We start from the raw sequence: 54,672 nt of genomic DNA on the forward strand, positions 1-54,672 counted from the left end.
GGCCCGCCTCGCCGACGGCTGGCTCCCCTACCCGCCCGAGCCGGTGACGTTCGCGGACGAACTGCGGGAACTCGGCCGCACAGCGGTCCGGCCGGTCACGCCGGCCCTGTACGCCACGCTGTGCGTGGACACGGATCCGGAAACCGCCCGCCGCCGCCTGCGCACGAGCATCGAGCGCTACTACGGCGCACCGCTGGAAGCCGTCGCGTCGATCCAGGCCGTGTTCGCGGGCACGGCTCGCCAAGCCGCCGAGTGGCTGGCCGGTTACGTCGCGGCCGGCGCGCGTCACCTGGTGATCCGCCTGGCCACCGAAGACCACGACACGGGCCTGGCGGAGTTCGCCGCCGGCGTCCTGCCCCTGCTGCGCGAGGAGGAACCCCGATGACCACGTTCGTTCTCGTCCACGGCGCCTGGCACGGCCCGTGGGCCTGGGACCGGATCGTCCCGCTGCTGCACGCCGCCGGGGCGCGCACGCTGACCCCGGAGCTCAGCGTGTCCGGCGGCCTCCACGACCACGCCGAGACCGTCATCACCGCGCTCGACGCCGTCCGCGACGACGACGTCGTCCTGGTCGGCCACAGCTACGCGGGCCTGGTCGTCCGCGAGGCGGCCGACGCGCGGGCGGACGCCGTCGGCCACGTCGTCCTCGTGGACGGCTGGGCGGGCCCCGACGGCAGCAGCCTGTTCGGCCTCGCGCCCGAGACCACCGTGCGGGCCCTCCTCGCCGCCGCCGGCGACGGCCCGTCGATTCCCGCGCCGCCTCCGGCGGCCTACGGCGTCACCGATCCCGGCGATGTGGCCTGGCTGGCGCCTCGGCTGGTCCCGCAGTCCCGGCGCTCGTTCACCGAGACCACCCGCCTGAGCGGGGCTGTCGACCGGATTCCGGGCACGGCCCTCTGGTGCCGGCCGAAGACCTACGCGTTCGAAGAGCTCGGCCAGTCCGTCGGCTACCGGACGCGCGCGCTGGACGCGCCGCACGACGTGATGGTCACCCATCCCGCGTCGCTCGCCCGGCTTCTGCTTCAAGATGCGGAAGCCCGGAGTCTAGAGTGAAGAAGTGGACCAGCGGACGTACAACCAGTACTGCGCGACCGCGCGCACCCTCGACCTCGTCGGCGAACGCTGGACGTTGCTGCTCGTCCGCGAGCTGCTGACCGGCCCCAAGCGCTTCGGCGACCTGCAGGCCAGCCTCCGCGGCCTCGGCACCGGACTGCTGGCCGCCCGCCTCAAGCACCTGGAACGCGACGGGCTGGCGCACAAGGTGACGCTCCCACCGCCCGCCCGCACCCCGGCCTACGCCCTCACCGAAGCCGGCGAAGAGCTCGGCCCGGCCGTCCTCGCGCTGGCGCGGTGGGGCCTGAAGTGGGCGATGGGCGAACGCCGCGAGACCGAGACGTTCCACCCGGGCTGGGCCGTGCTCGGCCTGCGGGCCTGCTTCGACGCCGAGGCCGCCGGCGACCTGCGCGCGGTGTACGAGTTCCGCATCGGCGACGAGGTGTTCCACGCCCGCGTCGACCACGGGACGATCGAGGCGCTCCACGGACCGGCCCAGCACCCCGACGCCACCATCACGATCGGCGAGGCGGCGTTCCTGGAGGTGACCGGCCAGACCCTGACGCTGGCCAAGGCGATCAAGACCGGCGCCGCCACGGCCACCGGTGACAGCGAGGCGTTGCGCAGGCTCAACGGCCTGTTCCGCCTGCCGTCGCCCCGCGACCGCACGGCCTGAACGGTCAGGCCCGGTAGGCCGCCGTCGCGAGCCGGGCGAAGGAGCGCACCAGCGGCGTGACGGTCTTCCACGCGACCACCGCCGGACTCGGCGCCATGTCCGCGAGCGGCACCACGACCAGCTCCCCTGGCGGCCGGTGCCCGAGCGGCATCAGCCCGACCGTGCCGTTCCACAGCACGGCCTGCAGGCACTCCTGGACCGCGCGGACCACCGGCCCTTCGCGCGGCTCGCCGCCGTGCCAGTACGCCTGCCAGACCGGGTCGGTGCCGTCGGGGAACCGGAACCAGCGCCGTCCGGCCAGGTCGGCGAGCGCGAGCCGGCCACGGCCGGCCAGCGGGTCGTCGGCGCGCAGCACCGCGCCCACCGGGTCGGCGCGCAGCTCGCGCACCGTCAGGCCGGTCTCGTCGAACGGCCCGCGGGTCAGCGCGACGTCGACCAGCCCGGCGCGCAGCCCGCAGGTCGGGTCGGTCAGGTCCGTGTCGCGGACGCGGACCTCGACGTCCGGGTGCTGCCGCCGGTAGGTGTCGGCGAGCCGGGTCGCGCCCGGATCGGCGCTGTCGCCGAGGATGCCGACGGTGAGGGTCGGCGCGCCCGCGGCCGTGGCCACCCGCGCGCGGGCCCGGTCGGCCTGCCCGAGCAGCGCCCGCGCCTCGGCCAGCAGCGCTTCCCCCGCCGGCGTGAGCGTGACCCCGGCGGCCGACCGCAGCAGCAGGACGGCACCGACGTCGGTTTCCAGCTGCTTGATCGCCCGGCTCAGCGGCGGCTGGCTCATGTGCAGCCGCGCGGCGGCCCGGCCGAAGTGGCGTTCTTCGGCGACCGCGACGAAGTACCGCAGCGTGCGCAGCTCCATGACCGGCGACGATATTCGCCCGGTATCGGCACCACCGAACCGGTCTTGGACGGCCGTACCCGCGCGCGGGTGGAATCGGGGCCATGACCGAACTGACCGATCCCGCCGTGCGCGTCTCCGGCGCCCGGGAGATCGCCCCCGACCTGCTGGTGATCCCGAACGACCACGTCGACCTGGTGCCCAACATCGGCGTCGTCGGCGGCACCGAGGCCGTCCTCGTCGTCGACACGGGCATCGGCACCGCCAACGCGGCGCAGGTGCTCGCCTTCGCGCGCGAAGTGGCGAAGGGCCGGCGCCTGTACCTGACCACGACGCACTTCCACCCCGAGCACGCGTTCGGCGCGCAGGTGTTCGCCGGCGAGGCCACCTACCTGGCCAACCGCGGCCAGGCCGAAGACCTGGCCACCAAGGGCCCGGGCTACCTGGAGATGTTCCGGGGCCTCGGCGAGGTGATCGCCCGCCGCCTCGAGGGCGTGCGCGTCCCCGCACCCGACCTCGTCTACGACGACGGGTACGACCTCGACCTCGGCGGCCGGACCGTCCGGCTGCGCCCCACCGGACGCGGCCACACCCAGGGCGACCAGGTCGTCGAGGTACCGGACGCCGGCGTCCTGTTCACCGGCGACCTGGCCGAGACCGGGCAGTTCGCGATCTTCCCGTGGTTCCCGCCGCACGACGTGGACGTCTCGGGCGTGGGGTGGCTGGCCGTCCTGGACCGGCTGGCCGCCGCCGGGCACCGGGTGGTGGTTCCCGGGCACGGAGAGGTCGGTGACGGGGCGGTGCTCACCGACGTCCGTGCCTACCTGCGGGAACTGCGCGACGAGACCTGGCAGCGGCGGGACTCGGCGATGGGCGTGGACGAAATCACCGCCGAGGTCCGCTCGCTGCTCGTCGAGCGCCACCCGGACTGGGCCGGGCGGGAGTGGATCGAGCCGGGCGTCGCGTGTCTGTGCACCGAACACGACGCCTGACCCGGTTCACCCCGAGCCGAGGACCGCCATTGCCGCGTTGTGACCGGGGATGCCGCTGACACCACCTCCTCTCGCAGCACCCGCACCGCACAACAGGATGCGTTCATGAGCGGTCTCGACGCCCCAGCGGCCGGCCTGGGCCGGATCTTCCGCGTACGGCCACGACAGGTCCCGGTGGAAGATGTGCCCCGCCGGAAGGCCCAGCTCGGCTTCCAGGTCCAGCGGGGTTTTGGCTTCCACACAGGGCCTGCCGTCCGGCGCGGTCAGCAGGCAGTCCTCGATCGGCTCGGCCAGCACGCTGTTCAGCGAAGCCAGCGTCGCGCGCAACGCCGCTTCGCGGGCCTCTTCGTTGCGCCCCTCGAAGAGGCGGGCCGGCATGTGCAGGCCGAACAGGGTGAGCGTGTGCGTGCCGGCCGAGCGTTCGGCCGGGCCGAGGATCGACGGATCCGTCAACGAGTGGCAATAGATTTCGCACGGCGGCAGCGTGGGGATCCGGCCCGCCGCCGCCTCGCGGTACGCCGCTTCCAGCTGGGTGAACGTTTCGTTGACGTGGAAGGTGCCTCCGAACGCGTCGGCCGGATCGACGTCCGGGTCACGCAGCCTCGGCAGCCGCGTCAGCACCATGTTCACCTTCAGCTGTGCGCCTTCCGGACGTTCCGCCGGTTCTTCGCCCAGCAGCCGCGCGAGCGTCGCCGGCGCGACGTTCGCCAGCACGTGCCCGCCCCGGACGACGAGTTCGGCGTCGTCACGCCGATAGCGCACCTCGCCGTCCGGGTCGATCGCGAGCACCTCCGCACCGGTCTCCAGGCGCGCGCCCGCCGCGGCTGCCACTGCCGCGAGCGAACGGGTGACCGCGCCCATGCCGCCGACCGGGACGTCCCAGTCGCCGGTGCCGTTGCCGATCACGTGGTAGAGCAGGCACCGGTTCTGCCGCAGGTCCTCGCCGTCCGCCGGGGCGAACGTGCCGATCAGCGCGTCGGTGAGCACCACGCCGCGCACCGTGTCGTGGCCGAACCACGACGTGAGCGCTTCGCCGATCGGCCGTTCGAACAGCAAGGACCACGCCTCGGCGTCGCCGACGCGTTCGCGGAAGTCCACTTCGGACAGCAGTGGTTCGGTGAGCGTCCCGAACGCGCGCCCGGCGACACGTCCGGTCAGCTCGTAGAACCGCTGCCAGGCCGAGAAGTCCGATGTGGACCCGGTGACCGCCCGGAACGACGACGCCGTCCGGACGGCGTCGTCGTTGTCGACGAGCAGCCCGTGGCCGCCCGACGGGGTGTAGGACGACATCCGGCGCCGTCGCAGCTCCACGTCGAGGCCGAGGTCGGCCACGATCTTCTTCGGCAGCAGGCTGACCAGGTACGAGTAGCGCGAAAGCCGGACGTCCACGCCCTCGAACGCGCGGAACGAGACGGCGGCGCCACCGGTCTCTTCCCGCCGTTCGAGGACGAGCACCGACCGGCCCGCCCGCGCCAGGTACGCGGCCGCCACCAGGCCGTTGTGCCCGCCGCCGACGATCACCACGTCGTAACTGTTCATCCGCCGCCTCTCTGGGTTCGGCCTGCCCTTTCATCGTGACCACGACGCGGGGTCGAATTCAAGGAAACGTCACGAACGGACCGTTCGTGACGCCGCCGCGAAATCCGGTTGCGCGGCGGCGGACCGTTCCGGCATCCTGGGCGCGAGCCGGCAGGGAGCCGGTGCGTGAGAACGGGAGGTGCCTGTCGTGATGACTGTCCGGGCCCTTTCGCGCCCTCACCCACCCGCCCCCCGAGGCTGACCACGCGCCCGGTGGGGCATCCCTGACCAAGGAGAAACCCACCAGTGCGCCAGCACGACTTCGAAGACTTCGACCTGTTCGACGACCAGCCTTCGCGCCGCCCGGCACGGGCGCGGCGCCGCGGCCGGTTCGACGAGCCCGAACCCACCCGCAGCGGACGGCTGACCCAGGCCGAACGTGTCCGCCTGGCGAAACTGCGCGACGACGCCTACACGGAAAACGAGCTGCCCGAGGGCGCCGACCGCTGGTCGACGTGGGACGACGCCGAGCACGGCCCGCTGCCCCGGCCGGACTGGGTCGTCACCGAGCTCGCCGCGGTCGACACCGACCTCGGCGTGCTGAAGACCGGCAAGGAGGCCGACGTCCACCTCCTGCGGCGCGCCCTGCCCGGCACACCGGGCGCGTTGCTCGCGGCGAAGCGCTACCGCAGCGACGAGCACAAGCTGTTCCACCGCGACGCGGGCTACCTCGAAGGGCGGCGGATGCGCCGGTCCCGCGAGATGCGGGCGATGGCGCACCGCAGCGCGTTCGGCCGCAACCTCATCGCCGAACAGTGGGCGGTCGCGGAGTTCGCCGCGCTGAGTCGCCTGTGGACACTCGGCGCGCCGGTGCCCTACCCGGTGCAGCGGGAGGGCATGGAACTGCTGCTCGAGTTCCTCGGCGAGGAGGACGGCACCGCCGCACCCCGGCTGGCCCAGGTCCGCCCGGACCCGGACGAGCTGACGGACCTGTGGTTCCAGGCCACCGCCGCGCTCGAGCTGCTCGCCTCCGAGGGGCTCGCGCACGGCGACCTCTCGGCGTACAACTTGCTGGTGCACCGGGGCAGGCTGATGGTGATCGACCTGCCCCAGGTCGTCGACGTCGTGGCCAACCCCGGCGGCGCCGAGTTCCTCGCGCGGGACGTGCGCAACCTGGCCGGCTGGTTCCACGGCCGCGGCCTCGGCGAGCACGTCACGCGGACCGAAGAGCTGCTGGCCGAGCTCGTCTCCGCGGCCGGTCTGGCCTGATCCCGGGGCGGCGTCGCGGCTGTGGTGTGGACCACGACTGCGACGCCGCCCACAACCGGTGACCTCGATGAGTAGTACCGGCTCCGGTTCGGGTACAGTAAGCACAGACCGCAACCGGCGGCGTGGATGAGTTGGTGTCCGTCGCCTCCAGAGCCACCGAATGGCTCGCGGTGATCCGTAACCCAAGCGGCGCGCAGTGTCGGCAAGCGATGACACGGTGTGCCGGGTCCGTCCCTGTGAACGCCCATCGCACACCATCTTGCCCTGCCTGCGCGCGGGCTGCCCGGGCCTCCCTTGCGACGAACCACGTCCGAGAGGCATTTGTGACCGTCACGTTCAATTCCGGCCCTTCCTCGACGTCCGCGCACGCGGGCCGTCCCGACCGCAAGCCGCGCACCCGCCCGGCCGGCGGCGACATGCTGCGCGAAGACGCGGTCGAGCTCGTGGCCACCAAGACCTTCGCCGAGCTGGGCCTGCCGGAGCCGCTGCTCCGTGCCCTGGCCGACGCGGGCATCAACAGCCCGTTCCCGATCCAGTCCGCCACCATCCCGGACGCGCTGGCCGGCCGCGACGTGCTGGGCCGTGCCCAGACCGGTTCCGGCAAGACGCTCGCCTTCGGCCTGGCCATGCTGGCCCGGCTCGACGGCGGCAAGGCCCGCCCGAAGCGCCCCCGCGCGCTGATCCTCGTCCCGACCCGCGAGCTGGCCATGCAGGTCGCCGACTCGCTGACCCCGCTGGCCAGGGCACTCGGCCTGTGGTGCCGCACGGCCGTCGGCGGCATGGCCTTCGCCCGCCAGGCGGACGCGCTGTCCCGCGGCGTCGACCTGCTGATCGCCACGCCGGGCCGGCTGTCGGACCACGTCCGGCAGGGCACCGCGCACCTGGGCGACTGCAACTTCATCGCCCTCGACGAGGCCGACCAGATGGCGGACATGGGCTTCATGCCGCAGGTCCGCGAGATCATGGACCTCACCCCGCCGGGGGGTCAGCGGCTGCTGTTCTCCGCGACCCTCGACGGTGACGTCAACCGCCTGGTCAGGCAGTACCTGACCGACCCGGTGACGCACTCGGTCGCGCCGTCGACCGCCAGCGTGACGACCATGGACCACCACGTGCTCCAGGTCTCGCACCAGGACAAGCAGGACGTCATCACGCAGATCGGCGCCCGCGAGGGCCGCACGATCATGTTCGTGCGCACCAAGCACCACGTCGACCGCCTCGCCGAGCGGCTGCGCGAGCAGGGCGTCAACGCGGCGGCGCTGCACGGCGGCAAGACGCAGGGGCAGCGCAACCGCGTCCTCGCCGACTTCAAGGAAGGCCACACCCCGGTGCTGGTCGCCACGGACGTCGCCGCGCGCGGCATCCACGTCGACGACATCTCGCTGGTGCTGCACGTCGACCCGGCGGCCGACCACAAGGACTACCTGCACCGCGCGGGCCGCACGGCGCGCGCCGGGGCGTCCGGGGTCGTCGTCACGGTGGCCACGCACGACCAGCGCCGGATGGTCCGCCGGCTGACCGACCGCGCCGGCGTGCGCGCGGAGTCGACGACGGTCCGCCCGGGCGACGCCGAGCTGTCCCGCATCACCGGCGCCCGCGAGCCCAGCGGCGAGCCGGTGGTCGAGCGGCGGCGTGAGAGCCCGCGTCGTGGCGGCGGTGGCTTCCGCGGTGACCGCGGCAGCTTCGGCGGCTCGAGCCGCGGCGGCGAGCGCGGCGGCTACAGCCGTGGCGGCGAGCGCGGCCACGGCGACCGTGAACACGGTGGCGACCGCGGCGGTTACCGCGGTGGCGACCGCGAAGGTCGTCCCGGCGGCTTCGGCGGCCGTGGCCGTCAGCCCCGCTCGGGCAACGGCGGTGGCTACGGCCGCCCGAGCCGTGGCCCGCGTCGCGGCTACGACAGCTGATCGTCTTCTTTCGGAAGCCCCGGACCACTCGGTCCGGGGCTTCCGGCGTTTCCAGGCCCGCTTGGCGAACCTTCGAGCGCCGGATGGGAGACTGCGGGACGTGACTACGCCGCCGACGCCCCCGCCCGACGAGGTTTTCGACTGGCTCGACGCCGAGGCGGAGAAGCGGGCGAACGCGGGACTCGTGCGGCAGCTGCGGCCGCGGCCCGCGCGGGCCGACGAGCTGGACCTGGCCGGCAACGACTACCTCGGGCTGGCCCGCGACAAGCGCGTCGCCGGCGCCGCCGCGGCCGCCGCATTGCGCTGGGGCGCCGGGTCGACGGGCTCCCGGCTGGTCACCGGATCGACCGAGCTGCACACGGAACTGGAGCTGGAGCTCGCCCGGTTCTGCGGCGCGCAGGCGGCGCTCGTGTTCTCCTCCGGCTTCACCGCGAACCTCGGTGCGGTGACGGCGCTGTCGGGGTCCGAGTCCGCGATCGTCACCGACAAGTACATCCACGCGTCGCTGATCGAGGGGTGCCGGCTGTCGCGGGCCGACGTCGCCGCGGTCGCGCACTCGACGCCGTCGGCGATCAAGCACGCGCTGGAGACCCGCCGCAAGCCGCGGGCCCTGGTGGTGACCGACTCGGTGTTCTCCGTCGACGGCGACCTCGCACCCCTCGGCGAGCTGGCCGGCATCTGCCGTGCGCACGGCGCGGCGCTGCTGGTGGACGACGCGCACGGCTTCGGCGTCCTGGGCGAAGGGGGCCGCGGAGCGGTGCACGCCGCCGGGCTGTCGGGCGCACCCGACGTCGTCACGACGTTGACGCTGTCGAAGTCCCTCGGCGCGCAGGGCGGCGCGGTGGTAGGGCCGCGCCGGGTGATCAAGCACCTGGTGGACACGGCACGGAGCTTCATCTTCGACACTGCTCTGGCGCCGGCGAGTGCCGCTGCCGCTTTGGCCGCGTTGCACGCGTTGAAGGAAGAGCCGGGACTGGCGGGGAAGGTCGTCGAGAACGCGGGCAACCTGGCGATGTCGTTGAAGGCGGCCGGGCTGAAGGCGAGCCTGCCGGACGCCGCCGTGATCTCGGTTCAGGCACCGTCCGCGGAGACGGCGGTGGCCTGGGCGGCGGCGTGTGCCGAGCAGGGGATCCGCGTCGGGTGCTTCCGGCCCCCGTCGGTGCCGGACGGGATTTCCCGGCTGCGGCTGACCGCGCGGGCCGACCTCACGGAGGCCGACGTGGACCGCGCGGTGAAGGTGATCACCGCGACGGCCCCGCGCGGCGCGATCGCCTGAGCCGTACCGGAACGGACGACACGCGTGATTCCCCAGCCGACACGCGTGATTCCCCAGCCGACACGCGTGGGCCGGGGGTGCCTGCCGTGTCGACCCTTCAATCACGCGTGTCGACCCTCCAATCACGCGAGTTGACCCGCTGATCACGGGCGGCGGCGCATCTTGATGTGGGGGATTCCGTCGTCGTCGAGGTACTCCGGGCCTTCCGCGACGAAGCCGTAGCGGGCGTAGAAGCCCTGGACGTACGTCTGGGCGTCCAGGACGTACTCGCCCGGGACAGTCAGGGCCGCGTCCATCAGGCGGGCCGCCAGGCCGGTGCCGCGGGCGTGGGCGGCCGTCACCACGCGGCCGATGCGGCGGATGCCGCCCGGGTCGAGCAGGACGCGCAGGTACGCCAGGACCGATCCGGCCTCTTCGAACCACAGGTGACGGGTGTCCGGGAGCAGGTCACGGCCGTCGAGTTCCGGGTACGCGGCCTTCTGCTCCACGACGAACACGTCGACGCGCAGGCGGAGGATGTCGTGCAGCTGGGCGGCGGTCAGCTCGGGACCGGTGGCGTCGTGCAGGGTCGGCATACCCCTGCTTAGCACGCTCAGCCGAGGAGGCGCGGCTTGGCCTGGGCCTCGATGTCGTCGGCGTACGTCGAGACGCGCGTGTAGACGCCCGGCCTGTTCGCCTTCGCGCAGCCGTCGCCGAAGGAGACGATGCCGATCAGCGTGTCCCCGACCACGAGCGGGCCGCCGGAGTCGCCCTGGCAGGCGTCGACGCCGCCCTCGGCGTAGCCCGCGCACACCATCGTGCGCTGGTCGTAGACGTCGTAATCCGTCCGGCATTCGCTGTCCGAGACCACCGGGACCTGGGCGCTGCGCAGGTAGTCGGACCGGGCGCCGCCGTCGGCGATGCGGCCCCAGCCGAGCACCGTCGCCTGGGTGCCCTTCGCGTACAGCCCCGCGTCACCGCTGTCGGGCAGCTTCGCGGGCCGGTAGCCGAACTGGCCGCGGACGGTCAGCACCGCGACGTCGCCGCCCTTCGTCGGGTCGGTGTAGCCCTGGCTGACCCAGACCTTCGAGACGCCGAGGACCTGGCCGTCGCCGGTGCGCTTGTCCTCGCGGCCGGCCACGACGCGGATGTCCTGCTTGGCCACCGCCTTGGCGCAGTGCGCCGCCGTCGCCACCGACGTGGAGCTGACGATCACCGCGCCGCAGAACTGGTTGCCGCCCGCGTCGGTCAGGTACACCGCGTACGGGTGGTCGGCCAGGGAAGCCTTTTCGCCGCCGACGATCCGTGCCTGGTTGCCCGACCCGGCGGCGCCCGGGTCCGCCGCCGCCGTGCCGGCCACCACCGGGACGGCGAACGCGGCGACCGCGAGGAGCGCGCCGCTCGCGAACAGCAGGGATCGGCGGAACTTCACGGACATGGGACTTCCCCTTTTCGACGCAGCACGGAGCAAAGCACTCGGCACCCGGACAACTCCGGTGCGTGAACGACGTGCGCTCAATACCCTAAGCCGAGGGGGCCCAAAACGGTGTCACTGGAACGGGTGGTCTCCGCCCGGGGCCGCTTCTGCCAAGCTGACCGGATGCGGCGGACAGCGGCGGTGTGGGCGGCGCTGGTCCTCACGCTCAGCGGGTGCTCGCCGGCCCCGCCGCCGGCCCCGGGCCCCGCACCAGCGGCACCGGCGCCGGCGACGAGCGCGGCGAGCACCACGGCCGCAGCGACGAGCGCGGCGAGCACCACGGCCGCGGTGCCGCGCACGCCCGCCGTCCCCTGGCCGGTGGGGGCCCGGCCGCTCCCCCGTCGTCCCGACGGCTTCGGCGAGGTCGAGCCGACGCCACCCGAACTGGTGAATCGGGCACTTCCGACAAAAGACCTCCTGCCGCCGCCGACGGGCGAGGAGTACGCCTCGACGATCAGCGCGGTGCCCGCCGCCGTCCTCGCGCGCAGCACCTGGCAGCCCACCTGCCCGGTCAAGGCGGGCGACCTCCGCTACCTGACGATGTCCTTCCGGGGCTTCGACGGCCGCGCGCACACCGGCGAAATGCTGGTGAACGCCTCCGCCGCGGCGAGCGTCACGAAGGTTTTCGGGCAGTTGTTCGCCGCCCGCTTCCCCATCGAGGAGATGCGCGTGACCGGCCCGGCCGAGCTGACCGCGCCCCCGACCGGAGACGGCAACACGACCAGCGCGTTCGTCTGCCGGCCGGCGCGCGGGCAGACGACCTGGTCGGCGCACGCCTCCGGGCTCGCCGTCGACGTCAACCCGTTCTGCAACCCCTACACCCAGGGCGACCTCGTGCTTCCCGAGCTGGCGTCGGCGTACGTCGACCGCTCGCGTCGGCGGCCCGGCATGGTCCTGGCCGGCGACGTGACCGTACGCGCGTTCGCCGCGATCGGGTGGAGCTGGGGCGGGAACTGGCGCCGCCCGGTCGACCGGATGCACTTCACCGCCACCGGCCGTTGACCACGTAAGACGACGTTAAGCACAACGGGGAACACTCACCTGTGCGAGGCGGTTGGCTAGGGTGGAACGACCGGAACCGGACCCGCGGAGGATGCAGTGCCCCACTACGACCTGGTGATCGTCGGGACGGGATCGGGGAACTCCATCCTCGGCCCGGACTTCGCCGGCAAGAAGACGGCGATCGTGGAGAAGGGCACTTTCGGCGGCACCTGCCTCAACGTGGGCTGCATCCCGACGAAGATGTTCGTGTACGCCGCCGACGTCGCGTACACGCCTTCGCACAGCTCCAAGTACGGCGTCGACGAAGAGCTGAAGGGCGTGCGCTGGCGCGACATCCGGGACCGGGTCTTCGGCCGGATCGACCCGATCGCCGCGGGCGGCGCGGAGTACCGCCGCAGCCACGAGGACAACGCGAACGTCGACGTCTACGAGGGCACGGGCCGCTTCACCGGCCACAAGGAGCTGCGCGTCAGCTTCGGCGACGGACGTCCCGACGAGGTGCTGACCGCCGACGAGTTCGTGCTCGCCGCGGGCGGGCGCCCGGTCATCCCGGACATCCCGGGCCTGGACGGCGTCGAGTACCACACCTCCGACACCGTGATGCGGCTCGACGAGCTGCCGGAGCGGATCGTCATCCTCGGCGGCGGGTACATCGCGGCCGAGTTCGCGCACGTCTTCGCCTCCTTCGGCGTGCGGGTCACGCTCGTCAACCGCTCCGGACGGCTGCTGCGCTCGGAAGACGAGGACGTCAGCGCGCGCTTCACCGAACTGGCCGCCGAGCGGTTCGACGTCCGCCTCGACCGCAAGACCGTGCGGGCGCGCCGGACCGAGAACGGCGTCGCGCTGGACCTCGAGGGACCGCAGGGTGCCGAGACCGTCGAGGGGGACGTGCTGCTGATCGCCACCGGCCGGAAGCCGAACTCCGACCTGCTCGACGTCGCCGCCACCGGAGTGACCACAATGGACAGTGGGCACGTCGTGGTCGACGCCTACCAGCAGACCGCGGTCGAAGGTATCTACGCCCTCGGCGACCTGTCGTCGCCGCACGAGCTCAAGCACGTCGCGAACCACGAAGCCCGCGTGGTGCAGCACAACCTCCTGCACCCGGACGAGCGGATCACCGCCGACCACCGGTTCGTGCCGCACGCGGTCTTCACCCACCCGCAGGTCGCGTCGGTCGGGCTCACCGAGCAGAAGGCCCGCGACCTCGGCGTGTCCTATGTGGTCTCGAAGCAGGACTACGCCGGCATCGCGTACGGCTGGGCGATGGAGGACACCACGGGCTTCGCGAAGCTCCTGGCCGACCCGGCGACCGGCCAGCTGCTCGGCGCGCACATCATCGGCCCGCAGGCGTCCTCGGTGATCCAGCCGCTCATCCAGGCGATGAGCTTCGGCCTCGACGCGCGGAGCATGGCGCGCGGCCAGTACTGGATCCACCCGGCGATGCCGGAGCTGATCGAGAACGCGCTGCTGAGCCTGCCCCTGGACTGACCCACCGCGGGCCGGTCGGCGCGCCAACCCGGGGCGGGGTGACGCGTCTTGTGGCTGTGACCGGCGGCAGAGAGCTTTCTTGGGACGGGTGTGTCAACGTTCGCGACCTGGGCGGCCTGGGCCGGGTCAAACCGCGGGCGGTGGTCCGGATGGAGGCGCCGGCGCGCTTGAGCGAGGCGGGGTGGGCGGCGGCTTGGGCGTACGGGGTGCGCACTGTGGTCGACCTTCGAAACCCCGACGAGCGCGAGCCGGACCACGCGCCGCGGCCGGCGGACATCACCACAGCGTGCACTCCGCTGGATCCGGTCGGCACACCGTTCTACGAGCGATGGACGAAGATCGACAACCTGGGCTCTCCGCTGCACTATCCGGCGTTGCTCGCCGAACACCCCGAGCTGGTGATCTCCGCCGTACGCACGATTGCCAACGCCCCACCCGGGTGCGTGGTGTTCCACTGCGTCGGCGGCAAGGACCGAACCGGGCTGCTGACGCTGGTCCTGCTCACGCTGGCCGGAGCGGGGCCGGAGGAGATCATCGCCGACTACCTGCTGACCTACGACCGGATGAAGCAGCGTTATGCCGAACTTGGCTTCCGTGACCAGCTCACCGTGGTGACCGAACTCCTCGCGGCCGGGAACACCACCATCAAAGCGTCGCTGACCTCGACGATCACGGCTTTGATGATGCCCGGCTTCCTGCTCGGCAACGGTCTGTCCGACCGCGAACTCGCCGCCCTGCAAGCCCGCTTGACCGTCAACTGACAACCGCTCCCGTCCACGGCTTTCAGACGAAGCGGTGGCGGCCGGCGAGGGCGCCGAAGGTCAGCTGGACGGCGAGCAGGCCGAGCAGCATGGCCAGCGGCACCGTCCAGCCGCCCGCGAGGTCGTGCAGCAGGCCGAACAGGAACGGCCCGAGCGCGGCGAACAGGTAGCCGAAGCCCTGCGCCATCCCGGACAGCCGGGCGGTGTCGGCGCCGGTGCGCGCGCGCAGCGCGATCACGGTCAGGGCCAGGGAGAACGTGCTCATCCCGAGCCCGACGAGGATGCTCCAGAGCAGCGGCGACCACGACGGCGCGAGCATCAGCCCGAGGGTCCCGGCGACGCCGAACACGCCCAGCCCGACGATCCACCGGCTCTGCCCGCGCTGCCGGGCCGCCATCGGCGCGACGACGAGGCTGATCGGCACGGCGATCAGCGAAACCAGGCCGAACAGCAGCCCGGCGTCGTCGCGCGGCACGCCCGCGTCCATCAGCACCTGCGGGAACCAGCCCATCGCGGCGTAGGCGTAGAACGCCTGCAGGCCGAAGAAGGCGGTGACGATCCAGGCGAGCCGGTTGCGCAGCAGCGACCGGCCGCCTTCGGCCCCGACGGCGGGCCGCGGGGCCCGGCCGGTGCCGCGGGCTGCGAGAATCCACGCCAGCAGCGCGACGACGGCCAGCACCGCCCAGCCGCCCAGCGCCGGGCGCCAGCCGCCGAGGGTGTCGCCGAGCCGCGGGGTCACCGCCGACCCGAGTGCGCCGCCACCCTGCAGCGCGGCGGTGTAGACGCCGGTCAGCACGCCGATGCGAGCCGGGAAGGAGTCCTTGATGACGACCGGGATGAGCACGTTGATCAGGGCGATCCCGGCGGTGGCGACGAGCGTCCCGCCGAGCACCACGACCGGTCCGTCGAGCACGCGCAGCACGAGCCCGGCGGCGAGGGCGGCCAGCGCGATCGCGATGGCGACGCCGATCCCGGCCCGGCGCGCGAGCAGCGGCGCGGCCAGCCCGGCACCCGCGAAACAGAGCGTCGGCAACGTCGTGAGCACGCCCGCCCAGACGACGGAAGCGCCCAGGTCCTGGCGCATTTCGGCGAGCATCGGCCCGACGCCGGTGATGGCCGGGCGCAGGTTGAGGGCGGTGAGCACCACCGCGACCGCGAGCAACGCCCCGGCGGCGACCACGCCCGGCGTCCGCAGCTCCACGGCGCCGTCGAGTTCGGGTTCACGGTGTTCGACGCGCATGCCCGCTACTCTCTCATACGTAGGATGATTGGATGAAGGGATAATCCTGTGCCTCTGGCCACCACGCGCCGGGCAGGCCTCGTCGACCAGGTCATCGAGCAGTTGCGCACCGCGGTCACGCAGGGCGAATGGCCGGTCGGCGAACGCATCCCGACCGAGGTCGAGCTCGTCGAGCAGCTCGGCGTCGGGCGCAACACCGTCCGCGAGGCCGTCCGCGCGCTCGCGCACACCGGGCTCCTGGAGGTCCGGCAGGGCGACGGCACCTACGTGCGCGCCACCAGCGAGGTCTCCGGCGCGATCCGCCGGCTCTGCGGCTCGGAACTGCGGGAAGTCCTGCAGGTCCGGCGCACACTGGAGGTCGAAGGCGCGCGGCTCGCGGCCGTCGAGCGGACCGACGAAGAGGTCGCCGGGTTGCGAGCCCTGCTCGCCCGCCGCGAGACCGACCTGCGCGCGGGCCGCTGGCAGGACTTCGCCCGCACGGACGCCGAGTTCCACTGCGCCGTGGTCGCCGCCGGGCACAACCGGCTGCTGACCGAGCTCTACCGCGGGCTGACGGAGGTCATCGCGGCCAGCATCGCGACGACGGCCAGCATCGCGCCGGGCGCGAACCACGTCCCCGAGATCGGCCACGAGGGCCTCGCCGACGCCATCGCCGGCCGCGACCCGGACCGCGCCGCCGCCGAGGCCTGCGGATTCCTCGACGAGCTCCTGGAACGCATCGAACCGGCCTGACGCCCCACTCCTCCCCGCAGCACCCGGACTGACCTGCGGTTTCTGCCGGAATGGCATCATCGGCGACCCCTAGGGGTGCCATTTCAGGGTTGTCGTGGCACCACCGTGGTGCCATATTCGTGCCATGGACCTGACGCCCTTCGTGGACGAACTCCGCCGGGAGCTCGCGGTCGCCGCCGAAGCGGCGGGCGAAGACGCCGTCGCCCTCGCCGAGCGGCTCACCGCGCCGCTCGAGTCGGCGATCCGGCTCACCCTGCTCGACGCCCTTTCGACCGCGGCCGACGAGATCACCCGCGACCTCGCCCCCGGGTCCGTCGAGGTACGCCTCCGCCGTCGCGAGGCCGAGTTCGCCGTCTCGCTGCCCACGGCCCCCGAACCGGCGCCGGCGGAGACGCCGCCGCCGCCCGAGACCGACGACGGCGCCGTGGCGCGCATCAACCTGCGGCTGCCCGAACAGCTGAAGCAGCGCGTCGAGGAAGCCGCCGGCCGGGACCGGATCTCCATCAACGCCTGGCTCGTCCGGGCCGCGAACAACGCGCTGGGCACCGGCCGCGACCGCCCCACCCAGCGCCGGACGGCCTTCGGCGAGAAGTACACCGGCTGGGTCCAGTAACTCCCTCTTCCCCTTCACGTCTCCCACCTGCGGAGACGCCATTCGAGCACCCCAGGAGGGCGCAGCCATGCCTGTTTTCCCGACCCCCGAGCCGATCACCGCCACGATCGACGTCAGCGTCGCCGACGTCCGGATCGTCGCCGGCGACAGCGCGGAAACGACCGTCGAGGTGACCCCGGCCGACCCTGGCGAAGACGAGGACGTCAAGGCCGTCGCGAAGACCCGCGTCGAGTTCGCCGGCGGCGAGCTGGTGGTCAAGGGCCCGAAGTACGTCACCAAGCTGTGGGGCCGGGCCGGCGCCCTGCACGTCACGGTCGAGCTGCCGGCCGGTTCGCAGATCGCCGGCACCGCCGCGATGGGTGACTTCCGCGTCACCGGACGAGTCGGCCCCAGCCGCTTCAAGACCTCCGTCGGCGACATCCACCTCGGCGAAGCCGCCCGGCTCGAGGCGAACACGGCGACCGGGAACGTCACCGTCGAGCGGGCCACCGGGCACGCCGAGGTCGGCACCGGCTCCGGCGAGCTGCGGATCCGCGAGATCGACGGCACCGCCGTCCTGAAGAACTCCAACGGCGAGACCCGCGTCGGCGAAGTGACCGGCGACCTGCGGGTGAACGTCGCCAACGGCGACATCCTCGTCGACCTCGCCCACGCCGGCGTGCACGCCAAGACCGCCGCCGGCGACATCCGGCTCGGCGAGGTCGTGCGCGACCGGGTCGTCCTCGAGACCGCCGTCGGCGAGATCGAGGTCGGCATCCGCGAGGGCAGCGCCGCGTGGCTCGAGCTGAACTCGCTGGTCGGCTCCGTGCGCAACACGCTCACGCCGTCCGACGGGCCGGGCGGCACCACCGAGACCGTCGAGGTCAAAGCCCACTCCTACACCGGCGACATCGTCATCCACCGCGCCTGAAACTCCACACGAAGACAGGGGAAATCCATGCCAGACGCCATCGTGGCCGAGGGATTGGTCAAGAAGTACGGGAAGGTCACCGCGCTCGACGGGATGACCTTGGCGGTACCGGAAGGCACGGTGCTGGGGGTGCTCGGGCCGAACGGCGCCGGGAAGACCACCACCGTCCAGATCCTCACGACCCTGCAGAAGCCCGACGCGGGCCGGGCGACGGTCGCCGGGTTCGACGTCGTCAAGGACGCGCACCGGCTGCGCTCGCACATCGGCGCCTCGGGGCAGTACGCCGCCGTCGACCCGGAACTGACCGGGGCGGAGAACCTCGAGATGGTCGGGCGGCTGTACCACCTGGGCACCAAGCGGGCCAAGGCCCGCGGCCGGGAGCTGCTGGCCCGGTTCAGCCTGGCCGACGCCGCCGACCGCCCGGTCAGGGGCTACTCCGGCGGCATGCGGCGCCGGCTCGACCTGGCCGGCGCGCTGGTGGCCAACCCGCCGGTGCTGTTCCTCGACGAGCCCACCACCGGGCTCGACCCGCGGGCCCGCACCGAGCTGTGGGACGTCATCACCGAGCTGGTCGCGGGCGGCACCACACTGCTGCTCACCACGCAGTACCTGGAGGAAGCCGACCGCCTCGCCGACAGCATCGCCGTCGTCGACCACGGGCGCGTGATCGCCCGCGGCACCGCCGACGAGCTCAAGGACCTCGTCGGCGGCGAGCGGATCGAGCTGACCGTCGGCACCCACGACGACGTCCTGGTGGCCCGCCGCGCCCTGGCCCGGCTGGCCAGCGGCGAGCCGCAGGCGGGGGCGTTCCGGCTCACCGTGCCCGTGACCCACGGCGCGAAAGCGCTTACCGAAGCCTTGGCGATCCTCGCAGCGGAGGGCGTCGACGTCCGCGACGTCGGTGTCCGCCGTCCCACCCTCGACGACGTTTTCCTGTCCCTCACCGGCCACGAGGTGGCCGAAACCGCGAAGGAGGCCGTGTGATGAACGCGGTGCAGATGGCCGTGACCGACGGCGTGACCGTGGCCAAGCGCAACTCGATCAAGATCTTCCGGTCACTGGACCTGCTCGGGTCGCTCGTGTTCACGCCGGTGATGTTCGTGCTGCTCTTCGGGTACGTCTTCGGCAGCGTGATCGACATCCCGGGCCTGTCCTACCGCGAGTTCATGCTCCCGGGGATCTTCACCTTGGCGGTGGCGATGGGCGGCATCGTCACCGGCTACGGGCTGACCGACGACCTGCAGAAGGGCATCATCGACCGCTTCCGCTCGCTGCCCATGTCACCGGCCGCGGTGCTGATCGGGCGGACCACCGCCGACCTCATCCTCAGCACCGCGAGCCTGCTCATCATGGGTCTGGTCGGGCTGCTGGTCGGCTGGCGCATCCACACCGGCGTGCTGGAGGCGCTGGGCGGGATCGTCCTGCTGCTGGCGTTCTCCTACGCGCTGTCGTGGGTGATGGGCGCGCTCGGCCTGGCCGTGCGCAAGCCCGAGGTGTTCAACAACGTCTCGATGGTGGTCGTGTTCCCGCTGACGTTCCTGGCCAACACGTTCGTCGACAGCGGCCGCCTGCCCGGCCCGCTGCGGGCGATCGCGGACTGGAACCCGGTGTCGGCGGTCACCCAGGCGGCGCGCGAACTGTTCGGCAACACCAGCGCGGCCCTGCCGCCGCGCGACGTCTGGCCGATGCAGCACGCGCTCCTGGCGTCGGTGCTGTGGATCGCGCTGCTGCTGGCGATCTTCGTGCCGCTTTCGGTGCGCTGCTACAAGAAGGCCACGAGCCACTGAGTCAGGGCAGCGTGAGGATCTCGCTGCCGTCGGCCGTCACCACGAGGGTGTGCTCGAACTGGGCCGTCCACTTCTTGTCCTTCGTGGTGACGGTCCAGTCGTCGGCCCAGATGTCGTAGTCGATGGTGCCCAGCGTGATCATCGGCTCGATCGTGAAGGTCATGCCCTCCTCGATGATCGTGTCGACGGAGGGCTCTTCGTAGTGCAGGACCGTCGGGGGCGTGTGGAACGCCGGGCCGACGCCGTGGCCGGTGAAGTCGCGGACCACGCCGTAGCCGAAGCGCTTGGCGTAGGACTCGATCACCCGGCCGATGACGTTCAGCTGACGGCCCGGGCGGACCGCCTTGATCGCCCGCAGCGTCGCCTCGCGGGTGCGCTCCACCAGCAGGCGGGCCTCCTCGGAGACGTCGCCGGCCAAGAAGGTCGCGTTCGTGTCGCCGTGGACGCCGCCGATGTAGGCGGTGACGTCGATGTTGCAGATGTCGCCGTCCTCGATCACCGTCGAGTCCGGGATGCCGTGGCAGATCACCTCGTTGAGCGACGTGCAGCACGACTTCGGGAACCGGCGGTAGCCCAGCGTGGAGGGGTAGGCGTGGTGGTCGAGCAGGAACTCGTGCACCACCTTGTCGATGTCGTCCGTGGTGGCGCCCGGCTTGACGGCCTTGCCGCCCTCCTCCAGCGCCTGGGCCGCGATGCGGCCGGCGACCCGCATGGCCTCGATCACCTCGGGCGTGCGCACGCCGTTGCCGGTGTCCCGCTTCGGCGCCGGCTTGTCCACGTACTCGGGACGGGCGATGGAACTGGGGACGTCACGGCGCGGCGTCTGGACGCCGGGAACGAGCGGGGCACGAACGGACATGCCCCCACCTTACGACGGTGCGCTCAGCCGATCCCCGCCAGGAACCGGTGCGCGGCCTGCACCGCCGGTTTGGATGACCCGGCTTCGGTCAGCAGCACGGCGAACGCCAGGTCGCCGCGGTAGCCGACGAACCAGCCGTGCGAGCGGGAGCCGTCGCCGAACTGGGCGGTGCCGGTCTTGCCCGCGACGCCGGGGATGTCCCGCAGCCCGGTCGCGGTCCCCGCCGTGACGACGTCCCGCATCATCCCGCGCAGGGCGTCCAGGACCTCCTGCGACGGCGGGTCGCCGACGTTCTGGGTGGTCGCGGGCATGCCCTTGACGATCGACGGCGACGGCACCTTCCCGGCCTGCACGGTGGCCGCGACCAGCGCCATGCCGAACGGGCTGGTCACCACCCGGCCCTGGCCGAAGCCGTTTTCCGCCCGCTGGACGGCGGAGTCGCTGGCCGGCACGTCCCCGGTCACCGTGGTCAGGCCCGGGACGACGAAGTCGGCGCCGAGGCCGAACGAGCGGGCGGTCTCGGTGAGCGACGGCCCCGGCAGGCTCGCGGCGAGCCGGGCGAAGGTCGTGTTGCAGGACCGCGCGAACGCCGTCGTCAGCGGCACCCGGCCCAGGTCGAACCGGCCTTCGTTCGGCACCACGCGGTTCTCGATCGTCGTCGTCCCCGGGCAGTCGACCGGGCTGCCCGCCTCGGCCTCCCCCGCCGACAGCGCGGCCGCCGCCGTCACGATCTTGAACGTCGACCCCGGCGGGTAGCGCCCGGACAGGGCCAGCGAGCCCTCCTCGTCGGCGGCGTCGTTCTGGGCGACCGCGAGGATGTCCCCGCTCGAGGGCTGGACCGCGACCAGCGCGGCGGAGTACGGCTCGGTCTCGAGGGCCTTTTCGGCGGCGGCCTGGATCTTCGTGCTGAGCGTGCTGGTGACGGCGGGCGCGGGCCGCGGCGGCTCGGCCTTGAGCTCGGCGGCCTCGCCGCCGGTGACGTCACGGGTGACGATCCGCCAGCCCGCCGCCCCGGCCAGCTGCTGCTCGACCAGGGCGCGGATGCCCGGCAGGACCTGCTGCCCGGAGCCGCGGGTCACCGGCAGGAGCCGTTCCTGGCTGGCGAACCGGACGCCGGGCAGGTCGTAGATCGCCGGCTTGACCCGCTGGTAGTCGCCGGCCCGCAGGGTGATCACCGGGTAGGCGTCGCCGGGCTTGGTCTTGGTCATCCCGTCGAGCACGGACCGGCCGGTGACCGACGGCTCGTACCGGTGCAGCGCCTTGGCGAGGGTCCCGGCGACGGCACTCGCGTTGCCGGCCTTCTGCGGGTCGACGACCACGCCGATCACGGTCTGCGGCCGCATCAGCGCCACGCCGTCGCGGTCGAGGACCGGGGCCGTGTCGGGCAGCTGCGGGAGCAGGCCGAGGGTCTGGCCGACGGCCAGCTGGGGGTGCACGACCGTCGGCTGCCAGTGCACCTGCCAGCCGTTCCCGGTCGCCCGCAGCTGGGCGTCGGCGCGGTAGGACCAGGTGCGGCCGTGCGGAAGGTGCCAGGTGAGCCGGTAGCCGGCGGTCACGACGTCGCCGTCCGGCTGTTTCACCTCTTCGTCGTCGACGTCGAGCGCCTCGGGGTCGAGCACGCCGCGCACCTGGCTCAGCACGGTCTTCGCGGCCTCGGGCGAGTCGGTGTTCGCCGCCGCGGCGGCGACGTCCCCGGACGCGACGGCGTCGAGGAAGGCGGAAAGGGCGTCCCCGGGACCGTCGCCCGAGCACCCGGCCGTGGTCGCGGCCGCGAGCAGCAGCACCGCGAGAGCACGGGGCAGACGTGCGCTCATGGCGGGATGATGCCTGGTCAGAGCGGTGCGGCGGCTGTGCAACACCGCCACGGAAGAGTGGTTAGAACAGCACCGTCGCGTACTGGCCGACCTGCTTGAACCCGATCTTGCGGTAGGCCGCGAGGGCGGGGGTGTTGAAGGCGTTGACGTACAGGCTGGCTGTGCGGCCGAGGCCACGGACGAGCCGGTTCACCACCGCGGCGGTGCCGGCGGTGCCGAGCCCGTCGCCGCGGCGGTCGGGGTGCACCCAGACGCCCTGGATCTGCCCGACGGTGGCCGACATGGCGCCGATCTCGGCCTTGAAGACGACTTCGCCGTCTTCGAAGCGGGCGAACGCGCGGCCGGCGCCGATCAGCTCGGTCACCCGGGCGCGGTAGCTGGCGCCGCCGTCACCGCTGCGCGGGTCGACGCCGACCTCCTCGATGAACATGGCGACGGCCGCGGGCAGGTACCGCTCGAGCTCGTCCGGCCGGACGGGCCGGACCAGCGGATCGGCGGCGACGAGCGGGGTGCTGTCCAGGGCCATCAGCGGCTGGTCGTCGCGGACTTCGCGGGCGGGGCCCCACTCGCCTTCGAGCTCGTCCCACAGGCCGAGGACCTGCTCGGCCGGGCCGACGAGCGAGGAGCAGGTGCGTTGCCTTCTCAGGGCACGATCGGCGAAGGAGCGCAACGCGGGCGCGTTGCCGCGCAGCGGGATGAGGTTGGGCCCGGAAAAGCACAGCCCTTGGAGCCGTCCGGCTCGGACCGGACGGCTGTCGGCGGCCCAGAGCTCGCCACCGAGCCGCCACGGGTCGAGGCCCGCGGCCTCGACCCGGGCGCTGACCATGCAGCTGCCCACCGGGTCCGCGGCCAAAGCGGCACGGACCGCCGGATAGTCCCGATCATCGAGCAGCCGTGCACCTGCAAGCCGCAACACGGGCTCCAGGGTGCCAGATTCGGCCGGTAAACGGAACGCGAGGCCGTCGACACGGTGAGATGAACGCGCGAGCCGGGCGTCCCGGGCAGAATCGGGGGCATGCAGAGGTACACGTACAAGGTCGTCGAGGTCCGGGAAAAGCTTCTCGGGGGCAAGATGTCGGGCGGCAAGCTGGAGAAGCTGCTGAACGACCACGCGGCCGACGGGTGGCAGCTCAAAGCGATCACGGCCACCGAGGTGAAGGGGCGGGTCGGGCCTGGTGGGGTCGAAGGCTTGCTGGTCACGTTCGAGCGGCCGGTGCAGTAGCGGCAGCCGCCTCGGGTGTCAGGCCGCGCCGCGGTAGGTGCCGATCGTCCAGGAGTTGCCCTCCGGATCGCGGAGGCTGAACGTGTGCGAGCCGTACTCGGTGTCGGTCAGCCCGGCCGTGATCTCCGCGCCGGCGTCCCGCACCCGCGCGTGGATCTCGTCCACCCGGTCCGACACCACATACACCGCGGCCGCACCCGGCTTCATGGCGTCGTGGACGCCGTCCGGCGGGCGGACGCTGCCCAGCATCACCGCGCCGCCTTCGGGCCAGCGCAGCTCGGCGTGCGCGATCAGGTCGCCCTCGGGCACCACCAAGGCCTCGGTGAAGCCCAGGACGTCGACGAGGAACCGGACCGCGGCCGGGGCGTCGTCGTACCGGAGGGCGGGCCAGACGTTCGGTTCAGGAGTCATGCCGTCAGCTTCGCGCCACCTCCGCCTCCTGGTCTTGGAGGAACGGGAGTTCCTCGGCGATCCAGGTGCCCGGCGTGCAGCCCGCCAGCGCGCGCCACTCGTTGGTCAGGTGCGCCTGGTCGTAGAACCCGCACTCCGCCGCCAGCGCCGCGAGGTCCGTCCGCCCCCGCCGCAGCAGGCGCCCGGCCCGCTCGAACCGCAGCACCCGCGCCGCCTGCTTCGGCGCCAGCCCCAGCTCGGCGCGGAACCGCTCGCCCAGGTGGCGGCGGCTCCAGCCGACCTGCTCGGCGAGGTCCGCGACGCGGACCCGCCCGTCGGCCCCGCGCATCCGGCGCCACGCCTCCCCCAGCTCGGGTGGTGGCGCCACCGGCTCGACGGCCCGGGCGGCCAGGACGTCGTCCAGCACCGCGAACCGCTCGCGCCAAGGCAGCTCCCGCAGCCGGTCGGGCAGCGAGCCGAGGCCGAATTCCGCCAGGTCCACGACCTCGCCGCTCAGCTCGGCCGCCGTGACGCCGAACAGCGTCCGTACCCCCAGCGGGTCGAGCTCCAGCTGCAGGCCCTCCTGCGCGCTGTCCTGCCGGATCAGCACCGCGCGCGTGTGCAGGCCGCCGACCAGCGCCTGCAGGCTGTGCCCGGCCATCCGCACCGGCCCGGCGAGGCTGATGACGAGCGTCACGTGCCGGGACGGCAGCCCGCGGTGGACAGCCAGTGTGACGCCCTCCTGCGCGTACCCGACATAGCGCGTGACCAGGGGCCGCACCACCGGGTGCGGCTCGCGGACGGCCCAGGTCACAGTCACGGATGCCAGGCTAATCGTCACCACCGACAGTTCCGGGGTCTGATAACACGGACGTGCGTCCCCACCGCGGAAGGAACCACCCGATGACGATCCAGGAGCAGGCGCAGCAGCTGGAGCTGCTCGCCGACCAGGTGCCGACCGGCATCGCGCTCGCCACGAAGAGCGACCTCGAAGACCTGCAGGCCCAGGTACTCGGCCTGCTCGGGGAGACGTCCACCGCGACCGCGATCCAGGGCGCCATCCAGCTCGCCTCGCAGCAGATCGACGAGGTCGCGGCCGCGCTGGAGAACGTCCGGCTGCAGATCCGCGACGCCGCCCAGCACCACCTACAGGGCTGATTCGTAGTACGAGCGCACGGCGGGCCGGCCCGTGTAGTTGGGGCCGGCCCGGTCGTCGGCGCCGAGGTAGCGGAACGGCAGCGAGCCGGCGAAGGGGCCGTCGCGCCGGATCCGGTGGGTTCTCAAGTCGTACGTGAAGCCCGCTTCGCGCAACGCGGCGAGCACCCGGCGTGCCCCGCCCGGCGCCCGGATGCCCGCGATGTCGAAGTTCGCGACGAAGGTTCATCGCCCGGTTGGCCACCACGGACGACGCCTCGAGGGCGTCGTCCGAGAGCAGGTCAGCCAGCGGTCACCACCGGGGCGCCCTCGCCAAGCGACTCGCCCGCCTCTTCGGCGATGCGCATGGCCTCTTCGATGAGCGTCTCGACGATCGCGTGCTCCGGCACGGTCTTGATGACCTCGCCCTTGACGAAGATCTGGCCCTTGCCGTTGCCCGACGCCACGCCGAGGTCGGCCTCGCGAGCCTCGCCCGGGCCGTTCACGACGCAGCCCATGACGGCCACGCGCAGCGGGATCTCCATGCCCTCGAGACCGGCCGTGACCTGCTCGGCGAGGGTGTAGACGTCGACCTGCGCGCGCCCGCACGAGGGGCACGACACGATCTCCAGCTTCCGCGGCCGCAGGTTGAGCGACTGCAGGATCTGGATGCCGACCTTGACCTCTTCGACCGGCGGCGCGGACAGCGAGACGCGGATCGTGTCGCCGATGCCCTGGCGCAGCAGCGCGCCGAACGCGACGGCCGACTTGATCGTGCCCTGGAACGCCGGACCGGCCTCGGTGACGCCGAGGTGCAGCGGGTAGTCGCACTGCTCGGCGAGGATCTCGTACGCGCGCACCATGACCACCGGGTCGTTGTGCTTCACCGAGATCTTGATGTCGTGGAAGTCGTGCTCGGCGAACAGCGACGCCTCCCACAGCGCCGACTCCGCCAGCGCCTCCGGCGTCGCCTTGCCGTACTTGTCCATGATCCGCTTGTCGAGCGAGCCGGCGTTGACGCCGATCCGGATCGGCGTGCCGTGGTCCTTCGCGGCCTGCGCGATCTCCTTGACCTGGTCGTCGAACTTCCGGATGTTGCCCGGGTTGACGCGCACCGCCGCGCAGCCGGCCTCGATCGCCGCGAAGACGTACTTCGGCTGGAAGTGGATGTCGGCGATCACCGGGATCTGCGACTTGCGCGCGATCGCGGGCAGCGCCTCGGCGTCGTCGGCCGAGGGGCACGCCACGCGGACGATGTCGCAGCCCGCGGCGGTCAGCTCGGCGATCTGCTGCAGGGTCGCGTTGACGTCGGAGGTGAGCGTCGTCGTCATCGACTGGACGGAGATCGGGTGGTCGCTGCCGACGCCCACCGAACCCACCTGGAGCTGGCGGGTCTTGCGGCGCTCGGACAGGACGGGCGGGGGCAGGGCGGGCATACCGAGTGCGACGGTCACGGCTTCCAGCGTACCCACCCCTACTGGGGCACCTTCACCATGTCAACCGTCACGGTGAGCAGCATTACGGTGCGGGTGAGCGGCCCCGGCCGGACCGCCACCCCGCCGTGGGACTACGGGCTGATCCGGATCGGGTTGACGATGTCGGCCGTCACCGTGAGTAGGGTCACCGCACCGCCGATCAGCACGAGCACCATCGTGATCCCGGACAGCCTCGTGTAGTCGACGGGACCGGCGGCCGCCTTGCCCCGCCGGGCGCGGATCCAGTCGCGGACGCGCTCGTACCAGACCACCGCGATGTGCCCGCCGTCCAGCGGCAGCAGCGGCAGCAGGTTGAACACGCCGATGAAGAAGTTCAGGCTGGCCAGCAGGAAGAAGAACAGCACCCAGATGCCCTGCTCGACGGCCTCGCCGCCGATCCGGCTCGCGCCGACGACGCTGACCGGCGTGTTCGGGTCGCGCTCGCCGCCGAAGATCGCGGTGACCACGGCGGGGATGCGCTCGGGGAACTCGACGAGCCGCTGCGCCGTCTCGGCGAACATCGTGCCGGTGAAGCTGAAGGTGGCGCCGATCGCGGCGACCGGGCCGTACTGCGTGGTCAACGCCGGCGGCACGGGCGAGGCGCCGATCATGCCGACCTCCTTGACGGCGGAGCCGCTCCAGCGCTGCACCCTCGGCACGTCGACCTGGAGCCGGAGCTGCTGGTTGCCGCGCTGCACGACGAACTCGGTCAGGCCGCTGGTGGCCTGCACGGCGGTGAGCATCTCCTCCCAGGTCGCGACCGGCTTGCCGCCGACCGAGAGCACCTTGTCACCGGCTTGCAGCCCGGCCGACTTCGCCGGGGTCGGCGCGCCCGGCGGGCAGGTGGGGTTCTTGGCCTGGGCCTCGGCCTGTTCCTTCGTCGTGGTCGAGACGGCGCAGGAGGTCGCGGCCAGCACCGGCTGGGTCGGTTCGGCGGCCGCCAGGCTCGGCAGGCCCATGGTCACGGCCATCAGGTAGAGGACCAGGAAGCCCAGGATGAAGTGGGTGATCGACCCGGCCGACATCACGACGGTGCGCTTCCAGGTCTTGAACCGCCACATCGCGCGCGGCGCCTCGTCCGGCGTCACCTCGTCGAGCGCGGTCATGCCGGCGATGTCGCAGAACCCGCCGAGCGGGATCCACTTCAGGCCGTACTCGGTCTCGCCGCGGCGCCAGGAGAACACCGTCGGCCCGAAGCCCACGAAGTACCGCCGGACCTTCATGCCGAAGGCCTTCGCGGTGACCATGTGGCCGGCCTCGTGCAGGGCGACTGAGACGCAGATCCCCAGCGCGAAGAGCACCACACCGATGATGTAGGCGAGCACCCGCTACTTCCCCTCGATGATCGAACCGGCCCGCGCGCGAGCCCAGCGCTCGGCCGCGAGTACGTCCTCGACGTCGCGTGGTTCGCGACGCCATTCGTCGGCGGCTCCCACCACCTCGGAAACAGTGTCCACTATCGACGTGAAGCTGGTGTTCTGCGCCAGGAAGGCGGACACGAGCTCCTCGTTCGCGGCGTTGTAGACGGCGGGCAGGCAGCCGCCCGCGGCGCCGCAGTGCCGGGCCAGCTCGACGGCCGGGAAGGCCTCGTCGTCCAGCGGCTCGAAAGTCCAGGTCGCGGCCTTGTCCCAGGCGCACGCGGCGGCGGCGCCGGGGACGCGGTCGGGCCAGTGCAGCGCGAGCGCGATCGGCAGCCGCATGTCGGGCGGGCTGGCCTGGGCGATCGTCGAGCCGTCGGTGAAAGTCACCATCGAGTGAACGATCGACTGCGGGTGCACGGTGACGTCGATCCTGTCCGGCGCGATGCCGAAGAGCAGGGCCGCCTCGATCAGCTCGAGGCCCTTGTTGACCAGGGTGGCGGAGTTGATCGTGATGAGCGGGCCCATGGACCAGGTGGGGTGCGCCATCGCCTGCTCGACGGTGACGCCGGCCAGCTCCGCGCGCTTGCGGCCGCGGAACGGGCCGCCGGACGCGGTGAGGACGAGCCGGGCGACCTCGGTTTCCTTGCCGGCCCGCAGCGCCTGCGCGATGGCGGAGTGCTCGGAGTCGACCGGAACCAGCTGACCCGGCTTCGCGGCGGCGAGCACCAGCGGCCCTCCGGCGATGAGCGACTCCTTGTTCGCGAGGGCGAGGGTGGCGCCGGTGGCGAGCGCTTTGAGCGTCGGCTCGAGGCCGCGGGAGCCCGGGAGCGCGTTGAGGACGGTGTCGACCGGCACGGCGTCGATCAGCTCGGTGACGGCATCGAGGCCGGCGAAGAGCCGCGGGAGCTTGAACTCCCCCTGCGCGTACCCCCGCTTCTGCGCCTCGGCGTACAGCGCGAGCTGGACGTCTTCGGCGGCCGTGGCCTTGGTCACGGCGACGGCTTCGACACGGTGGGCGATCGCCTGCGCGGCGAGCGCGGCCGGATCGGCCCCACCGGCGGCGATCCCGGCCACCCGGAACAGCCCGGGGTTGCGCGCGGCGACGTCGAGGGCCTGCACGCCGATGGACCCGGTCGAGCCGAGCACGAGAACGCTTCGCGAGGTAGTCATCGCCGGTCATTGTCGCGCGGGCCGTGTCCGCGGCGCACCCGGAGGTGTGGGATCATCGGCGGGTCCGAGGTTCACGGGGTTTGAGGAGTTCATCGTGGCAGGCAAGGCGGTCGAGAAAAGGCGGCCCGAGGTCGACCCGCGCGACGAGCCGTCCGCGGCCTGGGGCTGGCACGGCTCGTTCCCGAAGGCCACCCGCATCGCCGGCTGGGTCAGCGCGATCATCCTGCTGGTGATGATCAAGGGCAACCACGAGAACAACACCGAGAACGTGTGGCTGGTCGGCCTGGCGGCGTTCCTGGTCCTGCTGCTGGTGCTGGACATCCGCAAGCAGCGCACGGCCTGGCGCAAGTAGTCGGTTTTTCGCTAACGTCCCGGCATGAAGCTGCGCTGGGGACTGGCTGTTCTGTCCGTTTTGGGTGCCCTGGTGGCGGCTCCCACACCGGCTTCGGCCTCGGTGCCGCTGGTCCGGTGCACGTTCACGCCGACGCCTTCCAACCCGGCCGCTCGGCCGGTGGTGCGTCCGTTGCCTCTGGCGTTGACCCGCGGGACTGTCGATGTGACGTTCCGGTTCAACTACGGGCCGGTGACGGTGCGGCTGGATCGCGGCAGAGCTGCGCCTTGCGCGGTGCACAACATGGTTTCGCTGGTTTTGCAGCGGTTCTACGACCGGTCCCAGTGCTGGCGGCTGTCCAACTCCGCTCGGCTTGGTGTTCTGCAGTGTGGGGACATCTACGAGGTGGAGAAGGGTGGGCCGGGGTACCAGTTCCCGGACGAGGTTTCGGGTTCTGAGACGTACCCGCGCGGGACGATCGCGATGGGGAACCAGGGGCCGGGGACCAACGGGTCGGAGTTCTTCATCGTGCACTCGTTCGCGAACATCCCGGCTAACTACTCGGTGATGGGGCGGGTGATCCGGGGGATGTCGGCTCTTGATCGGATGGTCGAGGACGGGATCATCCCGACCGACCCGAACGGGCCGCTGGACGGGGCGCCGGCGAAGCCAGTGAAGATCCAGCGCGCCACGGCTGCCTGGTAGTCGGCGCCGCCTACGGGTGGAGCATCACTCCATCAAAACTTCGACACCGCACTCGGCGAACAACCCCATTACTTTCTCGAAGTATTCTTTGCCCAGCTTTTCTCTCATCAGCGACCGAGCATCACCGGATTCCGACCACTTGAGAACAAAAGGCGGCACCGGGCCAAACCCTCCGGACATGCAGTCGGCCAATCCGTCCAAATTAGCACCGTAATATCCCCCAGGTCCGCCGATCGCCTCTCCCAGTGCACAGTAGAAACTGGGCACATCGATGACGTCCCTCCCCGCGAGCACAAACGGCCCGGCTCTTTTCGCTTGCACGTGGAAACGGGAGTTCAACCGCACGACTTCCAGCCAGGCCTTCTTCTCAGCATCAGAGTACGACACCCAAGTCCCGACCACTTGTGGACGCCCCAGCCACCAGCGTGACCACACCAAGTTAACCGGCTCGCCAGGCCACGCGTGCATGAAGCCTTTCACTCGAAGTCGCGTACCGCCCGAATCGCCCACGGCCAAAATACGACACATCGCGGCGCCCACGAAGTAAGCACCCAGCCGGTTCCCCCATCGGTCGATCATCACCACCTCGACTTCGTCCGGCGGATCGTTCCGATCGAGCAGGTCAGCCACTTCTCCCACGAGATCGAAAGTGCCCCACCCATCCATCGAACGCAGCCCGAAAAAACCGACTATCTCGTTCACGCGGAATAAGATCCGGTCTTCGCCGTCAGTGAGGAGGCAACGCCAAGGCGAAGACGCGATAGTCGGATCATTCATAAGTTCACCTATCCGACAAATCGAAGTGGATCAATTATTTCCCACCCAACCGCTTGGGTATCGTGCCACCATCAGGATACCAGGGGGCCGGAAACAGAAACGGCGCCCCGTAGTCGTGATCGAAGACGTAGCCGTACAGTCCGTCTGGCCGCTGCAGAATTCGGTGCTTGGTTCCGGGAACGTCCCACTCCAGGGAATCCTTCCACTGCTCCGCCTGCCGGGGCGAGAGCTCGCGGGCCTGATACCTGGTCTGCTGCCCTGTCCGAGGGTCGATTCGTGGAGTCCCCTGTCCCGCCTTCACGTTGTCGTACTCGGCATTGATCTTCTTCGGAAGCGGGTTGGGATCGGAGAGCCGCGGTCCTCGTTCCGCCTGCTTGGCCGCCTCCTCCGCGGCCTTTATGGACCTTTTGCCTGCCTTGGCGGCAGCCGCTGCCCAGCCTGCGATCGGTACCGTGGCCGCAGCCGAGAGGCCGGCGTTGAGGCCGTCGCCCTCCCCCATGTACCACAGCGCGTTGGCGCCGTCCGCCACCTCGCCGGCGATCGGGATGTACCCGACCAGGTCCAGCAACTGATGACCCGCATCCGCCCAGCTGTCCGCGGTCACCAGGCGCCACGCCACGCTGAGGCCGCTGAACGGGATGAGGTTCATCAACCCGGTCACCTGCTCCTCGAAGCCAGGCGCCCGACCGGGACCGGACGGCGCCAGCTCCGAGACCGGTGCCTGACCCACGGCCTGGACCACCGGGTTCTGCCCCGTCACCGCCTGCGTGATCTTCTGCGTGTTCGGATCTCCGACCACCGTCTCCGCCACGCCCGAAGCCGGCAGGTTCGGCGACGATGACACCGGTGGCTTGATCCCGCCGTTGTTGCCGTAGACCGGCTGTGTCGCCGCCTTCGGGATCGGCAACGGATTGTTCTTGACCGCCGCCTGGCCCGCTGCCCGGTAGTCGATCGCCGGTGGACCGCCGCGACCGCCACCGTGGCCCGTGCCGGTTCCCGTGCCTGGCCGGCCACCGCCGCGGCCCGGCCCCGTTGCAGGCTTCGTGCTCGTGCCGTTGCCCCAGTCGTTGCCCACCAGATCCCACGCGTGGAACGGGTCATATCCCTGGTTGGGTGGCGCGAGCTGGAGCTCCGGCCCGTAGTTCCCACGCCCGGTCGAGTGGGCCTCGGCATACTTGCAGATTGCCCAGAAGGGCACGCTCACCACGTAGCAATACCAGGGCAGATGCCCGTCTGGGTCGATGGCATTGACCGGAGTGCCGTTCCCGTACGTGTAGCGGTTGCTCGCGATCGACGGGCTGCTCGGCAGCTCGATGTCGTCGCGGGTGGTGAACGTGCCCGTCCCCGGCGTGTACCAGCGGGCCCCCATGTCGACCGCCCCGGTTGCCGAGTCGGTGTAGTCCGATTGGAAGCCGAGCGAACCGTTCGCGCCCGTCGATGCGACGCGCTCACCGAAGGGGCTATACGTCGTCGAACCCGTCAGCCCACCCGAAGGCGCCGGATCGAGACCGCCCACGACGTCGGAGTGCGCATCCGTCAATGTCAGCTGCGACGTGCCGGACGGCGTCCGCTGGGCCAGCAGGCCGGCACCGACGCCGCGGGCGTAGGTACCGGCACCGTCGGAAACAAGCTCCCGGCCGGCGCCGTCGTACTCGAAGTTCTGCCCGTTCCGGCTGACCGTCCGGTCGAGGCCGTCATAGGCGTAGGTGCCCTGACCGTGCTTCACCTGGCGGTCGAAGGCGTCGAAGGCGCTGCCGACCGTGCCGTTCGAGTCGGTCCGTGAGGCGAGGGTCCCGCGCGGCTCCCACGTGAAGGTCGCCGAGCCTTCCGTCAGCTGGCGGTTGCGCTCGTCGAACGTCGACACCGTGCCGCCGGCTTTGGTCCGGTTCCCGGACGCGTCCCAGGCGTACTCGGTCTTCGTACCGCCGGCCGTCCAGGAAGTCAGCCGGCCTGCGAAGTCGTACTCGTACGCGTTCGCCTGCGCGCCACCGGGCCCGGTCGTGTCTTTCGACTTCAGCTGATCGACGAGGTCGTACCCGTAACCGGTGGACGCGAGCACGCTGCCGTCTCCGGCCTTGACCGTGTCGGACTTCGGACGGCCGAAGTCGTCGTAGGTCATCACCCGCTTGCGGTTGCCGTACCCGATTTCGGCGGGTGCGCCGGCCGCGTCGTAACCGACGGTCTGGGTGACTCCCGTGATGCCGTCGCTCTGGGTGGCGAGCCGGCCTCGGTCGTAGGTGAAGGAAGTCGTTCCGGCCGCGTCGGTGCGCTGACGCAAGCGACCGGCTTCGTCGTACTTGTACGTCGACGTGCCACCGATCGGGCCCGCGGTCGTCAGCAGCGCACCACGGTCGTTGTAGGTGAAGACGCGGTCACCGCCGGGCGTGTCCACGGTGCGCAGCCGGCCGGCCAGGTCGTAACTCCGCCGGTGGGACGCCGTCGCTTCGGCCGCGCCGGCGCCGGTCTCCCCGGAGAGCCTGCCCAGGGCGTCGAACGTCCGCTGCCGCGTGACACCGCCGGGCGCGAGCAGCGAAACCGGTGCCCCGGCCAGGTCGTAACCGGTGGTCCAGGTCCGCTCGGCCGGCGTCGGGTCCGCGCTCGTCGGGGGTTCGATCACCGACTCGGGCAGTCCGAGCGAGTTGTAGGTGCGGATCGTCGAGTTGCCGCGGCCGTCGGTGACGCGGGTGCGCTGCCCGGCGACGTCGTAGCCGTAGGTCGTCGTGATGGTTTCGGTCGCCGAGACCGGTTCCTGCTGCTTGACCACCCGCGACGCGTTGTCGTACTCGTACCGGGTCGTCCGGTTGTACGGGTCGGTCGTCGAGAGGAGGTTCCCCACGGCGTCATAGGCCGACGACGTCTTGCGCAGGATGTGTTCCGCCGCGTCCAGGTCGTAGACCCCGGTGTTCCGACCGGCCGGGTCGATGCTCCGGAAAACGGTGTGCCCGCGGCCGTCGGTGCTGCGGACCTGGTTGCCGGCGAGGTCATAGCCCGATTGCGTCACGACACCGGCCGGGTCGGTCCTGCTGGTCAGCTGCCCGATCGCGTCGTACCCGTACTGCTCGACCTCGCCGGTCGGCGAAGTCGCCGTCTTCAGGTTGCCGGCGTCGTCGTAGCGCAGCTTCGTCGTGTAGGCGGCCGGCTCCGGGCGCCGCTCGAGCTGGGTTCGCGTGATCGGCCGCGCGAGATCGTCGTACGTCGTTTCGGTGCGGGAACCCGTCGGATCCGTCGCCGACAACTGGTCTCCCGCAACCGTGTACGAGTACTGCCAGACCCCGCCCGGCTGGTCGCCGGCGTCGTCCTTCGGGTCGATCTTCTCGACCAGCCTGCCGAGCTGGTCGTACCGGTAGCGGGTGACGGCGCCCAGCGGCCCGGTCACCGCCTTGACGTTCCCCGCGGGGTCGTACTCGGTGCGGGAGACAGCCTTCGCTCCCTGGTCGGCGCCAGGCTGGTGGTACTCGGGCGACGCGGACTCGACGATCCGCCCGGCCCGGTCATAACGGGTGGTGCTCACCCGGCCGGCCGGATCCCGGACCTCCGTCAGTTGCCCGAAGGTGTCGTAGCCGGTGGTCACCTGCGGGCGAACCTGCGTCGGGGTCGCGCCACCCGCTTCCGCCGACACGACCGCTCCGGTCACCGACGTCCGCAGCCCCAGCTTGTCGTAGCCGTAGGTCGTCGTGAACGGCGCCGGGTCGGCACCGGGCAGGTTTCCACGCGCGTCGGTGACGGAGGTGACCAGACCGCGCTGGTCGAACGTCCACGACGTGGTGAACTTCTCGGACTGCCGATTGTGGACTGTGTCGCTGACCTTGCGCCCCGCGACGTCGTAGCCGTATTCGGTCGTCTCGACCCGGCCGGCGTCGATGCGCGAGCTGTTCGAGCTCAGGCCGGTGTGGGTGATCTTCGTCAGATCACCGGCGGGCGAGTAGGCGAACTCGCTCCGGTTGGCGAGCCCCGCCGGGTCGGCGGTCTGGGCGATCCGGCGACCGGTGGTGTCGTACTCGTACGCGGTGATCCGCCCGCCCGGCTTCGTCTCCTTGACGACGTTCCCGGCCGCGTCGTAGGACAGCTCGCTCAAGGTGATGTTGCGCTTCGCGGCGGCCGGGTTGTCCGGATCGGCCACGTCGGCGGCGATGGTCTTCCACAGCCGGTCGTCGGTGTAGTACTGGTAGCGGGTCGTCCGGCCCATGGCGTCGGTCTGCCGGATGAGCCGTCCGGAGAAGTCGTACGCGTAGGACTGCAGGACCAGCGAGTCCTTGAGAACGCCGTCGCCCTGTCCGTCACCGCCGTCGTCGCCGGGGTCGGTGGCCTGGCCGTGCCACGACCGTAGCCGGACCTCGGCAATGGCGTTGCGGGCGGTGTAGGCGTACTCGTACTTGTTGCCGTCGGGATCGACGAGCCAGGTCTGGTTGCCGAAGGTGTCATAGCCGAGGAACCGGCTTCCGCCTTCCGGATCCGTCACCCGGCTCGGCCGGCCCGAACCGTCGTACTCCGTGGTGGTGACCCGGCTCGGGTCGCCACCGGTCAGATCCCGTTCCTCGACGCGGGTCACGTTGCCGTCGGCGTCGTACTCGGTGGCTTTCTGCGCCGTGTGCGTGACCCCGGTGACCGGGTTGACCGACCCGGGGCTGGTGATGGCGACCTGGCGGGACAGCGAATCGTAGGCGTACGTCGTGGTCAGACCGCCCGGGTTCGCATCGCTGATCTGGGTCTCGGTCTTCTTGCGCCCCAGGACGTCGTAGGTGAACTTGGTCGTGAGTCCCGCGGCGTTGACGATCTTCGCCAGATCACCGTTGAGGTAGTAGGAATACGTGATCACGCCGCCACGGGGATCCGTGGTCTGCTCGATCAGCCCGCGGGGCGCGTTGCCACCACCGATCGCGGCTTCCGTTCCGTCCGTGTAGACGTGCCGGACAACACCACCGTCGGGGGTCGTCTGCGATTCCAGCAGCCCGGCGACGGTGCCACCCGTGTAGGTGTAGGTGGTCGCGTAGGCCGGGTCGTTCGCACTCGCCGATCGCGCGTCCCGCGCCGACAGCACCTTGTTGTTGCGCGGATCGGTGAAGTCGTCCGTGTTGACGTAATAGGTGTAATAGCTCGTCTGGCAGTTCCCGGGGGCGATCCGGCAGCTCTTCCGGGAAACGATGTTCCCCTGCTCGTCGTGGGTCAGTACGACCTGGTTGCCCAGTTCGTCCCCGATCGTGGTCTGGAAACCCTTCTCGTCGTAGTCGTAGGTCCGGACGCCGAGTCCCATGACCGGGCCACCGACCCAGGTGCTGCCGCCGACCGGCCCGCCGCAGAAGCCCGATGGGAGGTCCGCCGGGCAACCGGGCACGGGCGGCGGAGCGGGGTTGCCGACCCCGTCCCGCCTGTCCTCGGGCCGGGTCCCGAGACCGAGCGGTGCGACGTAGCGGAGGATGCGGCCGCGAACGGGGTCGTAGTCGTAGAAGTGCAGGCGGTTGCCCGGATCCGTCACCTGGACCGTGCGCACGATGTTCGTGGCGGTTCCGGTGACGATCGGCGACACGATCTTCCAGTGGCCGCCGTGGCGGTCGGTGTACTCGCTGAGCCGGTCGGCCGTCTTGTCGTACTGGAGCTGGGCGGCGGTCCGCCCGCTCGGCAAGGTGATCTTCGAAACGTAGTCGGCGGCCGCCCTGGCTCGGAAGTGCGCCTGAGCCGCGGTCTGCCCCAACGCGTACTCGTAGAAGGCGGCTTCGTCGATCTGGCCGGAGAAGAACCGCCGGGACGACGTTCCCCAAGCCGGCCATCCGGCCGGGTTGCTCGCGTAAGCCGCGCCGACCTGGTTGTACAGCAGCTCGTCCTGGGCGATGTCGCCGTTGAGGCTACCGACCTTCTGACCGTCTAGAAACAGCGTTTGCGTCGCCAGGGAACCGGAGAGCACCACGTGGTGCCACTGGTCGTCGGTGACCGTGCCGGCGCTCGTGATGGGGGCCACGGTGCCGGTCCAGAACTGACCGCGCAGCTTGCCGTCGGTGCCCACGTAGAGCAGCGGGACCCCGGTGGCCGAAGTCGTTCCCAGTGCCGACTTCTGGTAGCCCGCGAGCGGACCGCCCTGAGCGGTCTTGAACCACAGCTCCACGGACAGATCGCGGTTCTTGCGGAAAGTGCCGTCCGGCAGGGTCATCGCCGACGAAGTCCCGTTGAACGCGGCCGCGGTGTCGGCCGACTCGGCGAGTGCCCCGGCAACGCCCAGGGTGACGTCTTGGAGCGTGGCTTTGTCCTTGCCGAGGTTCGTGGCGACCTGGCTGCTCGCGCTGGTACCGCCGGGCTCGCCGAGACGCCAGTACGACGCAGGCCGGGCGTCCGTGACCGTGCTGCGGTAGTGCGAGCCGGTGACCTGGTCGTAGCGGGTGCACCCACCGTACGGGTCGCACACCTGGGCCAGCTTGTCGCCGTCGTAGGTGTAGCGCCACGTCAACTGCTTGCCGTCGACCGGATCGGTGCTGACCGAAGAGACGTGGTCACCGCTGTAGGTGAAGTAGAAGATCCGGTCACTGGTGCGGCTGAGGACCCGCTTCAAGTGGTCGACCGTGCCGTAGTCGAGTTCGATGTAGCGTCCGGCCTGGTCGTAGATCGCGATCAACCGGCCGTCGGGACGGAACCGGTACGCGGTCTGCACTTGGTCGACCAGGACCCAGCCGCCGCCCGCTCCCTCGACCTCCGCCCGGAAGTTCGCCGGCCGTCCCTCGGGCGCCGCGAAGGATCCGTCCGCGTTGCGCCCGAAGCGGATCTGCTGCCCGTCGGCCAGAGTGACCACGACGTTGCCGGATCCGTCGTCGTCGGGTGTGACCCGCATGTCGTACCGCGTGGACCAGCCGGCGCCGAAAAGGAGGTCGCGCCGGGGATCAAGGCTGTTGTACGTGCGCGCGATGGACAGTTCCGGCCCGGTGACGGTCGCGGTCGCGTCGACCGCGCTCGAGTGGTAGTTACCGGTCTGCGGGTCGAAATCGGCTTGGGTGCCGCTGTACGGGGCATTCGCCAGGTGCGACGTGATCTCGGGTTGTGGCACCGCGGTCAGCAAGTGGCTCGGCGGCAGCTTCTGGCTCTCGGACGTCCCGTCGAAGGCGAACGCCCGCCACTGGTAGTCCTTGCTCCAGCGCAAGGCACCCGTCGGCACCGTCCAGGTGCGCTTCGCGACGTAGCCGGAATTGGTGCAGTTGACGCCGGTCTGCGTACCGTCCGCGTTCTGCTCGTACTTCTCGCAGACTTCGAAGCGGTACTTGAGCGAGGTGCTGGGCGGCGCGTCGACGTCGACCGCGTCGAGCCAGAGCTGAGGCGTGAGCGTCGGCGCGGAATAGCCGTTCGGCGGATACTGCGCCTTCACCACCGGCGGGACGTCGACGACTCTCAACGCCAGCCTGATCGGCGCGATCTGCTCGTCGGTGAACCATGCGCCACCACGGCGCAGCATGCTGAAGTCGAAGAGGTAGTCGCCCGGCTCGATCGCCTTGATGGTCGCCTCGAGCGTCACGGAAGCGCCGCGGGGGACGTCTCCGGGCAGCGAAGCTGCCTCGGTCGAGGCGACGGCGGCGCCGGAGGTCCGGAAGGCCCGGTAGCCCAGCGCGTAGTTCGCCGGCGTCCACGTCTCGACACCCCGGTTGGTCACCGTGATCTTGATCTTGCCGTTCTGCGAACGCGTCACGGGCGGGTCCACGGTCGCCGATTCGACGCGGTATTCGGCGTCGTAGACCGAGTGGGTCACGTAGAGCTGGGGCGGGTTCGCGGTCCGGTGGCCGGCGAACTTCTTCCAGCCGAACGGATCGGTCGCCGAACCGCGGATGGTGAGCCCGTAGTTCGCCTGGGCACCCGTGGTCCAGCGCTGGACCAGGTCACGACCGGCGTCGCCGAGGTTCATCAGCTCGTAGGCCGCGGGGCAGCTCGACCGCGTCTGTCCGCGGCCGATGTACCCGTGCGCGAAGGAGGCGTCCGTGAGCGCGGGGCCGAACCCGGGACCGGGGTAGCCACCGCTCGAACCCCAGGGCGAGGTCACCGGGTGGACGGTGAGCGGGCGCGGCTGGCAGGACCACGACCACGAGTTGGCCAGGTTGAGGTACGCGCCGAAGATCTTGTGGTTGCGCAGGCGGTCCTGGACACCGTCGAAGGCCAGGTAACTCGCGGCCTTGATCGGGCCGGTCGTCCCGGCCTTCAGTTCGGAGCCGCCGTCGAACCGGCTGCCGTCCTGCACGACCATGCTCGCGTTGGCCGACGACGTGTCGACACTGGGGTCGACTTCGACGGGGAACTGCCTGCTGGGATCGGCCAGCCAGTTCGGGTCCAGGTCCACCTGGAGGGCGGGTCCGCTCTTCAGCTCGACGATCCGGTAGCTCACCCCGGTCGACGTCGCGGGTTCGCCGGTGAGGGGATCCCGGGAGGCGTCGGTCATGAATCCGGCCGGGATGTGGGCGCGTTCGCGGCCGTCCTGGTCGAAGAGGACGACGCGGCCGTCGACGACAGCCGGGCGAAGGCCCCGCAGGTGCAGCGGGAAGAGCCAGGACCGCGGTGCGTCCGGCGTCCGGAGCACGATGGTTTCCTTGACACCACCGGGAACGACGTCCAGCCGGATGTCCGAGCCGGGCCGCACCGCCGGATAGGTCAGCGTGGCACCGGCGACGACCCCCGCGGACGCGGCGGACTGGTCGACGGCGTAACCGAAACTGTGGCCGGCGTCGAGCCGGACGTCGACCAGGGGCGCCCCCGCGCCGGTGGCCGCGAATTCGAGGCCGACGGCGTCGGCGGCGTTGCGCCAGCCGCCGCCCGCACGCGGCACGAGATTCGTTTCGATCGGCTGGAAGGTGCCGTCCGCAGTGCGGTAGTTGACGTCCTCGGCGTTGAACTGGGTGGTGAGCGTCCCGTCGGCGTTGGCGAAAGTGCGTTCCTTCGCGGTGCGCTGCTGCGGAAGCTCCTTGCTGGTCGCGGCGTCGAACCCGGTGCGGTTCGTCGGCCCTGCCGCCGCTCGCACCGAAGTGCTCGCCGGCTGCCCGGTACCGGTGACCGGCGGGTACTTGGACTGCAGGGAACGCGGCCCGGCCACGTTGCCCGGTCCCGCCGCGCCGTCTTGGTAACCGTCCGCCGAACCCGGCTTCTGCTTGGGCGCCAACGCCATTGCGGCTTCGAGCCGCTCGACGTCGTCGAGTGAACCCGGCGCGTCGAAGCGACCCGCCGGGCCGGCGATGCCGACGAAAAGCGCGAGGACGAGCAACACGAGCAGAGCCCGGCCGGTGCGCGGACGACGGACGGAACGCAAGCGGACAGGCATCGACGATCACCTCGGAGATCGGGGGAAACGACGGATCGCGGGCGCGCGGCACCCACGCGCGGCCCGGCCCACCGGGCCGCGCGGGCACCTACTGGTCGATCAGAACTTCGGCTTCGGCGCAGGGCCGCCGGTGAACACGGACCGGCCGCCACCGGCGGCGCGCGCGGTCAGCGCAGGCGCAACGGCTGACGAGTACACATAGGACACTCCGTCGGCGTCCCGGAACGCGGCGACGACACCGCCGGTGCTGTGTGCCGTCAAGGCGGCATCGGTCACGCTTTGGTAGGCGGCGCCGGTCCGGGCGTCGGCGAGGCGCTGCCAGTCGCGGTAGGTGGCGCTCCCCGGCGCGACCTGCTCGGTCACGTAGATGTAGCCGTCGTTCGCCTTCACAGCAACGTGAACCGTTCCGCCCGGGTCCATCGCCGCGGCGGGTACCCCGGTGGCGGTGATACCGGTGAGCGGGCTCCAGGCACCGGTGAACCCACCGCTCAGTTCGCGCTGGGTGACCACTTTGCCGTCCGGCTGAACCGCGAAGACCTGCAGGTTCTTGTCCGGGTTCGCCACCGCGGCGGCGGCAGTGGCCCAGCCGGTGCCGGGAACCGTGATCCAGGCGCTCAACGCACCATTCGCGTAGGTGGCCTTCGTGTAGAGCCCGGACGTGGTCCGCGCGAAAACGTCGATTCCGTCCGCCTGCGGCACCACGGTCAGATCCGAGCTCAATCCGGTCGAACCCAGGGCCCGCCACGGCAGGAACTGCTTGCTCGCCGGGTCTTGCGGGCGCACCCACAGCTTTCCGGCCGCGTCGACCGCGAACGCGTAGGACACGCTGTCCCACAGCACCAGCCGTGCCGGCCCCGGGGTCCAGCCGCCGAAGCCCGCCAACGCCGGCCAGCTGGTCGCGCCTGCGGTCTGGCTGCTGACACGGGTCTCGCTGTCCTGCCCGAGCGCGGTGACCTGCAAGCTGTTGTCGGCGGCCCGAACCGCCGTAGGAACGCCGGAGAACTCCTGATAGCCGGGGACGACGGCGAATTCCACGATGGCCACGTCGTCGGTGCGCTGCCGCCCGTGGATGAGCCGGCCGAAGTCGTCGACGTAGAAGTGCTGGATCTTGCTCTCGGTGCCCTCGGTGAGGAATGTCGCCGGGCTGGGCCGCGCCGGCACCGCCGGGCGCGCGGGCAGACCGGCGTCGACCAGCTTGCAGTCGTCCGTCGTGACGCTCAGCTGGTAGTCCGTGCCGATCGTGCCGACCACCTTGGGACCCGTCCAGCTGCCACCGCCCAGGTAGCGGTACCACTTGATCTGGCCGTTGTTCTTGTCCAGCGCGTAGAGCACGTCGCCACCGGCCGAGGCGACCTGCGAGAAGTTCTGCCAGCCGCCGCTGCCGACCAGCCTGGCGTATTCGATCCACCGCTGGCTCGCCGGGTCGTACTGGAAGCGGTAGAGGTCACCGGCGGGGGTGCGTGCGTAGAAGACCCCGGCGCCGGCACCGACGATCAGGTCGTACTTCGTCAACGTCCAGCCCGTGTCGATCAGGCGGTCCGTCCAGACCTTGGTCGTCTCGTCGTAGTGCACCCAGGCGAGGATGTTGTCGTGTGACCAGTAGAAGTCGCCCGTGGCGTCGACGGTAATGCGGTTCCGGTATTCGGGCAGCGTCGTGCCCCGCCAGCCGGTGGCGATCTTCTGGCTGACCCCGCCGTTTTCCCAGCCGGTGGGGAGCCGTCGCTGACGCAGGACGTCGCCGTTGTCGAGGATGGAGTACATCCGGCCGTCGGGGCCGGCGAGCGTCTTGCCGCTCCACGTGTTGCCGATCGTCGTCCGCCCCGTCCAGGAGGTGGCGCCGGTCTCGGGCTCGTTGTGACGGTCGAGGTCCAGGTGGGTGTCCGGGAGGGTGTAGAACACGCCCGCGCTGGCGCGGCAGGTGATCGTGTCGGCCGCGGTGGCCTGGGTCGCTCCGGTCGCGCTCACCACGCCGGTGAGGGCGATGGTGAAGGCGCAGCAGAGCGTGACGGGTCTCCGGACGAACGAACCTTGGCGCATGGACTTCCCCTCGTGAAAGCGTTGGCGGGCAGCGCGAATCGGCCCGCCGCACGGGAGCAACGGGCAATCGGTGAATAGGCTGGTGACGGCGCCGGTCAGCCCGGCGTTCCCCTCCTGAGCGCCGCACCTCCATGCCGCGCGAAGACGAGCTCGCCCTCCCGCGAGCTGTTCGATCTTCCTATCGATCATCCCACCCGGCCGTTACTTGTTCTTGGACAATTGCGTCATTCGGCCTACTTCTCACGGCTGGCTCGTCTCCAGAAGGCGCCATCAGCGCGCAACTCGGCACGCAGGAATCGAGGAACTGCCCGATGCCCGGCGACAACCGCGACGTCCCACCGTCGTGCGGTGTCCGGGGCGACGATGAACGACCCGTTGGCCATTCGGTGGACACCGCTCGTCATGCGCGGCGTCCAGGTCGCTGTAGAGCAGGATCGGTTTGCCGGGCTCGTCGTGGTGCCGGCCGACTCGTAGGTGGGTTATCTCGGGGCCCGCTGCACCGCGGCGAGCGCGTCGTCGACGATCGCCACCAGGAGTGCGCTTACGTGCTCGTCCGCGAGGATCCGGCGGGTACCTCCAGGTCGTGGCTGTGCACGATCTCGTCCAACTGCCTCCACGGCGACGCGTCCGCGGCCGTACCCCTTCCCGCCGCGTAGCCGCGCGACACGCCGAAGCAGGCGACGACCCAGGTGAAGTCCGGCGTCAGGAACACCTCGGACATGTACCGGCCCGGGATCGGTCGTCGATGTGTTCGGGACGACCGTGAAGCGAGCTGACCTCCGGCGTCTGCTGGACGTCGTCCCAGAACTGCGGCGGGGTGCCCGCAGTCAACGCTTCGCCGGCGAGGACACACGGCGCCGTGCCGGCTTCGGCCAGCTCTGCCAAGTGCTCCGCGGTCCTCACAGGTCCCCGAACGGAAAAGCCGGGTGCCACCCGGCACCCGGCTTCCGCAACTACCTTCAGCGCTCGGTCGAAGGCGACACCAATTCGCTCGGCCCGCCACCCGACTCCCCGGCCACCGCGGCCAGCTCCTCCCCCACCGACTCGCGGTCCGCCGGGCGGGCGTCCTTCGTCAGCAGCGACGCCACCGCGCCGATCAGACACACCACGATCGCGAAGCCGAACGCCACCGCCAATCCCGACTGGAACGGGCCCGAAATCAGGTTCGGGAAGAAGCTGCGGCCCGTCAGGAACGACGCCTGGTCCGGCGGCAGGGACGACAGCTGGCCCCCGAGGAGCTGCTGGATCGGGTTGTAGCCCAGGAACGCCGCGAACAGCACCGCCACCGCCGGGAGGTTCGCGATCTGCGCCGCCGATGTCGCCGGAACGCCGTGCTCGATCAGGCCCTGGCTCATCGTCGACGGCAGGCTCGAGGACAGGCCCGCGATGATCAAGCTGAAGAAGAAGCCGATCGACAGGACCATCGCCGCGTTCTGGAACGTCGTCATCATGCCCGCGCCCGAACCCCGCGCGTCCGCCGGCAGGCTGTTCATCACCTCCGCGCGGTTCGGGGAGGCGAACATGCCCATGCCGATGCCGTTCAGCAGCAGGATCGCCGCGAACGCCCAGTAGTCGAAGTTCACCGGCAGCAGGATCAGCAGCAGGAACGTCACCGCGGTGATGAGCAGGCCACCCGAAGCGAGGAAGCGGCTGCCGATGCGGTCGGACAGGACGCCCGACGCCGGGGCCGACACCAGGAAGCCGACCGTCATCGGGAGCATGTAGATGCCCGCCCACAACGGCGTCTGCTCGAACGTGTAGCCGTGCTGCGGCAGCCAGATGCCCTGCAGCCAGATGATCAGGATGAACTGCAGCCCGCCGCGGCCGAGCGACGCCGTCAGGTTGGCGACGTTGCCCCAGGTGAACGAGCGGATGCGGAACAGCGACAGGCGGAACAGCGGGTTGTCCACCTTGGTCTCGATGACCACGAAGGCGACCAGCACGGCGGCGCCGCCGATCAGGCAGCTCAGCACGAACGGGCTGCCCCAGCCGGTCGGCGAGGAGCCGTAGGGCTGGATGCCGTAGGTGATGCCGACCAGCACCGCGATCAGGCCGACCGCGAAGGTGATGTTGCCCCACCAGTCCATCCGCGCGTGCTTGCGGACGCCGGTGTCGTGCAGCTTGAGGTACGCCCAGACCGTGCCGATCACGCCGAACGGGACCGACACCAGGAAGATCAGGTTCCAGTCGATCGGGGCCAGCACGCCGCCGACGACCAGGCCGAGGAACGAGCCCGCGATGGCCGCGACGCCGTTCATGCCGAGTGCGAGGCCGCGCTGGTTGGCCGGGAAGGCGTCGGTGAGGATCGCCGAGGAGTTCGCCATCAGGAAGGCGCCGCCGACGCCCTGCACGATCCGCCAGCCGATCAGCCACAACGCGGCCGCGTCGCCGTCGAACCACGTCACGGCCAGCATGATCGACGACACCGTGAACACGGCGAAGCCGAGGTTGTACATCCTCGCGCGGCCGTACATGTCGCCGAGCCTGCCGAAGCTCACCACCAGCACCGCGGTGACCACGAGGAAGCCCATGATCATCCACAGCAGGTAGCTCGTGTTGGCCGGTTCCAGGGGGTTGATGCCGATGCCCTTGAAGATGTCGGGCAGCGCGATCAGCACGATCGAGGAGTTGATCGTGGCGATCAGCATGCCCAGCGTCGTGTTGGACAGCGCGATCCACTTGTACCGCGGCCCCAGTTCCGCGATCGAATACGTCCGGCGTTCCGCCACTGTGCAACCCTTCTGCTCGCCAGTCCCTTAGCTAGGCTAAGCAACTTGCTTGCGTATGGCAACCAACAGCGCGAAACGCATGGGAGAGCATGATCACAGTCGCTTGACTGTCCTTTGAGGACCCTTTACGCAGCGCCGCGGAACCGGACGCCGCGAGCTGTCCACAACCCGAGCCTGTCGGACCGGGCTGTGGACAACCGCGGTGCGCGAGCCCGGAACCGTCGGTGCCTGCCGGTAACGTTGAAACCGGGGGTCCCCCTCACGGCGAGGGGCCCACCAGCCGCCCGAGCACGGCCACGCCCTCGGCGATCTCCGTCGCCGTCCGCGCCGCGTACCCCAGCACCAGGCCCGCCCGCCCCGGCCGCTGCCGGTGCCACGACAGCGGCTGGACCTTCACCCCCTCCGCCAGTGCCGCCGCCGCCAGCTCGACGTCGTCGACGTCGGCGTCGAACGTCACCGTCAGGTGCAGGCCCGCCGCCGCGCCGTGGACCACCGCCGACGGCAGCTCCGACGCCAGGGCCCGGATCATCGCGTCGCGACGGCGGCGGTGCCGGCCCCGCACCACCCGCAGCTGCCGCTCCAGCTCGCCGTTCTCCATCAGCCGGGCCAGGACCAGCTGGGCCAGCACCGGGTTGCCGAGGTCCGCGAACCGCTTCGCCGCCACGAGATCGGCGAAGAACGGCGGCGGCGCCAGCAGCCAGCCCACCCGCAACGCCGGCGCCAGCAGCTTCGAAACACTGCCCATGTAACACACCTCCGGCAGCATCGACCGGACCGCGGGCACCGGCGCGCGGTCGTAGCGGTGCTCGGCGTCGTAGTCGTCTTCGAGCACGATGCCGCCGGAAGACGCCCAGCTCATCAGCTCCCTGCGGCGCGAGCCGCCCAAGACCACGCCCATCGGGAACTGGTGCGCCGGGGTCAGCAACACCGCCGGCGCGCGCAGCTCGGACACGAGCAGGCCGTCGTCGTCCACCGGGACCGGCGGTGTCGCCAGGCCGCCGTGGCGCAGGTGCTGGCGAGCGCCGAGCGATCCCGGGTCTTCGACGGCCACCGCGTCGACCCCGTGGTGCCGCAGCACCTCCCCGAGCAGCGTCAACGCCTGCGCCACTCCGGCCACCACGATGATTTCGCCCGGATCGGCACGGATCCCGCGGTTGCGCGCCAGCCAGCGCGACACCGCCAGCCGCATCGGCGGCGCGCCGCGCGGGTCGCCGTAGCCGAAGTGGGACGGCTCCAGCTCCTCCAGCACCGCCCGCTCCGCCCGCAGCCACGCCGCCCGCGGGAACGCCGTCAGGTCCGGGACGCCGGGGGTCAGGTCGATCCGGGCCGGGGCCGCGCGGACCGCGTCGAAGACCTCCGCGCCCGGCAGGGGCGTGATCACCGGTGACCGGGACGGCCGGTCCGGCGACGGGGACGGCGGCAGCACGGGCGCGGCGACGACGACCGTCCCCGCCCGGCCGCGGCCCGCGGCGTGGCCGTCGTCGATCAGCCGCTGGTAGGCGTCGGTGACCACGCCGCGCGACACGCGCAGCTCGGCCGCCAGCACGCGGGACGCGGGCAGCCGGCTGCCGACCGGGAGCCTGCCGTCGGCGATCGCGCGCGCAGCTGGCCGGCGAGCCAGTCCGCGAGCCCGCCCGGCGGCGCCTCGCGGACGTCCAGCTGGAGGAAGTCCGACCCTATGGACCCCTTGGGAAGCGTCGTTTTGGCTCTGTCCATCGGACCATTGTGGCCGCACGCTGAACCCATGGACACCGCTTACGTGCACGGGTACACCGAACCCGAAGCCCGCCGCCTCGGCGACCAGGCCGACACCCTCGCCGAACTCCTGCACGCCGGGACCGCCTACCCCGCCGGGAGCCGCGTGCTCGAGGCCGGCTGCGGCGTCGGCGCCCAGACCGTCCACCTCGTGGCCCGCAGCCCGGGCGCGCACCTGACGGCCGTCGACGTCGAAAGCGCGTCCCTCGCCCAGGCGCGGGAGCGGGTGAGCGGCGTCGACTTCCGGCAGGCCGACCTGTTCGACCTCGACGGCGAGTACGACCACGTCTTCGTCTGCTTCGTCCTGGAACACCTGCCGGAGCCGGAGAAAGCCCTCGCGCACCTGAAGACCCTCTTGCGGCCGGGCGGCACGATCACGGTCATCGAGGGCGACCACGGGTCGGCGTTCTTCCACCCGCGCGGCGAGGCCGCCCAGGCCGCGATCGACTGCCTGGTCCGGCTGCAGGCCGACGCCGGCGGTGACGCGCTCATCGGGCGGCGCCTCCACCCGCTGCTGACCGGCGCCGGGTTCGCCGAGGTCAGCGTGGCACCGCGCACGGTCTACGCCGACGCGTCGCGGCCCGATCTGGTCGCCGGGTTCACCCGCGACACCTTCACCGCGATGGTCGAAGGGGTCGGCGAAACCGCCGTCGCCCGTGGGCTGATCACGCAGGACCGCTGGGACCGGGGGATCGCGGACCTGCACCGGACGACCCGCGAAGACGGCACCTTCCACTACGCCTTCTTCAAGGCCACCGGGAGCAGGCCGTGATCCCGCGGCCGCGGCTCGCGGGCAGCACCGACGTCGTCGACCGGGACCGGCAGCGGCTGGAAACCGACCTGGCCGCCCGCGAACCCGCTCAGCCCGCGACGCGCTCCGCCAAAGCCGCCAGGTGGTTGCGGACCCGGATCGCGCCGGGCACGCGTTCCCCGGCGTAGCAGGACAACGCGCGCTCCCACTGCGAGCGCGCCGTCTCCGGGTCACCGAGTCCATAGTGGACTTCACCGAGCCCGCAGTGGGCCCGGCCCTGTTCCGGACGGCAGCCCGTTTCCTTCGCCACGGCCAGGGCTTCGCGGTGGTACCGCAGCGCGTCCGAGGTGGCGCCGCGCGCGGCGGAGAGGCTGCCCAAGCTGTTGAGCACGCGGGATTCCACGCCGCGGTCGCCGCATTCCCGGGCCAGGCTCAGCGCCTCTTCGAGGTGCTGGGCCGCTTCCGCGTGCCGCCCCTGCGCCAGCCGCACGTCGCCCAGGTGCTTCAGCGCGACACTGCGGTTGGGCGGGCTTCCCGTCTCCTGCGCGATCTCCAGCGCCCGCTGCAGGTGCGCCGCGGCTTCGGCGTACCGGCCGCGCGCGTGTTCGACGTCGCCGAGGATGCCCAGGGCGTACCCCTCGCTCACCCGGACGCCCATCGCGCGCAAGTGTTCCAGCCCCTCTTCCAGGGCCCGGACCGCTTCGTCGTGCCGGCCCAGCGCCGACAGCGCGTCGCCCAGGTTGACCAGCGCGTAGCCCTCGCTCGTGCGGTCGGCGATGTCGCGCGCCAGTGCGAGCGCCTCTTCGAAGTAGCCGATCGCTTCGCCGTACCGGCCGATGCCGCGGCAGGAACAGCCGAGTACCACCAGGACCAGGCCTTCGCTGGTTCGGTCGCCGGTCTTCCGGGCCAGTGCCAGTGCCTCCGTCGAGTAGCGGATCGCGTCGGCGAACCGGCCCAGTGCGCGGCACACGAGGCCGAGGGTGTTGACCGCATGGATTTCGGTGCGCCGGTCGCCGGTCTCGCGGGCCAGGACGAGCGCCTCCTCCAGGTACCGCAGCGCTTCCGGCGACCGGCCGACCCGCCAGTGGCCCAGCGCGATCAGGACGAGCGGCTCGGCCTCGGCCGCCCGGTCGCCGGCGTCGTGCGCCAGCGCCGACGCGTGCGTGTGCAGCACCAGCGCTTCCTCGTGGTAGCCGCCGACGTCGAGGTAGTGCCACAGGATCCCGGACAGCAGCCGCAGGTGGTCGGGCCAGCCGTGCCGGGTCGCGTGCGCGGCGACGGCGAGGAGGTTGCGGCGCTCGGCCTCCAGCCACGCCTGCGCGTCGAGCACCTTGACTTCGGGGTCCGGGACGCGCGGCCGCAGGTGCCGTTCCTGCGGCAGGACGACGTCCATGGCCTGCGCGGCCGAGGAGACGTAGAAGTCGAACAGCCGCTGCTGGGCCTCCCGGCTCTCGCCGGGGTCACCGGCCGCCAGCTCGGCGGCGTAGACGTTCAGCAGGTCGTGCAGCTGGACGCGGTCCTCGCTGGTCTGCTGCACCAGGTGGGCCCGCACCAGGGCCCCGGCCAGCCGTTCCGCCTCCGGCAGGGGGACGCCGGCCAGCGCGGCCAGCGCGGGCGGCGTCAGGTCGCGGCCCGGGTGCAGGCCGCAGAGCCGGAACACGCGGGCCGCGTCGGACGCGAGGTTGCGGTAGGACCAGGAGAACACCGCGCGGACCGCGGTCAGCGGGTCACCGCCGCCGTCGAGCAGGTCGAGCCGCCGCCGTTCGTCCGCCAGCTCGGCCGCGAGCGCGGCCAGCCGCTCCCCCGGCCGGCTCAGCGCCAGCTCCGCGACCAGCCGCAGGGCCAGCGGCAGCTGGGCCGCGTACCCGATCAGCGCCGCGGTGGCCTCGGGTTCGTCGTCGACGCGCGAGCCGAGCAGCGCCCGCAGCAGGTCGCGGGCCTCGGCCTCGGTGAGCAGGTCGACGAGCACGCGGCGGGCACCGTGGCGGGCGACCAGCCCGGGCAGCGCGTCCCGGCTGGTCACCAGGACCAGGCAGGTCGGCGAGCCGGGCAGCAGCGGGCGGACCTGCCCGACCGAGTTCGCGTTGTCCAGCACCAGCAGCATCCGCCGCCCGGTGAGCGCGGTGCGGAACTTCGCGGCGCGCTCGTCCGGCTCGGCGGGGATGTCCGTGCCGGGGACGCCGAGGGCGCGCAAGAAGCCCGACAGCGCGTCGCCCGGGTCCACCGGCCGGACCGTGCCGTAGCCGTGCAGGTCGAGGTAGAGCTGGCCGTCCGGGAACTCCGCGGGCGAGCGCCGCGCCCAGTGCACGGCCAGCGCGGTCTTGCCGACGCCGCCGGTGCCGGAGAGGACGGCGATGCGCGCCGCGGTGTCGCCTTCGCCGCGGTGCAGCAGCGCGTCCAGCTCGGCCAGCTGGGCGGCGCGGCCGCGGAAGCCGGGGACGTCGGCGGGCAGCTGCGCCGGCACCCGGGCCGGCGGCTCCGGCGCGGCGAAGTCCTGCCGCAGCACCTGCCGCTGGGCGGCCCGCAGCTCGGGGCCGGGTGCCAGGCCGAGTTCGGCGTCGAGCCGGCGGCGCACCTCGTCGAAGACGTCGAGCGCGGCGGCTTGGCGCCCGGACGCGGCGAGCGCCAGCATCAGCTTGGCGTGCGCGGACTCGTTCAGCGGCTCCTCCGCGGTCAGCGCCCGCAGCCGGACGGCCGCGTCCTCGGGCTCGGCGACTTCGGCGTAGGCCAGCACGGCCTTGGCGCGCCGCATCGCCAGCGCGAGCCGGGCGGGGTGCTGGCGCAGCCGTTCGACGTCGGCGAGCGCCCGGCCGCGCCAGAGGTCGAGGGCCTCTTCGAGGGCGTTGCGCGCGAGGAGGGCCTCGAACCGCAGCAGGTCGAGCTCGTCCTCGCCGGCCACGAGGCGGTAGCCGCCCTTGTCCGTGGCGATGAGGTCGGCGGGCCGCAGCGCCCGGCGCAGCCGCGCGACGTAGGTGTGGAGCAGCTCCAGGCACGACGGCGGCGGCTCGTCCCAGATGACGTCGACGAGGTCCTCGCGCCGGACCGTCCGGTTCGGCTGCAGGGCCAGCAGCGCCAGCAGCAGGCGCTGCTTCTCCGCGCCGATCTCCACGGCTTCGGTGCCCCGCGTCACCGTCAGCGGGCCCAGGACGCCGAGCCGCACGGGCTCCGGCGGCGCTTCGGCGAGCACTTCCCGCAGCTTGCGGGCCGTCTCCGGCCGGGGCCGCCGGACGCTGCCGCGCTCGGCGTTGCGCACCGCGCGCAGGCTTAGCCCAGCCCGCTCGGCGAGCTCGGCCTGGGTGAGGCCGGCGAGCACACGCCGGTCCCGCAGCCATCCGGCGAACGACGGGCCTTCGTCCACAGGCGTCCTCTCCTGCGTCCTCGAGCGGAACGTACCTCTCCAGCATCACGATCGTGCCGCCCGAGATGTACCACCGATCGGCGAAGATAACCGTTTCCGCAGGTACGGACCGTGACGGCGGCGGGAGGCGGCGGTACAGGCGCTCGTCCACCGCGCTTTCCTAGGCTTTCTCGGGTCCGGTGGTGGCGAGGGGTTCGCGGAGCAGCCGTCGCCTGGGGTACGACGGCTGCACCCGGACCTTCACACGCCGAAGCGCTTGAGCAGGGCCCGCACCGCCGCCGGGTCCTCGACGTGGGCGTTGTGCCCGAGGCCGGCGAGCGTGACGGCGTCGGGGTCGAGCGCCCGCAGCTGCTCCGGACGGCTCATCGGGTCGTTCTCGCCGGCGGCGAGCACCACCGGGCAGCGCGCCCCGGCCAGCAGGGCCGGCATGTCCGGCGCACCGAGGCCGAACGCGGCCGGGTCCATCGCGAGGCGCCAACCTCCCTCGGTCTCGCGAAGCCCGGCCGGGTCGGTCGGGGCGATCCCGAGCAGCCCGGACACCTTCAGGTAGGCCTGCTCGGCGTCCTCACGCGTGGCGAACACCCGGGGCGGCTTGGCCGCGAAGGAGGCCGCGCGGTTCAGGTCGTCCTGGCTCCACTCGACCTTCACGCCCAGGGCCAGCACGCCGGCGACCTCGACGTCGTAGCGGTCGGACGCCAGCTCCAGCGCGAGCACGCCGCCCAGCGAGTGGCCCGCAACGATCAGCGGCCCGCCGTCCGGCAACGCCCGGGCGACCGCCTCGGTGAGCGTGGCGAAGCTGTAGTGCGGCAGCGGCGCGGACGGGCCGTGCCCGGGCAGGTCGGGCACGAGGACGCGCCGGTCCAGCAGGACGGAGAAGTGGGCCCAGACGGCGCCGGTCGCGCCGAGGCCGTGCAGGAGGAGGACGGCCGGGTCGCCCTTGCCGCCGGTGCGCATGTTGAGCGTGTCCATCCGCGCAGCTTCCCAAACTGTCGGTGGGCGCGGCTAGGGTCGGCCCGTGGCGATCACCGATCCGGACACCTACGTAAGAGGCGTCCCGTACGACGAGCTGGCGCGGCTGCGGCGCGCCGGCCCGGTGGTGCGCGTCGACGACTTCTGGGCCGTGCTGGGCCACGCCGAGGTGCGGCGGGTGCTGCGCGACCCGGGAGTGTTCTCCTCGCACCTCGGCGGAACCCAGATCCGCGACGCGGCCGACCTCGCCTACGTGCGCCGGATGATGCTCAACATGGACCCGCCGGAGCACGGCAGGCTGCGCGGGCTGCTGACGAAGGCGTTCACCCCGCGCGCGATCGCGAAGCTGGCTTCGCAGATCGAAAGCTGGGCGCGGGAGCTCGTCACGGCGGTCGCCGATCGGGGCGAGTGCGACTTCGCGCAGGTGGCCGCCGACCTGCCGTTGCGCACCCTGGCCGGGGTGTTCGGGGTGCCGGAGGAGGACCGGCGGCTGATGTACGACTGGAGCAACCGGGTGATCGGCTACCAGGACGCCGAGTACGCGGTGAGCTCGACCGTCTCCGGTTCCGAGGTGAGCGACCTCGCCCGGGCCGCCCTCGCCGTCCGCCCGTCGCCGGGGCCGGACGGGTCGATGCCGGATCCCCGGACCCGCGCGGGCATGCCGGACCTCTACGCGTACGCGAACGCGCTCGGCGAGTACAAGCGCGAGCATCCGGGCGACGACGTGATGAGCAACCTGATGCGGCACGTCGGTGACGACGGCGGGCGCGTCTCGCTCGCCGAGTTCGAGAACCTGTTCTGGCTGTTTTCCGTGGCGGGCAACGAAACCCTCCGCAACGGCCTGCCCGGTGGGCTGCTCGCGCTGCTCTCCCACCCCGGGCAGTACCGGCGGCTTCTGGACGACCGGTCGCTGCTGCCCTCGGCGGTCGAAGAGATGCTGCGGTGGTGGACGCCGGTCATGCACTTCCGGCGCACGGCGGTTTCCGACATCCGGTTGTCCGATGTGGACATCGCCGCCGGCGACAAGGTCGTGGTCTGGTTCTCCTCGGCCAACCGTGACCCCGCGGTGTTCCCCGATCCGGACACCTTCGACATCGGCCGCACGCCGAACGACCACCTGACCTTCGGCCACGGCCCGCACTTCTGCCTCGGCGCCCACCTCGCGCGGGTGCAGCTGCGGGCGATGTTCGACGCGGTGCTCGACCTGCTCGGCTTCGTGGAGCTCGCCGGCGAGCCCGTGCGGCTGCGGTCGAACTTCCAGAACGGCCTCAAGTCGCTGCCGATCCGGTGGGGGCGCTGATGGAGATCCGGGAGCTGCGGGCGTTCGTCGCGGTCGTCGAGGCGGGCGCGATGTCGAAGGCGGCGCGGCAGCTGCACCTGAGCCAGCCGGCGCTGTCCCAGACGATCACGGCACTGGAACGCCGGCTCGGCGTCCGGCTGCTGGTGCGCACGAGCACCGGCGTGCAGGTCACCGACGCCGGGACGACGCTGCTCGGCGAGGCCCGCGCCGTGCTGGCGCGCCACGACCAAGCGCTCGCCGCGATGGCCCGGCACACGGCGGCCGGCGGTGGCGTCCTGCGCGTCGGCGTCCCCCTGGAACTGCCACCGGACCTGCTGCCCGCGGCGCTCGCGCGGCTGCCGGACACGCGGGTGCAGGCCCGGCACCTCTCGTCGGTGGCCCAGGTGGCCGCGCTGCGGGCCGGCGAGCTCGACGTGGGGCTGGTCCGCGAGCGCCCGGCCGGGCCCGACCTGGACGCGGTGCTCGTGGTGACCGAGGACGTCGGCGTCCTGCTGGCCGCGGACCTCGCGGAGAAGCTGGGTTCGCCGGTCCGGCTCGAGGACCTGGCCGGCCTGGAGTGGTTCGCCTTCCCGCGCGCGGGCAGCCCGGCCTGGTACGACGAGCTCGCGGCGATCCTGCGCAGCCACGGCCTCGACGTCGGCCCCGAGGTCCCGGAGGAACAGCGGCTGATCGTCGAGCTCAAGATCCCGGCGGTCAGCGCGGGCGGGGCCTACGCCTTCGCGCCGCCCGAGTGGCCGTACCCGCTGCCGGACACCGTCCGGTGGGTGCCGCTGGCCGGGAACCCGATCGTCCGGCGGACCTGGGCGGTGTGGCCGGCGACGTCGCGGCGGCGGGACGTCGCCGAGTTCGTCGCCGCGCTGGAAGACCATCGGCGGAACGGATCGGAGGTATAAGGAGGGCCGAACGCTCCCCCGGAAGTCTGGTGCGGGTGGTCTCGCTTGAACCCTGCGACCGGGAAACACCCGGGTTTCGGAGGAGCTGAACGATGACTGCAGAACTGTCCGGGTCGACGGCACTGGTGACCGGCGGGACGAGCGGGATCGGCCGGGCGACGGCGATCACGCTGGCCGGGCTCGGCGCCCACGTGGTGCTGTCCGGCCGGGACGCCGGGCGCGGCGCCGAGGCCGTCGAGACCATCCGCGCGGCGGGCGGGAAGGCCGACTTCGTCGCGGCGGACCTGAAGGACGCCGCCTCGGCGCGGGAGCTCGCGGCCCGCGCGCGGGAGCTGGGCGGGCCGATCGACGTCCTGGTCAACAACGCCGGGATCTTCCCCACCGGGCCGACCGCGGACTTCGCCGAGGCGGACTTCGACACCGTGTTCACGACGAACGTGAAGGTGCCGTTCTTCCTCGTCGCCGAGCTGGCGCCGGAGATGGCGGCGCGCGGGCGCGGCGCGATCGTGAACGTGTCGACGATCGTCGCGAAGAACGGCATGGCGGGCATGGCCGTCTACGGCGCGTCGAAGGCGGCGGTCGAGCTGATGACGAAGGCGTGGGCGGCGGAGTTCGGGCCGTCCGGGGTGCGGGTCAACGCGGTCAGCCCCGGCCCGACCCGCACCGAAGGCACGGCCGCCTTCGGCGACGGCCTGGACGAGCTGGCGGCCGCGGGCCCGGCGGGCCGGGTGGGGACCCCGGAGGAGATCGCGGCGGCGATCGCGTTCCTCGTCGCGGGCGACGCGAGCTTCGTCCACGGCGTGGTGCTCCCGGTGGACGGCGGCCGCGCGGCGGTGTGAGTCCCGGCGGGACGGCGTCA

General features: G+C 71.7%; 43 protein-coding genes and 2 pseudogenes. 23 read left to right on the top strand and 22 right to left on the bottom strand.

Annotated elements, in window-relative coordinates; genetic code table 11:
- The 3 genes and pseudogenes from DV20_RS45680 to DV20_RS32500 form a co-directional block, all read left to right on the top strand.
- Window positions 1–385: pseudogene (locus DV20_RS45680) on the top strand (hypothetical protein); the annotation flags it as partial.
- Complete coding sequence (locus DV20_RS32495; RefSeq protein WP_043786922.1) at window positions 382–1,053, top strand: esterase/lipase family protein; 672 nt, start codon at window positions 382–384, stop codon at window positions 1,051–1,053. The pseudogene DV20_RS45680 and the gene DV20_RS32495, both read left to right, overlap by 4 nt.
- Before the next feature lie 4 nt (window positions 1,054–1,057).
- A complete protein-coding gene (locus DV20_RS32500; protein ID WP_043786924.1) occupies window positions 1,058–1,729 on the top strand; it encodes a winged helix-turn-helix transcriptional regulator in 672 nt (223 codons plus the stop codon).
- Window positions 1,730–1,733: 4 nt separating this feature from the next.
- Here DV20_RS32500 and DV20_RS32505 read toward each other — a convergent pair whose 3' ends face one another.
- Window positions 1,734–2,579, bottom strand: a complete 846-nt coding sequence (locus tag DV20_RS32505; RefSeq protein ID WP_043786925.1) for a LysR family transcriptional regulator — start codon at window positions 2,577–2,579, stop codon at window positions 1,734–1,736.
- Window positions 2,580–2,662: 83 nt separating this feature from the next.
- Here DV20_RS32505 and DV20_RS32510 point away from each other — a divergent pair, with 83 nt between their 5' ends.
- Window positions 2,663–3,550, top strand: coding sequence for an MBL fold metallo-hydrolase (locus tag DV20_RS32510; RefSeq protein WP_043786926.1), 888 nt, complete (start codon window positions 2,663–2,665; stop codon window positions 3,548–3,550).
- A 6-nt stretch (window positions 3,551–3,556) separates the two neighbouring features.
- On the opposite strand, the gene DV20_RS32515 is transcribed toward DV20_RS32510, so the two are convergent.
- Complete coding sequence (locus DV20_RS32515) at window positions 3,557–5,089, bottom strand: phytoene desaturase family protein (RefSeq protein WP_043786927.1); 1,533 nt, start codon at window positions 5,087–5,089, stop codon at window positions 3,557–3,559.
- A gap of 285 nt (window positions 5,090–5,374) precedes the next feature.
- Here DV20_RS32515 and DV20_RS32520 point away from each other — a divergent pair, with 285 nt between their 5' ends.
- From DV20_RS32520 to DV20_RS32530, 3 genes are all read left to right on the top strand, one after another.
- On the top strand, window positions 5,375–6,337 hold the full coding sequence (locus DV20_RS32520) for an RIO1 family regulatory kinase/ATPase domain-containing protein (RefSeq protein WP_043786928.1): 963 nt from the start codon (window positions 5,375–5,377) through the stop codon (window positions 6,335–6,337).
- 323 nt (window positions 6,338–6,660) lie between these two features.
- On the top strand, window positions 6,661–8,241 hold the full coding sequence (locus DV20_RS32525) for a DEAD/DEAH box helicase (protein ID WP_043786929.1): 1,581 nt from the start codon (window positions 6,661–6,663) through the stop codon (window positions 8,239–8,241).
- A 100-nt stretch (window positions 8,242–8,341) separates the two neighbouring features.
- The gene (locus DV20_RS32530; protein WP_043786930.1) at window positions 8,342–9,517 is read left to right on the top strand and encodes an 8-amino-7-oxononanoate synthase; all 1,176 of its coding nucleotides are present in this window, start codon (window positions 8,342–8,344) and stop codon (window positions 9,515–9,517) included.
- Window positions 9,518–9,660: 143 nt separating this feature from the next.
- Here the strand turns inward: DV20_RS32530 and DV20_RS32535 are convergent, their stop codons facing one another.
- Both DV20_RS32535 and DV20_RS32540 read right to left on the bottom strand, forming a co-directional pair.
- On the bottom strand, window positions 9,661–10,092 hold the full coding sequence (locus tag DV20_RS32535) for a GNAT family N-acetyltransferase (RefSeq protein ID WP_043786931.1): 432 nt from the start codon (window positions 10,090–10,092) through the stop codon (window positions 9,661–9,663).
- A gap of 17 nt (window positions 10,093–10,109) precedes the next feature.
- Window positions 10,110–10,934: a S1 family peptidase gene (locus tag DV20_RS32540; protein WP_043786933.1), complete on the bottom strand. Its 825-nt coding sequence runs from the start codon at window positions 10,932–10,934 to the stop codon at window positions 10,110–10,112.
- A gap of 162 nt (window positions 10,935–11,096) precedes the next feature.
- Here DV20_RS32540 and DV20_RS32550 point away from each other — a divergent pair, with 162 nt between their 5' ends.
- The 3 genes from DV20_RS32550 (at window position 11,097) to DV20_RS32560 (ending at window position 14,227) form a co-directional block, all read left to right on the top strand.
- The gene (locus DV20_RS32550) at window positions 11,097–11,975 is read left to right on the top strand and encodes a M15 family metallopeptidase (RefSeq protein ID WP_235191043.1); all 879 of its coding nucleotides are present in this window, start codon (window positions 11,097–11,099) and stop codon (window positions 11,973–11,975) included.
- Between the two features lie 96 nt (window positions 11,976–12,071).
- A complete protein-coding gene (locus DV20_RS32555) occupies window positions 12,072–13,466 on the top strand; it encodes a mycothione reductase (protein ID WP_043786937.1) in 1,395 nt (464 codons plus the stop codon).
- Between the two features lie 50 nt (window positions 13,467–13,516).
- On the top strand, window positions 13,517–14,227 hold the full coding sequence (locus DV20_RS32560; RefSeq protein ID WP_235191044.1) for a tyrosine-protein phosphatase: 711 nt from the start codon (window positions 13,517–13,519) through the stop codon (window positions 14,225–14,227).
- Window positions 14,228–14,249: 22 nt separating this feature from the next.
- Here the strand turns inward: DV20_RS32560 and DV20_RS32565 are convergent, their stop codons facing one another.
- Entirely contained in the window at window positions 14,250–15,467 is a 1,218-nt protein-coding gene (locus DV20_RS32565) for a CynX/NimT family MFS transporter (protein ID WP_043786939.1), read from the bottom strand.
- Between the two features lie 48 nt (window positions 15,468–15,515).
- On the opposite strand from DV20_RS32565, the gene DV20_RS32570 reads away from it, so the two are divergent.
- The 5 genes from DV20_RS32570 to DV20_RS32590 all read left to right on the top strand — a co-directional run bounded on the left by DV20_RS32570 (window position 15,516) and on the right by DV20_RS32590 (window position 19,509).
- The gene (locus DV20_RS32570; protein ID WP_043786941.1) at window positions 15,516–16,199 is read left to right on the top strand and encodes a FadR/GntR family transcriptional regulator; all 684 of its coding nucleotides are present in this window, start codon (window positions 15,516–15,518) and stop codon (window positions 16,197–16,199) included.
- Window positions 16,200–16,323: 124 nt separating this feature from the next.
- Window positions 16,324–16,812, top strand: coding sequence for a toxin-antitoxin system HicB family antitoxin (locus DV20_RS32575; protein WP_043786943.1), 489 nt, complete (start codon window positions 16,324–16,326; stop codon window positions 16,810–16,812).
- A gap of 67 nt (window positions 16,813–16,879) precedes the next feature.
- Window positions 16,880–17,722 carry a DUF4097 family beta strand repeat-containing protein gene (locus DV20_RS32580; RefSeq protein WP_043786944.1) on the top strand — a complete coding sequence of 281 codons (843 nt, stop codon included), beginning with the start codon at window positions 16,880–16,882 and terminating at the stop codon, window positions 17,720–17,722.
- Window positions 17,723–17,749: 27 nt separating this feature from the next.
- Window positions 17,750–18,706 carry a daunorubicin resistance protein DrrA family ABC transporter ATP-binding protein gene (locus DV20_RS32585; RefSeq protein WP_043786945.1) on the top strand — a complete coding sequence of 319 codons (957 nt, stop codon included), beginning with the start codon at window positions 17,750–17,752 and terminating at the stop codon, window positions 18,704–18,706.
- A complete protein-coding gene (locus DV20_RS32590; RefSeq protein ID WP_043786946.1) occupies window positions 18,706–19,509 on the top strand; it encodes an ABC transporter permease in 804 nt (267 codons plus the stop codon). Before DV20_RS32585 ends, DV20_RS32590 begins: the two co-directional genes overlap by 1 nt.
- A gap of 1 nt (window position 19,510) precedes the next feature.
- Here DV20_RS32590 and map read toward each other — a convergent pair whose 3' ends face one another.
- From map to DV20_RS32605, 3 genes are all read right to left on the bottom strand, one after another.
- On the bottom strand, window positions 19,511–20,368 hold the full coding sequence (gene map / locus DV20_RS32595) for a type I methionyl aminopeptidase (RefSeq protein ID WP_043786947.1): 858 nt from the start codon (window positions 20,366–20,368) through the stop codon (window positions 19,511–19,513).
- A 23-nt stretch (window positions 20,369–20,391) separates the two neighbouring features.
- Window positions 20,392–22,182 (bottom strand): penicillin-binding transpeptidase domain-containing protein, encoded by a 1,791-nt coding sequence (locus tag DV20_RS32600; RefSeq protein WP_200876545.1) that lies wholly within the window; start codon window positions 22,180–22,182, stop codon window positions 20,392–20,394.
- 61 nt (window positions 22,183–22,243) lie between these two features.
- Window positions 22,244–23,098, bottom strand: a complete 855-nt coding sequence (locus tag DV20_RS32605; protein ID WP_043786949.1) for a GNAT family N-acetyltransferase — start codon at window positions 23,096–23,098, stop codon at window positions 22,244–22,246.
- A gap of 99 nt (window positions 23,099–23,197) precedes the next feature.
- Between DV20_RS32605 and DV20_RS32610 the strand changes: the two genes are divergently transcribed.
- Window positions 23,198–23,404 carry a DUF4177 domain-containing protein gene (locus DV20_RS32610; protein WP_043786950.1) on the top strand — a complete coding sequence of 69 codons (207 nt, stop codon included), beginning with the start codon at window positions 23,198–23,200 and terminating at the stop codon, window positions 23,402–23,404.
- An 18-nt stretch (window positions 23,405–23,422) separates the two neighbouring features.
- Here the strand turns inward: DV20_RS32610 and DV20_RS32615 are convergent, their stop codons facing one another.
- Both DV20_RS32615 and DV20_RS32620 read right to left on the bottom strand, forming a co-directional pair.
- Window positions 23,423–23,815 carry a VOC family protein gene (locus DV20_RS32615; protein WP_043786951.1) on the bottom strand — a complete coding sequence of 131 codons (393 nt, stop codon included), beginning with the start codon at window positions 23,813–23,815 and terminating at the stop codon, window positions 23,423–23,425.
- 4 nt (window positions 23,816–23,819) lie between these two features.
- On the bottom strand, window positions 23,820–24,614 hold the full coding sequence (locus DV20_RS32620; protein ID WP_200876546.1) for a helix-turn-helix domain-containing protein: 795 nt from the start codon (window positions 24,612–24,614) through the stop codon (window positions 23,820–23,822).
- 83 nt (window positions 24,615–24,697) lie between these two features.
- Here DV20_RS32620 and DV20_RS32625 point away from each other — a divergent pair, with 83 nt between their 5' ends.
- Entirely contained in the window at window positions 24,698–24,952 is a 255-nt protein-coding gene (locus DV20_RS32625; RefSeq protein WP_003057586.1) for a hypothetical protein, read from the top strand.
- On the opposite strand, the gene DV20_RS32630 is transcribed toward DV20_RS32625, so the two are convergent.
- The 4 genes from DV20_RS32630 to dxr form a co-directional block, all read right to left on the bottom strand.
- Window positions 24,941–25,117 carry a hypothetical protein gene (locus DV20_RS32630; protein WP_235191045.1) on the bottom strand — a complete coding sequence of 59 codons (177 nt, stop codon included), beginning with the start codon at window positions 25,115–25,117 and terminating at the stop codon, window positions 24,941–24,943. The two genes, DV20_RS32625 and DV20_RS32630, sit on opposite strands and share 12 nt — an antisense overlap.
- 113 nt (window positions 25,118–25,230) lie before the next feature.
- A complete protein-coding gene (ispG, locus tag DV20_RS32635; protein ID WP_043786973.1) occupies window positions 25,231–26,382 on the bottom strand; it encodes a flavodoxin-dependent (E)-4-hydroxy-3-methylbut-2-enyl-diphosphate synthase in 1,152 nt (383 codons plus the stop codon).
- A 113-nt stretch (window positions 26,383–26,495) separates the two neighbouring features.
- Entirely contained in the window at window positions 26,496–27,728 is a 1,233-nt protein-coding gene (locus DV20_RS32640; protein WP_043786952.1) for a M50 family metallopeptidase, read from the bottom strand.
- Window positions 27,729–27,731: 3 nt separating this feature from the next.
- Complete coding sequence (dxr, locus tag DV20_RS32645) at window positions 27,732–28,934, bottom strand: 1-deoxy-D-xylulose-5-phosphate reductoisomerase (RefSeq protein WP_043786953.1); 1,203 nt, start codon at window positions 28,932–28,934, stop codon at window positions 27,732–27,734.
- Between the two features lie 94 nt (window positions 28,935–29,028).
- On the opposite strand from dxr, the gene DV20_RS32650 reads away from it, so the two are divergent.
- Both DV20_RS32650 and DV20_RS32655 read left to right on the top strand, forming a co-directional pair.
- Window positions 29,029–29,286, top strand: coding sequence for a DUF2631 domain-containing protein (locus DV20_RS32650; protein ID WP_043786955.1), 258 nt, complete (start codon window positions 29,029–29,031; stop codon window positions 29,284–29,286).
- Between the two features lie 24 nt (window positions 29,287–29,310).
- On the top strand, window positions 29,311–29,970 hold the full coding sequence (locus tag DV20_RS32655; RefSeq protein WP_043786956.1) for a peptidylprolyl isomerase: 660 nt from the start codon (window positions 29,311–29,313) through the stop codon (window positions 29,968–29,970).
- Window positions 29,971–29,994: 24 nt separating this feature from the next.
- Here DV20_RS32655 and DV20_RS43265 read toward each other — a convergent pair whose 3' ends face one another.
- From DV20_RS43265 to pdxR, 6 genes and pseudogenes are all read right to left on the bottom strand, one after another.
- Window positions 29,995–30,672 (bottom strand): barstar family protein, encoded by a 678-nt coding sequence (locus DV20_RS43265; RefSeq protein ID WP_160169771.1) that lies wholly within the window; start codon window positions 30,670–30,672, stop codon window positions 29,995–29,997.
- A gap of 109 nt (window positions 30,673–30,781) precedes the next feature.
- Window positions 30,782–40,021, bottom strand: coding sequence for an RHS repeat-associated core domain-containing protein (locus DV20_RS32665; protein WP_152603785.1), 9,240 nt, complete (start codon window positions 40,019–40,021; stop codon window positions 30,782–30,784).
- A gap of 99 nt (window positions 40,022–40,120) precedes the next feature.
- Window positions 40,121–42,058, bottom strand: a complete 1,938-nt coding sequence (locus DV20_RS43270) for a tachylectin-related carbohydrate-binding protein (RefSeq protein ID WP_051736229.1) — start codon at window positions 42,056–42,058, stop codon at window positions 40,121–40,123.
- Window positions 42,059–42,599: 541 nt separating this feature from the next.
- Window positions 42,600–42,779, bottom strand: a complete 180-nt coding sequence (locus tag DV20_RS32675; protein WP_043786960.1) for a hypothetical protein — start codon at window positions 42,777–42,779, stop codon at window positions 42,600–42,602.
- A gap of 238 nt (window positions 42,780–43,017) precedes the next feature.
- Complete coding sequence (locus tag DV20_RS32680) at window positions 43,018–44,787, bottom strand: MFS transporter (protein ID WP_043786962.1); 1,770 nt, start codon at window positions 44,785–44,787, stop codon at window positions 43,018–43,020.
- Window positions 44,788–45,046: 259 nt separating this feature from the next.
- Window positions 45,047–46,503, bottom strand: a pseudogene (gene pdxR, locus DV20_RS32685) (MocR-like pyridoxine biosynthesis transcription factor PdxR).
- Between the two features lie 28 nt (window positions 46,504–46,531).
- On the opposite strand from pdxR, the gene DV20_RS32690 reads away from it, so the two are divergent.
- The gene (locus DV20_RS32690) at window positions 46,532–47,314 is read left to right on the top strand and encodes a methyltransferase (RefSeq protein ID WP_043786964.1); all 783 of its coding nucleotides are present in this window, start codon (window positions 46,532–46,534) and stop codon (window positions 47,312–47,314) included.
- Window positions 47,315–47,402: 88 nt separating this feature from the next.
- On the opposite strand, the gene DV20_RS32695 is transcribed toward DV20_RS32690, so the two are convergent.
- Together DV20_RS32695 and DV20_RS32700 are read right to left on the bottom strand one after the other, a co-directional pair.
- Window positions 47,403–50,651: a tetratricopeptide repeat protein gene (locus DV20_RS32695; protein WP_043786966.1), complete on the bottom strand. Its 3,249-nt coding sequence runs from the start codon at window positions 50,649–50,651 to the stop codon at window positions 47,403–47,405.
- A 240-nt stretch (window positions 50,652–50,891) separates the two neighbouring features.
- The gene (locus tag DV20_RS32700) at window positions 50,892–51,620 is read right to left on the bottom strand and encodes an alpha/beta fold hydrolase (RefSeq protein WP_043786968.1); all 729 of its coding nucleotides are present in this window, start codon (window positions 51,618–51,620) and stop codon (window positions 50,892–50,894) included.
- Window positions 51,621–51,666: 46 nt separating this feature from the next.
- Between DV20_RS32700 and DV20_RS32705 the strand changes: the two genes are divergently transcribed.
- The 3 genes from DV20_RS32705 (at window position 51,667) to DV20_RS32715 (ending at window position 54,652) form a co-directional block, all read left to right on the top strand.
- Window positions 51,667–52,920 (top strand): cytochrome P450, encoded by a 1,254-nt coding sequence (locus tag DV20_RS32705; RefSeq protein WP_043786969.1) that lies wholly within the window; start codon window positions 51,667–51,669, stop codon window positions 52,918–52,920.
- Window positions 52,920–53,813 carry a LysR family transcriptional regulator gene (locus DV20_RS32710; protein WP_043786977.1) on the top strand — a complete coding sequence of 298 codons (894 nt, stop codon included), beginning with the start codon at window positions 52,920–52,922 and terminating at the stop codon, window positions 53,811–53,813. The genes DV20_RS32705 and DV20_RS32710 overlap by 1 nt, the downstream gene beginning before the upstream one ends.
- 92 nt (window positions 53,814–53,905) lie before the next feature.
- A complete protein-coding gene (locus DV20_RS32715; protein WP_084093786.1) occupies window positions 53,906–54,652 on the top strand; it encodes an SDR family NAD(P)-dependent oxidoreductase in 747 nt (248 codons plus the stop codon).
- The last annotated feature ends 20 nt before the right edge of the window (window positions 54,653–54,672 follow it).

This window comes from Amycolatopsis rifamycinica (assembly GCF_000695625.1).
Taxonomy (GTDB): domain Bacteria; phylum Actinomycetota; class Actinomycetes; order Mycobacteriales; family Pseudonocardiaceae; genus Amycolatopsis; species Amycolatopsis rifamycinica.

Bases quoted from the DNA above. Each gene is read 5' to 3' on its own strand.
- DV20_RS43270 (WP_051736229.1), bottom strand. From the start codon at position 42,058: ATGCGCCAAGGTTCGTTCGTCCGGAGACCCGTCACGCTCTGCTGCGCC.
- DV20_RS32580 (WP_043786944.1), top strand. From the start codon at position 16,880: ATGCCTGTTTTCCCGACCCCCGAGCCGATCACCGCCACGATCGACGTC.
- DV20_RS32495 (WP_043786922.1), top strand. From the start codon at position 382: ATGACCACGTTCGTTCTCGTCCACGGCGCCTGGCACGGCCCGTGGGCC.
- DV20_RS32710 (WP_043786977.1), top strand. From the start codon at position 52,920: ATGGAGATCCGGGAGCTGCGGGCGTTCGTCGCGGTCGTCGAGGCGGGC.
- DV20_RS32540 (WP_043786933.1), bottom strand. From the start codon at position 10,934: ATGTCCGTGAAGTTCCGCCGATCCCTGCTGTTCGCGAGCGGCGCGCTC.
- DV20_RS32585 (WP_043786945.1), top strand. From the start codon at position 17,750: ATGCCAGACGCCATCGTGGCCGAGGGATTGGTCAAGAAGTACGGGAAG.
- DV20_RS32625 (WP_003057586.1), top strand. From the start codon at position 24,698: ATGACGATCCAGGAGCAGGCGCAGCAGCTGGAGCTGCTCGCCGACCAG.
- DV20_RS32550 (WP_235191043.1), top strand. From the start codon at position 11,097: ATGCGGCGGACAGCGGCGGTGTGGGCGGCGCTGGTCCTCACGCTCAGC.
- DV20_RS32675 (WP_043786960.1), bottom strand. From the start codon at position 42,779: ATGTCCGAGGTGTTCCTGACGCCGGACTTCACCTGGGTCGTCGCCTGC.
- DV20_RS32510 (WP_043786926.1), top strand. From the start codon at position 2,663: ATGACCGAACTGACCGATCCCGCCGTGCGCGTCTCCGGCGCCCGGGAG.
- DV20_RS32690 (WP_043786964.1), top strand. From the start codon at position 46,532: ATGGACACCGCTTACGTGCACGGGTACACCGAACCCGAAGCCCGCCGC.
- DV20_RS32575 (WP_043786943.1), top strand. From the start codon at position 16,324: ATGGACCTGACGCCCTTCGTGGACGAACTCCGCCGGGAGCTCGCGGTC.
- DV20_RS32610 (WP_043786950.1), top strand. From the start codon at position 23,198: ATGCAGAGGTACACGTACAAGGTCGTCGAGGTCCGGGAAAAGCTTCTC.
- DV20_RS32715 (WP_084093786.1), top strand. From the start codon at position 53,906: ATGACTGCAGAACTGTCCGGGTCGACGGCACTGGTGACCGGCGGGACG.
- DV20_RS32700 (WP_043786968.1), bottom strand. From the start codon at position 51,620: ATGGACACGCTCAACATGCGCACCGGCGGCAAGGGCGACCCGGCCGTC.
- DV20_RS32590 (WP_043786946.1), top strand. From the start codon at position 18,706: ATGAACGCGGTGCAGATGGCCGTGACCGACGGCGTGACCGTGGCCAAG.
- map (WP_043786947.1), bottom strand. From the start codon at position 20,368: ATGTCCGTTCGTGCCCCGCTCGTTCCCGGCGTCCAGACGCCGCGCCGT.
- DV20_RS32565 (WP_043786939.1), bottom strand. From the start codon at position 15,467: ATGCGCGTCGAACACCGTGAACCCGAACTCGACGGCGCCGTGGAGCTG.
- DV20_RS32665 (WP_152603785.1), bottom strand. From the start codon at position 40,021: ATGCCTGTCCGCTTGCGTTCCGTCCGTCGTCCGCGCACCGGCCGGGCT.
- DV20_RS32515 (WP_043786927.1), bottom strand. From the start codon at position 5,089: ATGAACAGTTACGACGTGGTGATCGTCGGCGGCGGGCACAACGGCCTG.
- dxr (WP_043786953.1), bottom strand. From the start codon at position 28,934: ATGACTACCTCGCGAAGCGTTCTCGTGCTCGGCTCGACCGGGTCCATC.
- DV20_RS32600 (WP_200876545.1), bottom strand. From the start codon at position 22,182: ATGAGCGCACGTCTGCCCCGTGCTCTCGCGGTGCTGCTGCTCGCGGCC.
- DV20_RS32535 (WP_043786931.1), bottom strand. From the start codon at position 10,092: ATGCCGACCCTGCACGACGCCACCGGTCCCGAGCTGACCGCCGCCCAG.
- DV20_RS32615 (WP_043786951.1), bottom strand. From the start codon at position 23,815: ATGACTCCTGAACCGAACGTCTGGCCCGCCCTCCGGTACGACGACGCC.
- DV20_RS32505 (WP_043786925.1), bottom strand. From the start codon at position 2,579: ATGGAGCTGCGCACGCTGCGGTACTTCGTCGCGGTCGCCGAAGAACGC.
- DV20_RS32655 (WP_043786956.1), top strand. From the start codon at position 29,311: ATGAAGCTGCGCTGGGGACTGGCTGTTCTGTCCGTTTTGGGTGCCCTG.